This window comes from Longimicrobium sp. (assembly GCA_036389135.1).
Taxonomy (GTDB): Bacteria; Gemmatimonadota; Gemmatimonadetes; order Longimicrobiales; family Longimicrobiaceae; genus Longimicrobium.
Genome location: DASVQP010000035.1, coordinates 1 through 56,497, shown reverse-complemented (window position 1 = coordinate 56,497; position 56,497 = coordinate 1). Strand labels below are relative to the sequence as shown.

Genomic DNA, 56,497 nt, shown 5'->3' with positions numbered 1-56,497 from the left:
CGACCGCTTCCGCGTGGAAGAGCTGCGCGCCGATTTCGCGGGAACCGACCTTGATGCCATCGTGAACGGATTGCGCGCCTACATCGCCGACGACGAACGCCTGCGCGCCCTGTGGGAGGGCGACCTCACCGCACTCGACCGCCTGCGCGCGGAGGAAGCCCGATGAAGTTCGAGTACATCGACCAGGAGCCCGGCGCCCGCATGCTGGTGGTGGGCGTGGGCGGCGGCGGCGGGAACGCCGTCAACCGCATGATCCAGGAGCAGCTGGAAGGGGTGGAGTTCATCACGGTGAACACCGACGCCCAGGCGCTGGCCAGGTGCCGATCCGACGTGCGCATCCAGATCGGGCGGAAGCTGACGCGCGGGCTGGGCGCCGGCGCGCGCCCCGAGGTGGGCCGTGGCGCGCTGGAGGAGAACGCCGACGACGTGCGCAAGGCGCTCGAGGGCGCGGACCTGGTGTTCGTGACCGCGGGGATGGGTGGCGGCACCGGCACCGGCGCCGGCCCCGGCATCGCCGAGATCGCGCGCGAGATGGGGGCGCTCACGGTGGCCGTCGTCACCAAGCCCTTCCTGTTCGAGGGGAAGCGGCGGATGAAGCACGCCGAGGAGGGGCTCGAAGCCCTGGCGCGCGCCGCAGACACGCTGGTCGTGGTCCCCAACGAGCGGCTCCTCTCCATCGTGGGGAAGGGGACTTCGTTCGCGGACGCGCTCAAGAAGGCGGACGAGGTGCTGCTGCACGCCACGCAGGGGATCTCGGACCTGATCCGCGTGACGGGCGAGGTGAACGTGGACTTCGCCGACGTGCGCACGGTGATGAGCAACCGCGGCACGGCGCTGATGGGCACCGGCTTCGGGCGCGGCGAGAACCGCGCGGTCGACGCGGCGCAGGAGGCGATCTCGTCGCCGCTGCTGGACAACATCTCCGTACGGGGCGCGGCCGGCGTGCTCATCAACATCACCGGCGGGCCGGACCTGTCGCTGGACGACGTGAGCACCGTCTCCTCCACCATCCAGGAGGCCGCCGGCGACCAGGCGGAGATCATCTTCGGCACCGTGCACGACCCGCGCATGGGCGACGAGGTGCGCGTGACCGTGATCGCGACGGGCTTCGAGAAGCTGGCCAAGGAGCCGCCCGTCGTTACCCACCAGGGGCTGGGGGGGCTGGGGCCGCTCGGCCGCAAGCACACCGCGCCGCCGGCCGACGCCGCGCCGGACATGACCAAGCCGACCTTCCTGCGGCGCAACTTCGGGGCGTGAACGGCGGTTTCACACAGAGACGCAGAGGGGCACGGAAAGAACGGCAGGAGTGTTTTCTCTGCTGCTTCTGGTTTTCCTCCGTGTTCTCTGTGTGAGCTAAGCAGTAACACGGCGTGGCGAAATGCGAGCGCGTGATTCGAGTGGCCGATATCTTGCCGACGAATCCGTCCACATGAGCCAAGAAACCGAGAGCGAAGGGAGTGGTGGGCCGCGGTGGCCGCACGCCAGCGAGGAAGCGGAGCGCGCGGCGGCGTTCGAGCGCGGGCGGCAGCGGCGGCTGGGCGGCGCGGAAGGGGCGAGGCGCGAGGCGATCCGCGAGAAGGTGCGCGCGGGGAACCCCGCCCTCGCCGCGCTCGCCGAGAACGTGCGCGACTACGCGATCTTCCTCCTGAACCCAGACGGCGTCATCGTCTACTGGGGCGAGGGCGCCCACCTGATGAAGTGGTGGACCCGCGAGGAGGCGGAGGGCGCGCACCTCCGTTTCCTTTACCCCGAGGGCGGCGCGGAAGACGGCACGGCCGAGGAGCACATCCGCGAGTCCGCCGAGAGCGGCGAGTACGTGGGCGAGGGGCAGCGGGTGCGGCGCGACGGCTCCACCTTCTGGGCCAACGTCACGCTGACCGCGCTCCGGGATCCCGGCGGGGAGCTGTTCGGCTACTGCAAGGTTACGCGCGACATGACCGCGCGCCGCGCGCTGGAGACCTCCCTCGCCGCCGCCAACTCCGCGCAGAGTGCCCGTGACGCGGCGCTGAAGCTTGCCGACGAGGCGGAAGCCGCGCGCGTGCGTGCCGAGGAGGCGGCGGAGTTCGAGCGCGAGCACTCCCGGGGCTCGCGCGAGTACATCACGCGCGTGCTGGAGCCGGAGCTCGCCGACGAGCGCGCCCGCCGCGCCCGGGCGGAGGGCGGGGAGTAGGGGCAGGCCCCCTCCCCGCTCGTTCCTCGCTGCCCCTCCCCCAATAACTACCTGGGGGAGGGGCGGTTGGCGTGTATCCGTGCGAGGGTATGTGGCGAGTGAACTCGCGGCAACAACAGCACAAAGTCCGCCTTCGCGGACTCGGGGGTGAGATCCGTCCGATCATCCAGGTCCCAGCGCCGCCTCACCCGTGCCCGCCCGACGCCGCTCGCGGAGCGCCCCGCGACTGGTAGGGGCAGATCTGCGTGTCTGCCCACCCCCGCCCTCGCAACGACTCTTGCCCCTCCGCACCGATCCGGTAGGGGCTGCCCCACGTGGCTGCCCGTGCGTCGCCAGGTGCCGCCGCCCGCTTCCAGGACCGAACACCGGGTTTATCGAGCCGGCTTCAGCCACCCGCCGAAACACCCCCTCCCCCAGGCAGTTTTGAGAGAGGGGGATGCGCCGCGGAGCGGCGCTGGGGGTGGGGGCCCTACCCCTCCAGCACCACCGCCCCCGCTCCGCGCATCTCCAGCCGCCCCTCGCGGGAGAGCGTTGCCAGCTCGCCCTCCGCCTCACCGCCGAAGCGCGCTTCCTCGGTCGAGAGCAGCAGCCGCCAGCCCGCTTCCGGGCGCGTCTCGTAGAGCGCGGCGAGGTCGGCGGTGAGGAAGCCGCCAAAGGAGGCGATCACCATCAGGTCGGGCTCGCCCGCGGCGCCGCGGCGGCGCAGGGCCACGCCGTCTTCGCCGAGGGCGGCGACCGTGAAGTCCTCTCGGCCGCGGCGGCGGAGGGCGGGGTGCTCGCGGCGCAGGCGCAGGAGCGTGCGGTAGAGCGCCAGAATGCCGGCGTGCGGCGGGCGCTCGCGCTCGTCCCAGCGCAGGCGCGAGCGCTCAAACGTCGCGGGCGACTGCGGGTCCGGGATGCGCTCGCGGTTCGCCGGGTCGCTGAAGGCGGAGAACGACTTGAACTCGTTGCGCCGCCCCTCCGTCACCAGCTTGCCCAGCTCCTCCGGGTGGTCCGTGAAGTACTGGAAGGGCGACGACGCGGCCCACTCCTGCCCCATCCACAGCATCGGCGTGTAGGGGGAGAGGAGGAGGAGCGCGCTGGCGGCGCGGTAGGCGGGGAGCCCCACCACGTCGTGCAGCCGGTCGCCCAGCGGTCGGTTCCCCACCTGGTCGTGGTTCTGGATGCAGTGAACGAACGCGCGCGGCGGAAGATCCGCGGCCGGCGTGCCGCGCTCCTCGCCCCGATGCTCGGCGAGCTGCCCCTCGAAGTACCACCCCTTTTGCAGCGTGTCCGCCAGGTCCGCGGCGCTGCCGGTGAAGTCCGCGAAGTAGCTCTCGCGGTCGCCGGCCGTGCGGACGCGCACCTGGTGGTGGAAGTCGTCCGCCCAGACGCCGTCCAGCCCCAGCCCGCCCTCGGCCGTGGGGGTCACGACCTGGCGCTCGTTGCGGTCATCCTCGGCGATCAGCACGAAGTGGCGGCCGGGGACGGAGGCGCGCGCCCGCTCCGCCAGCTCGGTGAGGACGTGGCGCGGGGAGTCGTCCATGATGGCGTGCGTGGCGTCCAGGCGCAGCCCGTCCACGTGGTACTCGACGGCCCAGTGCTCGGCGTTCTGGATGACGAACTCGCGCATCGCGGCGCTCCCCTCGCCGTCGTAGTTGACGGCGGCGCCCCAGGGGGTCTGGTGCGCTTCATTGAAGACTTTGCCGCTGGTGAATGCGGGAAGGTAGTTCCCCTCCGGCCCGAAGTGGTTGTAGACCACGTCCATCACCACGGCCAGGCCGCGCGCGTGCGCCGCGTCCACCAGCCGACGCAGCCCTTCCGGCCCGCCGTACGGCGCCGCCGGGGCAAAGAGCCCCACCCCGTCGTACCCCCAGTTGCGCGCGCCGGGGAAGGTGGCCACCGGCATCGGCTCGATCGCCGTCACGCCGAGCTCCACCAGGTCGTCCAGACGGCGGACCAGCGCGTCGAAGGTCCCCTCCTCGGTGATCGTCCCCACATGCAGCTCGTAGATGACCATCTCCTCCAGCGGCATCCCCTTCCACTCCGCGTCCGTCCAGCGAAAGGCGTTCGGGTCCACCACCTCGGACGGGCCGTGCACCCCCTCCGGCTGGGCGCGGCTGGCGGGGTCGGGAAAGGTGTCGCCGCCGTCCAGGCGCAGCTTGTAGCGGGCGCCCGCGCCCACTCCCTCCACGAACGCGCTCCAGTAGCCCTCGCCCTCCGCCTCCATCGGCACGATGCGCTCGGCGTCGGGGCCGTAGAGCACCACGTCCATCGTCCCGTGGCCCGGCGCCCACACGCGGAACCGCGTTCCGTTCTCTTCGACGCTCGCCCCGATGGGGAGCGTGTATACGTCCACTGCGCTCACTTTGTCTCCGGTTCGCTCCTCGTTCGACTCGCACAGCACCACCATCGAGCGCCCCTCCAGCGTGAGGGTGTCGCAGTCCCGGTAGTTCCGGCTCCCCTCCTCCAGCTCCGGCTCGTTCGTGTCCAGCACCACCGTCCACCCCCTCGCCGGCCCCACGTCGGGGAGGGTGAAGTCGATCCCCCCGCCGTCCGCGTTGAAGAGGAGCAGAAAGGTGTCGTCGGACACGCGCTTGCCCTGCTCATCCCACTCCTCCATCTCGCCGCCCAGCACCATCCCGAAGCAGCGCACGAAGCCGGCGTTCCATTCCTCGTCGGTCATCTCGCGGCCGTCGGGGCGCACCCAGGTGACGTCCTTGACGTCCGACCCGCGGATGCCGCGCCCCCGGAAGAACTTGCGGCGCCGGAAGGTGGGGTGCTCCCGCCGCAGCTTCGCCACCCGGCGGGTGAACTCCAGCATGGTGCGGTCGGCCGCGGTGAGATCCCAATCGATCCAGGAGATCTCGTTGTCCTGGCAATACGCGTTGTTGTTGCCGCGCTGCGTGCGACCCATCTCGTCGCCTCCGCAAATCATGGGCACCCCCTGTGACAGGAGCATGGTAGCCATGAAGTTGCGCTTCTGCCGCTCGCGGGCGCGCAGGATGTCCGGCCGGTCGGTGGGCCCCTCGACGCCGAAGTTGAACGACCGGTTGTCGTCCGCGCCGTCGCGGTTCCCCTCGCCGTTCTCCTCGTTGTGCTTGTGGTTGTACGACACCAGGTCGTGCAGCGTGAAGCCGTCGTGCGCCGTGACGAAGTTGATGGAGGCGTGGGGGCGGCGCCCGTCGCTCTCGTACAGGTCGCTGCTGCCGGTGATGCGGTAGCCCAGCTCGCCCAGGGTGCCCGGCTCGCCGCGCCAGTACGCGCGCACGGTGTCGCGGTACTTGCCGTTCCACTCCGCCCACAGCACCGGGAAGTTCCCCACCTGGTAGCCGCCCTCGCCCACGTCCCACGGCTCCGCGATCAGCTTCACCTGGCTGATGACGGGGTCCTGGTGGATCACGTCGAAGAAGGACGACAGCCGGTCGACCGCGTGGAGCTCGCGCGCCAGGGTGGACGCGAGGTCGAAGCGGAAGCCGTCGACGTGCATCTCCTGGATCCAGTAGCGCAGCGAGTCCATCACCATCTGCAGCGTCTGCGGGTGGCGGAGGTTGAGCGAGTTCCCCGTCCCCGTGTAGTCCATGTAGAAGCGGGGGTTGTGCGGCACCAGCCGGTAGTACGTGGGGTTGTCGATCCCCTTGAACGACAGCGTCGGCCCCAGGTGGTGCCCCTCCGCCGTGTGGTTGTAGACCACGTCCAGGATCACCTCGAACCCCTCCGCGTGAAGCTGGCGCACCATCTCCTTGAACTCCTTCACCTGCTCGCCGTAGTCGCGGGCGTGCGCGTACCGCCCGTCCGGCGCGAAGTAGTTGATGGAGTTGTAGCCCCAGTAGTTCGTGAGCCCCTTCTGCTTGAGGAAGAGGTCGTCCGCGAACTCGTGGATGGGGAGGAGCTCGATGGCCGTGACGCCCAGCGACTTGAGGTGCCGGATGATGGCCGGGTGCGCCACCCCCGGGTACTTGCCGCGCAGCTCCGGCGGCACCTCCGGGTGCATCTGGGTGAGCCCCTTGACGTGCGCCTCGTAGATGACCGTCTCGTGCCAGGGGATGCGCGGCGGCTCGTCTCCCCGCCAGTCGAACGAGTCGTCCACCACCACGCCCTTGGGTATGGCGCGGTGGTCGGGCTGGTCGTCGAGCACCCAGTCCTCCCCCGGCTGCTCGAACGGGTAGGCGAAGGGGTGCCCGTCCCACCGGATCGCGCCGGCCAGCGCGCGGGCGTAGGGGTCGATCAGGAGCTTGAACGGGTTGCAGCGCTGGCCGCGCGCCACGTCGTACGGCCCGTTGACACGGAAGCCGTAAAAGGTGCCCGGCATCACCCCCGGCACGTAGCCGTGCCACACGAAAGCCGTGCGCTCGCGCAGCCGCACCGTGCGCGCGGGCTCCGGATCGTCCGGGTGGTCGAAGAGGCAGAGCTCCACCTCGTACGCCAGCTCGCTGTACACGGCGAAGTTGGTTCCCTGGCCGTCCCAGCGCGCGCCGAGCGGGTAGGGCTTGCCGGGCCAGGCGGTCTCTGCGTGCTCCAGGAACCCGGGGACCCGCTGGAACGGGGTGCTGCGGCGGGGCGGCCCCGCGGGGGTGAACGAGTCGGGCATCTGCGTGGGTCAGGACGGCGTGTGGCGGGGGCGTGCCCGCTTCTTGCGAGTGGCCGCCGCCCCGCCCCCGTGGGCGGTTTCGGCGTTATTCACCCGTGTGACCATACATATCGTGCAACGACCCGAAGACCGGGCCGCCCCGGACGGGGCGGCGAACGCGGGACGCATCCCGCGCGCCACCTACCGCATCCAGTTCAACCACGGCTTCACCTTTCGCGACGCGGCGGAGATCGTGCCGTACCTGGCGGAGCTGGGCGTCAGCGACCTGTACGCCTCGCCCTACCTGCAGGCGCGGCCGGGGAGCATGCACGGCTACGACATCACCAACCACGAGGCGCTGAACCCCGAGATCGGCACCGAGGCGGACCACGCCCGGCTTTCGGCGCTGCTGCGTGAGCACGGACTGGGCCACCTGCTGGACATCGTCCCCAACCACATGGGGATCGCCGGGGCCAGCAATCCGTGGTGGATGAACGTGCTGGAGAACGGCCCTTCGTCGCCCTACGCGCGCTTCTTCGACATCGACTGGAACGCCCGCTCGCCGGACCTGCAGGGCAAGGTGCTCCTCCCCGTGCTGGGCGACCAGTACGGGTGCGTGCTGGAGGCGGGCGAGCTGAAGCTGGTGTACGACGCGGGGCAGTTCCGGGCGGAGTACTACGAGAACTGGTTCCCGGTCGCCCCCGGCTCCACCGCCGCCGTGCTGCGCGAGGCGCTGGACCACGTTCGCCTCAAGGCGGACAGCGAGGAGCGGATGGAGCTGGCCAGCATCGTCACCGCGCTGGAGAACCTGCCGCCGCGCGGCAGCACCGACGAAGCCAGCATCGAGGAGCGCAACCGCGAGCGCATCGTCACGCGCCGCCGCCTGCACGCGCTGTACACGGCGAGCGCGGAGGTGCGCGCGGCGCTGGACGGCGCGGTGAAGACCTTCAACGGCACTCCCGGCGACCCGCGCTCGTTCGACCGGCTGGACACCCTTCTCTCCGACCAGGCGTACCGGCTGGCCTTCTGGCGCGTGGCGGCGGAGGAGATCAACTACCGTCGCTTCTTCGACGTCAACGACCTGGCGGGGCTGCGCACCGAGGTGCCGCAGGTCTTCCACGACACGCACCGCCTGATCCTGCGCCTGGTGCGCGAGGGGCGCGTAACGGGGCTGCGCATCGACCACCCGGACGGCCTCTTCCACCCGCGCGAGTACCTGCGCGAGCTGCAGCGCGAGACGGCGGGGATCGAGGCGAAGGAGAAGTTCTACGTCCTGGTCGAAAAGATCCTCACGGGCGACGAGACGCTGCCGGACGACTGGCCGGTGGCGGGGACGGTGGGGTACGAGTACATGAACCGGGTCAACGGCATCTTCGTGGACCCGGCGCAGGCGCAGCGGATGGACGACCTGTACCACCGCTTCGCCCGTAACCGGTGGAAGTTCCACGACCTGGTGTACGACAAGAAGAAGCTGATCCTGCGCTCGTCGCTCATCAGCGAGCTGACGGTGCTGGCGAGCATGCTGGACCGCCTCTCCACGGAGAACCGCTGCTACCGCGATTTCACCTGGGGCGCCCTGCGCGATGCCCTGCGCGAGACGGTGGCGTGCTTCCCCGTGTACCGCACCTACGTGGACGCCTACGCCGGCGCCGTCTCCGACGACGACCGCCGGTACGTGGACCAGGCGATCCGCGCCGCCAGGCGCCGCAACCCGGACGTGAGCGCGTCGCTCTTCGAGTTCCTGCACGACGTGCTCCTCCTGCGCTGGCCGGACTCGCTGAGCCCCGAGGCGCGCGAGGACCACGCGCGCTTCGTGATGAAGTTCCAGCAGCTCACCGGCCCCGTGATGGCCAAGGGGGTGGAGGACACCACCTTCTACCTGTACAACCGCCTGATCTCGCTGAACGAGGTGGGCGGCGAGCCGGACCGCTTCGGCATCACTCCGGACGAGTTCCACGCCTTCAACCTGGAGCGCGCCGAGCGCTGGCCGGCCAGCATGAGCTCGTCGTCCACGCACGACACCAAGCGCAGCGAGGACGTGCGGGCCCGCATCAACATCCTCTCCGAGATCCCGGACATCTGGGAGGAGCACGTCTTCCGCTGGGCCGAGATCAACCGCGGCCACAAGCTCTCCGACGGCGCCGACCACCTGGTGCCGGACGAGAACGACGAATACCTCCTCTACCAGACGCTGGTGGGCGCCTGGCCCTTTGGCGAGGTGAACGACCAGGTGCACCAGGACCTGGTGGGCCGGGTGCAGGCGTACATGGAGAAGGCCACGCGCGAGGCCAAGCTGAACACCAGCTGGATCAACCCCAATCCAGCCTACGACGAGGGCCTCAAGGAGTTCGTCGCCACCATCCTGCGCCGCGACGACAACCCGTTCCTGGATGACTTCGTCCGCTTCCACCCCCCCATCGCGCGGCTGGGGATGGTCAACTCGCTCGCCCAGACGCTGGTGAAGCTGACGTCGCCCGGTGTTCCCGACGTGTATCAGGGCCAGGAGATCTGGGACCTGTCGCTGGTGGACCCCGACAATCGCCGCCCGGTCGACTTCGCCCTGCGCCGGGAGCTGCTCGCCTCGCTCGACTCATCGCTGGAGGAGCGCGAGCGGCGCGACGTGGCCCGCTCGCTGGTGGACGGCTGGGAGGACGGCCGCATCAAGCTCTACGTGACGCAGACGGCGTTGCGCGTGCGCCAGGGCTACCCCGACCTCTTCGCCATGGGCGAATACCTCCCGCTCATTGCCGAGGGTGAGCGCGCGGACCACGCCGTCGCATTCGCCCGCCGCGAGGAGGGCGCCGCCGTCGTCACCGTCGTCCCGCGCCTGATCGCCACGCTGACCCGCGACCAGGACTTCGCCCTCCCGACGGCGAAGCTGTGGAAGGGCACGCGAATCGTCCTCCCGCCCGATCTGGCGGGCACCTACGTGGACCGCTTCACCGGCGTCGAGCTGCGCACGCGCGACCTGGGCGGCAGCGCCGTGCTGGACGCCGAGGCGGTGTTCGCGAACTTCCCGGTGGGGCTGCTGGAGCGGATCTGAGGGCGGGGGGCCCCCTCCCCCCGACCCCCTCCCCCGCCTGCGGGGGCGCAGGGCGGGGGAGGGGGAGAACGACCATCCGCTTTGCCCAGAACCTGTAGGGGCGCGATTCATCGCGCCCACCCTCTGCCTTCCTCGACCCCCGCGTTTTAGCATTGATCCCGTAGGGGCAGACCTGCGTGTCTGCCCTCCCTTTCCTCCAAACCGACCCGCGCCCTTCGCGCCCGACTCCCGCACTCACCGCACCGGCACCCGCACCGCCACCCCATCCCCCATCAGCACCACCGTCGCGCCGTCCGCATGCGGATGCCGGCGGTGCAGGGCACGGAGGGTGGCGCGGCTCACGACCACGCTCGCCAGCGCGCCGCCGACGACGTCGCTCGTCCAGTGCTTGTCGTCGTAGATGCGCGACCAACCAACCAAGGTCGCGCCGCTGAAGGTGAGGGCGGTCACCCAGGGGCGGTCCGCCTCTTCCGAGATGGAGGCCGCGAGGGAGAAGGCGACGACCGCGTGGCCGGAGGGGAACGACTGCCAGCGGTTGCTCGCGTTGAAGGGGCGGAAGTGGAGCGGATCGTCCGTGGCCGAGGGGCGCTCGCGGCCGACGACGAACTTCAGCGTCCCGTTCACCGCGCCCGCAGCGAGGAGCGCGCCGACGATGTGCGCGGCGGAGGAGGAGAGCTCCGGCTCGTCGGCCAGGCGGCCGCCAGCGTAGGCGCCGCCGAGGGCGATCAGAGCGTAGGCGGGGCGCCCGCCGTAGTTGAGGCCGCGCGTGGCCCAGTCCAGCCGCGTGCCGCCGCCGGCCGGGATGGCGCGGTCCACCGGGCCGTCCAGGAGCGCCGCGCCGACCAGGACGGCGCCCGCGATGAACGGCTCCGCGCGGCGCTGGGCGGCGGTCGGTGCCGGGGCGGCGGCACAGAGGGCGAAGCAGACGAGGAGGAGGCGGCGCATGTTCGCGAGGCGGCGGGGAGGAGGGGGCGCGGCAAGGTAGACGACCGGAACGGCGCGGGCAAACGTGGCGTTTGCCCGGGCGGGCGCGGGCCGCCACATTGCGCGAAACCGCGCCCCCCGCGCGGACGTACCCCCGCCGGAGGGCCGGGCCTCCCCGGCACGGAAATCGCGCCCCGCAAGCGGGCGGCTCAACCGGAAAGGGGCATCATGATGCACGAGGGCCTTCGACAGCGTCTGGTCCGCCAGATCGAGGCGCTACCCGACGAGCAGGTCTACCAGGTGCTCGACTACATCGAGTTCCTGGCGTCCAAGTACAACCGCGCCCCGCAGCGCGAGCCCAACTCCGTCCAGCGCTTCACCGAGCGCCTGGAGGACCGGATGCGGCTGCAGGGACTGGCGTACGGCACCATCAAGGGCGCGCTGGGGATCATGGGCACCGCGGGGAAGGTGGTGTCCGGGATCTCGGATGCCAGCCGCACGGTGATCCGCGAGGTGGAACAGGTCGTGCTTGGGCCGGAGACGCCGCGCGACGCCGGGCAGAACGGGGCCGCGCAGCCGCAGATCCCGCCGCGCACGAGCCGCGACGAGGACGGAACGAAGGCGGGGTGAGGGCTCGCCCCGGCGAACTCCATCAACCACGAGAGACATGGCCGACCGCAACGACAGCTCGCGCCGCCGCTTCAGCAGCGACGACGACGACACGGGATCCGCGGGCGAGGCGCCGCGGCGCCGCAGCGTGCTGGACGACGACGACGACCTGGTGGGCCCGCGCACCGTCGCCGCGCGCCCGCGCCGCGGTGCGAAGGGCGGGGGAGGCCCGGATCGCGGCGAGATGATGATGTCGCTGCTGCGCGACCTTCCCAACTTCGGGCGGCTGGTGGTGCGGCTGGCGCGCGACCCCCGCGTCTCCATGCTGGACAAGGGGCTGGTGGTGGCTGCTCTCGCCTACGCCGCCGTCCCCGCGGACGCCATCCCGGACGTCATCCCCTTCCTGGGCGAGCTGGACGATGTGGTGGTGGTGGGCGTCGCGCTGGCGCGGCTGGTGAACAATGCCGGCATCGAGCTCATGCTGGAGCACTGGGAGGGCGACCAGGGTACGCTGGAGGCCGCGCTCGACGTGGTGGAGCGCAGCAGCAACCTCCTTCCCGCGCCGCTCAAGGGGATCCTCCTGGGGAGCCACTAGGCCGCGTTCGGGGCAGACGAGAGGGGGCCGCGGGGCGTTGACAGCCCGGCGGCCCTCTCCGTATCTTTCACTATGGAACACCTGAACCGCGCGCAACCGAACCGACTGCCCGCCGTCCCCTCCGCACCGCGGAGCCGGGACCGGCGGGCTCGCTGCATTGTGGAGGCCCGATGAACCGACCCGCCGCGTCCGCCACCCGCTTCGCGGGCGAGGGGCTGACCTTCGACGACGTCCTACTCGTCCCCCGCCGCTCGGAGGTGCACCCGAGCACGACGGACGTGGGGACGATGCTGACCCGCACCATCTCGCTCACCATCCCGCTCGTTTCGGCGGCGATGGACACCGTCACCGAAAGCCGCATGGCGATCGCGATGGCGCGGCAGGGCGGGATGGGGATCATCCACAAGAACATGACCGTAGCCCGCCAGGCCGAGGAGGTCGACCGGGTGAAGCGCTCCGAGAGCGGGATGATCGCCTCGCCCGTCACGGTGCACCCGGGGGCGCCACTGCGCGAGGCGGTGCAGCTTATGGAGCGCTTCTCCGTGAGCGGTGTCCCGGTGGTGGAGGAAAGCGGGCTGCTGGTGGGCATCCTCACCAACCGCGACCTCCAGTTCGAGACGGACATGGACCGCACGGTGGGCGAGGCGATGACGCGCGAGGGCCTCGTCACCGCCCCCGTGGGCACCTCGCTGGAGGAGGCGGTGCGCATCCTCCACCGCCATCGCATCGAGAAGCTGCCGGTCGTTGACGCGGCCGGGATTCTGAGCGGGCTGATCACCGTGAAGGACGTGCGCAAGCGCGCGCAGTTTCCCAACGCCTGCAAGGACGAGCGCGGCCGCCTGCGCGTGGGCGCGGCCATCGGCGCGCATCCGCAGAAAGACCTGGAGCGCGCCCGCGCCCTGATCGACGCCGGCGTCGACGTGCTGGTGGTGGACACCGCCCACGGCCACTCGGTCGGCGTGCTGGACGCCGTGTCGCGGGTGCGCGAGCACTTCCCCGACGTGCAGATCATCGCCGGAAACGTCGCCACGCGCGAGGGGGCGGCGGCGCTGGTGGAGCGCGGCGTGGACGCGGTGAAGGTGGGGGTGGGCCCCGGCTCCATCTGCACCACGCGCGTGGTGACGGGCGTGGGCGTGCCGCAGCTCACCGCCGTTCTGGACGCGGTGGAGGGCGCCGCCGGCCAGGTGCCCGTGATCGCGGATGGCGGGATCAAGTACTCGGGCGACATGGTGAAGGCGCTGGCCGCGGGCGCCCACGCGGTGATGATGGGCTCCATGCTGGCCGGCACCGACGAGAGCCCGGGCGAGTCGTTCCTCCTCGAGGGCCGCCGCTTCAAGACGCTGCGCGGGATGGGGAGCCTGGGCGCGATGCAGGAGGGCTCGGCCGACCGCTACTTCCAGGAGCACGGCGACGCGCGCAAGTTCGTCCCCGAAGGCATCGAGGGGCGCGTGGAGTACAAGGGCGCCGTCGCGGACACCATCTACCAGCTGATCGGCGGCCTGCGCTCCGGCATGGGCTACCTCGGCTGCGGCACCCTTGACGCGTTACGCACCGAGCCCCAGTTCATGCGCATCACCGGCGGCGGCCTCCGAGAATCGCACCCGCACGACGTGACGATCACCAGGGAAGCGCCGAACTACCATTCGTGAAAAGCATCACACAGAGGGCACAGAGGGAACTACAAGGCGCAGAGAACTACTTTCTTTCCTCTTGCGGTTCCCCTCTGTGTCTCTGTGTGAGGCTGCAGTTGCTGTTTTTCCCTGACCCGAGAACCGAACGCATGCCCCGTATCCAGCTCGTCCACCTCGCCCACGCCCGCTCGGGCGACAAGGGCGACACCGCCAACGTCGGGCTGATCGCCCTGCGCCCCGAGTTCTACCCGCACCTGGTGCGCGAGGTGACCACCGAACGCGTCAAGGAGCACTTCGCCGGGATCGTGCACGGCGGGGTCGAGCGCTTCGAGCTCCCCAACCTAGAGGCGCTCAACTTCCTCCTGCACAACGCGCTGGGAGGCGGCGGCACCGTGTCGCTCAAGACCGACGCGCAGGGGAAGGTGCTCTCCACCGCGCTCCTGCGGATGGAGATCGAGGTGCCGGACGAGGTGGCGCAGGCCGCAGGCCCGCGCTGATGCCGGGTACGGTCCTGGTGGGGCGCGAGGGCGCCGTCGCGCGGCTCACGCTCAACCGGCCGGAGAAGCGCAACGCCCTCAGCGCCGAGCTGGTGGCCGACCTCAAGGCCGCCCTCCGCGACGCGGACGCGGACGAGGGCGTGCGCGTGGTCGCCATCTCCGGCGCGGGGAAGGACTTCTGCTCCGGCGCCGACCTCGCCGCGCTGCGCCGCATCGCCGATGCCACGGTGATGGAGAACCTCGCCGACGTGGACGAGCTGGCCGAGCTCTTCCTCCTCCCGCGCCGCATGCGCAAGCCGGTGGTGGCGTGCGTGCGCGGCCGGGCGCTGGCCGGCGGGTGCGGCCTGGCGACCGCCTGCGACCTCGTGCTCGCCTCCGCCGACGCGCAGTTCGGCTACCCGGAGACGCGCATCGGCTTCGTCCCCGCCATGGTGATGGCGATCACGCGGCGCAACGTATCCGAGAAGCGCGCCTTCGACCTGCTGGTGCGCGGCCTTCCCGTGTCCGCCGCCGAGGCGGAGCGGATGGGGCTGATCAACCAGGTCTTCGCCGAGGATGCCTTCGAGGCGGAGACCGACGCGGTGCTGCGCGACCTGGCGGAGCGCAGCCCCTCCGCGGTGCAGCTCGCCAAGCGGCTCCTGTACAACTCGGACGCGCTGGGCTTCGAGGCCGCCGTGCGCGCGGGTGCGGACGTCAACGTGGTGGCGCGGATGACGGAGGACATGAAGGCGGGCGTGGCGCGCTTCCTGGAGCGGGGCTGACATGGCGCTCACGCCCGAGGCGGTCTTCCCGTGGAAGCTGCGGCTCTTCTTCGCGGGCGCCATCTTCCTGCTTCTCGGGATGTACCTCGACCGCCGCGAGCCGGTCATCGCCGCCATCGTGGTGCTCGCGGTGGCCGTCCTCCTGCGCTTCGTCGGCCGCAAGCCGAAGCGGGAGGTGCATCCGTCGTGGTATGAAGACGAACAGCACGACTCACACGGAGACACGGAGGCACAGAGATGAAGTCATCTCTGTGCCTCCCGTTTTTCAACGCAGGATGCTGATGGGGTCCACGCGCGTGGCGCGGCGGACGGGGACGAGGAGGGCGATGGTGGCGCAGGCGAGGAGGACGAGGGTCGCCAACCCGATCGCGATCGGGTCCAGGGGGACGACGCCGTAGAGAAGGTTGCTCACCATGCGGCCGACGGCGACGACGCCGAAGGCACCGGCGAGCAGCCCCGCCGCCATCCATGCGCCGCCCTGCCGCAGGACCAGGGTGGCGATGGCGCCCGGGGTGGAGCCGAGGGCTATGCGCACGCCGAACTCCCGCTCGCGCGCGGTGGCCATGGCGGCGAACATGGCGTACACGCCCACGGAGGCCAGGAGCAGCGCCAGCGCGCCGAACCCCGTCATCAGGAGCATCGGCAGGCGGCGGCCGGACAGGCGCTCGGCGACGATGGTGGACAGCGGAGCGGGGTCGCGCAGTGGGACGTCGGGGTCGAGGGCCGCCAGCGCGCGCTGGAAGGGGCGCACCAGCGCGAGCGGCTCCCCGTCCGTGCGCACCACGAAGTCGCGCCCGGACCACGCGAAGTCCTGCCGTCCGCTCGCGTAGGCCATCGGCTCGGGGGCGGGGAGCGCGGGGTCCACCCGCACGTCGTCCACGATCCCCACCACCACGCCCCACCGCTCGGCAGTGTGCGGGCTGATGCGGATGCGCGAACCCAGCGCGCCTCCCTCCGGCCAGTAGCGGCGCGCCATCGTCTGGCTCACCACGATGGCGGGCGGCGCGGAGGGCGTGTCCCCCGTCCCAAAGGTACGCCCGCGCAGTGTGCGGATCCTCATCACGCGGAAATACTCGTCGGACACGGCCATGTACCGGATGAAGACGGGGGAGTCATTGCCCACCGCCTTCCCCTCGATGCTGAGCGCGTTGCTGCTCATGGCGGAGGACGGGATCTGCGTGACGCTGGCGACTCCGCGCACGCCGGGGAGCTCCGCGACCGCTTCCCGCAGCCGGCGGAACGCGTCGGCGCGCGCCTCCGGCGTGGGGTACTTGGCCGAGGGGAGCTCCACGCGGGCGGTGAGCACCCCGCGCGGGTCGAAGCCGAGCGGGGCGGAGGTCATCGCCCACAGGCTGCGCACCAGCAGCCCCGCGCCGGCCAGCAGGCTCAGCGAGATGGCGATCTGCCCCGCGACCAGCACGCCGCGCAGGTGCCGCGAGCGCCGGCCCTCGCTCGCACCGCGCCCCTCCTCGCGCAGCGTCCGCTGCGGGTCCCAGCGGCCGGCGGCCAGCGCGGGCGCCAGGCCGAACACGGCGCCGGTGCAGAGCGCGGCCAGCAGCGTGACCGCCACCGCGCCCCCGTCCAGCGACAGCTCCGCGTACGGCGGCAGCGCGGGGAGCGCCAGCTTGCGAAGCGCGGCCAGCCCCAGAGACGCCAGCGCCAGCCCCACCACGCCGCCCGCCAGCGCCAGCAGCGTGCTCTCGGTGAGGAGCTGGCGCACCAGACGGCCACGCCGCGCGCCCATCGCCACACGCACGGCGAATTCCTTTCGCCGGCCCATGGTGCGCGAGAGGAGGGCGCCGGCGAGGTTTGCGCAGGTGATGAGGAGCACCAGCCCGGCGCTCGCCATCAGCACCAGGAGCGGGGTGCGCGTCTCGCCCACCAGTGCGTCGCGCAGCGGGAGCACGACGAAGGTGCGCCCGCGGTCGGTCTGCGGGTGCTCGCGCGCAAGCTCGGTGGAGATCCGGTCCAGCTCGCGCCGGGTGCCTTCCAGGGTGGCGCCGGGTGCGAGGCGCCCCACGACTCCCATCGAGTGCTGGCCGCGGGACGCCATCGGGTCCTGCAGCACCTCCGCCAGGTCCGTCGCGAACCAGAGGTCGGCTCCCCCGTCCGGGCCCACGAAGCGGGGCGGGAGCACGCCGATCACTTCGAACGCCGTGCCGCCGAGGTTCATCGTTCGGCCGATGACGCCGTGGTCGCCCGCGAACTCACGCCGCCACGCCTCATCGCTCAGCATCACCACGTAGCGGGGGCCGTCCTCGGGGGTGAGCGTGCGGCCCAGCGCGGCGCGCACCCCCAGGGTGCGGAAGAAGCTCCCCTCCACCGACGACCCGGTGAGCACCCGCGGCCCGTCGGGGGAAACGTAGGTCCTCTTGAAGGTGCCGAACACGAACGGAGCCACTCCCTGCAGCGTGCGCATCCGCCTCGCGAGGTCCGCGGCCGCGCCGGGGCTCACGGACGAGCGGTCCATCCCCGATTTCTCGAAGCGGGAGTAGATGCGCACCAGCCGGTCCGCGTCGCGGTAGGGGAGCGCATCCAGCAGCACGGACTTCACCACCCCGAACACCGCCGCGTTGGCGCCGATGCCGAGCGCCAGGGTGGCGATGACCAGCAAGGTGAAGAGCGGAGCGCGGCCCGCCGAGTGCAGCGCGAAGCACACGTCCTGCCGCAGATCGGCCAGCCAGTCGCGGCGGTCCTCGGCGCGGCGGTCGGCTTCAAGCAGCGCCGCGCACTCGCTCCGCACGCCGTTCAGGTCGCCGAAGCGCTCGAGGGCGGCGGCGCGCGCGTCCTCGGGCGTCATCCCGCGCGCGGTGTACTCGCGGATCCTTTCTTCCAGGTGGAACGCGAGCTCGTCGTTGACCTCGGCCTGCGGCTCAGCCTTGAACGGGTGGGGAACCCGGCGGCGGGAGAAGGGGATGCGCATGGCTCACCTCGCCCAGCTGGGAGCCCGCGTGGCGCCGATCGCCGCGTTCACCGCGTCGGCGAGCCGCTGCCACCCCGAGCTCTGTTCGCGGAACTGCTTCTCCCCCTCGGGCGTCAGGTGGTAGAACTTCGCCCGCCGGTTGTTCTCGGACAGGCCCCATTCCCCCCTGATCCACCCCTTCCGGGCCATGCGGTAGAGCGCGGGGTAGAGCGACCCTTCCTCCATGCGGAGCACGTCGTTCGTAGCGCTCTCGATCCAGCTCGCGATCCCGTAGCCGTGCATCGGCCCCCACGAGAGCGTCTTGAGCACGAGCAGCTCCACCGTCCCCTGCAGCAGCCCCGAGTCCTTGGCGAACATCCGAGTGTCTCCGCGTGATCGGTCCCTATGCGCATCTAAGGGAAGATAGCACATCGTTCCCTAGGCGCATCTAAGGGAAGATAACACACGGTGACACAGAGGCAAGACTTTCGTTTTCCTCTGTGCCGCCGTGTCTCCGTGTGAGCCTATGCCTCCGCGGCGGCCTGGCGCTCGCTGGAGCCGTGGTCGTCGGTGGCTTCGGTGCGCACGGGGAGGGTGGCGGCGCGGTTGGCGGGGTCGCCGGTGAGGGCGATGTCGAAGACCTCGTCCATCCGGTCGACGAAGTGGAAGGTCATCCCCTCGCGCACGTCCGCGGGGACGTCGCGAAGGTCGCGGCGGTTGCCGGTGGGGAGGATCACCTGGCGCAGGCCGGCGCGGTAGGCGGCCAGCGTCTTCTCCTTCACGCCGCCGATCTCCAGGATCTTGCCGCGCAGCGTCACCTCGCCCGTCATGGCGATGTCATGGCGGACGGGGCGCTCGGAAAGGGAGGAGGCGATGGCCAGCGTCACCGCGGCGCCCGCCGAGGGGCCGTCCTTGGGGGTGGCGCCCACGGGGAAGTGCACGTGGATGTCGTGGTCGTTGAACGACTCGCGCTCGATCCCCAGCTCGTCCGCGCGCGAGCGGACGTACGAGAACGCCGCGTTCACCGACTCGCGCATCACGTCGCCCAGGAGGCCGGTGATGATCAGGCGGCCGGTGCCGGGCATCTTGAGCGCCTCGATGAACATCAGCTCGCCCCCCGAAGCCGTCCACGCCAGGCCGGTGACGACGCCGACCTCGGACTTGTTCTCCGCCGCCGTGGTGCTGTAGCGCGGGTAACCGAGCACCTCCTCGATCAGCTCGCGGGTGATCGTCCAGTGCTGGCCGTCGGGGTTCTGCGCCTTCTCGTGCGCCAGGTAGCGCATGATCGCGGCGAGGGAGCGCCGCAGGTTGCCCACCCCCGCATCGCGCGCGTAGCCGCGGGTGAGGACGAGGAGCGTCTCGTCGCTGATCGATACCTCGTCCGTCGACAACCCATGCTCCTTCACGATGCGCGGGACGAGCCACTCGCGCGCGATCGCGATCTTCTCCTCCGGCGTGTAGCCGGCGATGCGGATCTCGATGAAGAGGTTGCGCAGGTCGCGCGGGATGCGGTAGAAGTCCGCCGCGCTGCCGATGAAGAAGACGTTGGACAGGTCGAACGGCGTGTCAAGGAAGCGGTCGACGAACTCGTCGCGGTTCTCCGGGTCCAGCGTCTCCTCCAGCGCCTCGATGGGGTCGCCCTCCACGTTGCCGATCCCCATCTCGTCCAGCTCTTCCAGCAGGAAGACGGGGTCGCGGGTGCCGGCGTCGCGCAGGGCGGCCACGATCTTTCCGAGCTGCGCGCCGGGGCGCGTGCGGCGTGCGCCCACGAGCTGCGCCTCGCCGCGCCCGCCCAGCTCCAGGCGGACGAAGGGACGCCCCAGCCCGCGCGCGATGGCCGCCGCCAGGGTGCGCTTCCCCACTCCCGGCGGGCCCACCAGGCAGGGGATGGGGCCGCGCAGGTCTCCGCGCAGCTCGGCCACGGCGATTACCTCCAGGAGGCGGCGCTTGGCCTCGTCCAGCCCCAGGTGCTCCTCGTCGATGGCCGCTTCCACGCGCTCCAATTCGATTCCGTCGCGCTCCGAGCGTTGCGTCCAGGGGACGGCGATGAGCGCGTCGAGGTAGGCGCGGATCTCGGACGCCTCGGTCGAGGTGACGGCGGTGGAACGCAGCCGCTCCGCCTCGCGACGGGCCAGCGCGGCGATGCGCGGGGGAAGCCCGGCGCGCTCCACCTTGCGCAGCACCTCGTTGGCTTCGCGCTCCACGGGGTCCAGGTCGCCAAGCTCCGCCTGCAGTGCCTGGATGCGCTTGCGGATCTGGTCGCTCCGCTCGCGCCCGCGCGCGGGGAGGGGCGCGGCGCCGGACTGCGTGCCGTCCGCGCCCTCGATCTGGCGCAGGTGCTCCAGCTCTTCCTCGAGGGTGCGCAGCACGACGCGCAGCCGTTCGGCCACGTCCAGCTCCTGCAGGATGGCGTCGCGGTCGGGGACCTTGAAGTTGCAGAGGGTGGCGGCCAGGTCGGCGAAGCGGCCGGGGTCGCTGAGGTTCATGCGCAGGATGCGCGGCACCTCGTCCGAGATGCGCTCCACCCGCGCCGCCACGCCGAGCAGCGTGTTGAGGATCTTCTCCACCAGCGGCTCCGCGACTTCGGCGGGCGCGGGGACCTCCTCCACCGGCACGGGGACGGCGGTGTAGAAGCCGTCCTCGAGCCGCACATCTTCCAGCCGCACCCGGCGCAGCCCCTGGAGCGTCACCTGCGTGGTGCCGCCGGGCAGGTTGAGCCGGTCCAGCACGCGCACCACGCTCGCGATCCGCTCCAGCGTGGCGGGCTCCACGGCGCCGTCCTCGTGCGTCGTCGCGGTGGCGACCTCCAGCTCGGGGGCGGGGTGGGCGGCCAGCGCCTCCACGTTGGGCCCGAAGCCGATCTGGAGCGCGGTGGCACCTCCCGGAAAGACCACCGTGCTGCGGATGGGAAGGACCGGAATGCGGTCCGCGGAGCTGGAGCTTTGCATGGGTCTCAGCGGTTCACCTGGACGCCCCCTCGCCCGCGAGGCGGCGGTCAAGCGCGTGCAAGAAGTGGGCGACCCGGCGCCCGTTCGTCCCGAAATCGCCGCGCCCGACGCGCGACGACGAGCGAAGATCGACCCGCGTCATCCCCTTGTCGTCCAACGAGATGCGGATGACCACGTCGTCGGTGAAGCTCCACAGCCGCGTGCGTGCCTCAGCGCGAATCGTCCCCGCGCCGGCGGCCTCCTCCGTGACGGTCCAGCGGGGCATGGCGCGCGCCGTCTCCAGCGCGGCGCTCCACACCTGCGCAAAGGTGACGGGGTAGGCGCGGCCGCGCAGGCGGGGGTCCCGCGCGTCCGGGCGGGTCTCCGCGACGTTGCGGGTGAAGGCGGTCCAGAGCCCCATGCGGTACCCCTCGGGCGGAGGATGGCGGAGCGGGGCGCGCCCCGCGAGTGGGGGCGGAATGTAGGCGCGCGGCGGGGTGGCGGAAAGCGCGATCGCCAGCGCCGCGCCGCGGTACGGATCGTGCCCCCGGCGGGCGCATCCGAGAACCCCCGCAGGGGATGCCACCCACCCGTCTCGTCCGCCCGGAGAACCGATGAAAGTCGTGATGCCGCTTGCCGGCAAGGGCACGCGCCTTCGCCCGCACACGCACGTCACCCCCAAGCCGCTCCTCAAGGTCGGCGACAAGCCCGTGCTCGCCTACATCCTGGACGAGCTGCGCGAGCTCGGCGTGGGCGAGGCGGTGTGCATCACCGGGCATCTGAAGGAGCGCGTGGAGGAGTTCATGGCGCGCGAGTACCCGGACTTCAAGGCCGTGTACGTGGAGCAGGTGGAGCAGCGCGGCACCGGCGACGCCATCGCCCTCGCCGAGCCGTACGTGCAGGAGGACCTGCTGATCATCTTCGTCGACACCCTGTTCGACGCGGACCTCTCGCTCGTAAAGCGTCTCCCCCAGGACGTGGCGGGGGTGATCTGGGCCAAGGAGGTGGAGGACTACCAGCGCTTCGGCGTGATCGTGACGGACGAGCAGGGCTTCATGCAGAAGATCATCGAGAAGCCCACGGAGCCGGTGAGCAAGCTGGCCAACATCGGCCTCTACTACATCCGCGACTGGAAGCTCCTCTTCGAGGGGATCCGCCACGTGATGTCGTCCGACCCCGGCGTCGGCGGCGAGTACTTCCTGACCGACGCTTTCCAGTACATGGTGGACCACGGCGGGAAGCTGCTGGTGGCGCCGGTGGAGGGGTGGTACGACGCGGGCAAGCCGGACACGCTCCTGGAGACGAACCTCCACGTCCTGAGCACCACCCGCGGCCGCTCCCCCGCCGCCGCCGACGGGGTGACCGTCCACGAGCCGGTCCACGTGGCTGACGGCGTGACGCTGGAGAACGCCGAGATCGGCCCCAACGTCACCCTTTCCGCCGGCGCCACCGTGCGCGGCAGCAAGCTCCGCGACACCATCGTGGGCGAGAAGTCGGTGATCGACGGCTGCGACCTGCACGACTCCCTGATCGGGAGCAACGTCCAGGTCACCGGCGTGCGCGGCCAGGTGGATCTGGGCGACCACTCGGTGGTGAAGGCGGGGTAGGGGGCCCCCACCCCCGCTCGTGAACTCGCCGCCCCTCCCCCAATAACTACCTGGGGGAGGGGCGGCTTGCGTGCATGGGTGCGGGCGGCAGGGATCGGCGCGGGGGAAGGCACGGGCAGCCACGCGGGGCGGCCCCTACCGGTTTCGGTGTGAGAGGCCGGGGCTGAGACGGGGCGGCGGAGGGCAGACGCGCAGGTCTGCCCCTACCGGATCGGTGCATGGGGCGAAGGTCGAGGAACGTACAGGGTGGGCGCGATGAATCGCGCCCCTACCGGATGATCGCGTTCCCCAATGCCGAGACAGCGCGTAGATCGCCGCGATCTCCCCCCTCTCCTGCAGTCGGGAGAGGGGGGCCGGGGGGGGGTGAGGGGACCTACCCCACCACCCCCGCGGCCTCCAGCACGATCAGCAGCGCGCGCTCGATCCCCAGGGCGCCGTGGTCGTTGGCGTACCACTCGTCGGTGGTGTGGATGCCGCCCGAGTCGCCGCCCACGCCGATGGCGATGGAGGGGATGCCGAGCGCCATCGGCACGTTGGCGTCCGTCGAAGAGGAGACCAGCTCCGGCTTGGCACCGAGCGACGAGGTCACCTGCGTGGAGATCCGTACGAGCTCCGAGCGGGCGGGCGTCTCGCCGGATGGGCGGTCGCCGATGACGGCCACGTCGCAGCTCAGCGCCTGCGTGCCGCTGCGGCGCCCGGTGCTCTCCTCCCTCACCACGCGCTTCACGATCCCGCGCACGCTCGCCTCCAGCTCCAGCAGCACGCCGGGGACCTCGCTCCGCATGTCCAGCTCCAGCCACGCCGCGTCCGGAACGGCGTTGATGCTCGTTCCCCCGCCGATGCGCGCCACGGTCAGCGACGAGCGCTCCGGGTGGGGGAGGGCGAGCGTGCTCACCTCGGCGGTGGCGGCGGCCAGGGCGACGATGGGGTTGGGCGCGCCGCGATCCGCCCACGAGTGGCCGCCGGGGCCCTCCACCGTCACCCGCAGCCTCCGCGACCCGATGGCGCGGTGCACGATGCGGCGCACCCCCGAGCCGTCCAGCGCCACGAACGCCGCCGCCGTGCGCAGCGGCGATCCCTCGCGGAAGAGGTGCTTCACCCCGCGAAGGTCCCCCGTCCCCTCCTCCCCCACCGTCGCGACGAAGACGATGGGGCGGCGCGTGCGGACGCTTGCGGTGCGCACCAGCCGCGCCACGGCCAGCATTCCCGCCAGCCCGCGCGAGTTGTCGGTGATGCCGGGCGCGTAGATGCGGCCGCCGTCGAGGCGCGGCTCCACGTCGGTTCCGGCGGGGAAGACGGTGTCCAGGTGCGCGGCCACCACCACCGGCTCCGCGCCCGCCGCGCCTGGCAGGATGGCGAGCACGTTGCCGACCTCGTCGACCGAAGCATCGCGGTACCCGGCCTCGCGCAGGCGCTCCAGCACGCTCGCGCCACGCTCCCCCTCGCCGAACGGGGGCGCGGGGATGCGCACCAGCTCCAGCTGGTCGCGGAGCGTGGCGTCGTCGGTGCGGTGGGCCAGCTCGCGGACGGGACGGAGGGCGGAGGTCAGGGCGCGCTGCCGGTTGCGGTATCAGGGGCCGAGGGGATGATGATGCCGCGCGGCGGCGGGGCTGTCAACCGAGCCGCCGCGGGTTTCGCATCTGCCTGCCGTTCATTATGATGCAGGGCGTGCCCGAGCCCGGGGCGCCTCCCCTCAACCCCCGCCCGCGAGGATCGCATGCAGGAGCGCGACCTGGTCTTCGATTGGAACACGCAGGACGGCTCGTTCGACTATTCCACCCGGCGCGGCGTGCAGCTCAACGACGAGACGCTGCGCGACGGCCTGCAGTCGCCTTCGGTGACCGATCCGCCCATTGAGGACAAGATCCACCTCCTCCACCTGATGGCGGAGCTGGGGATCGCCGCGGCGGACATCGGCCTTCCCGGCGCCGGCCCGCGCGCGGTGCGAGACGTGGAAGCACTGGCGCGCGTAATTGCGGACGAGCGCCTCCCCATCAAGCCCAACTGCGCCGCCCGCACCGTCCGCGCGGACGTGCAGCCCATCGTGGAGGTGTCGCAGCGCACGGGGATCGCCATCGAGGCGGCGACCTTCATCGGATCGTCCCCCATCCGCCAGTACGCCGAAGACTGGACGCTGGACCGGATGCTGCGCGCCACCGAGGACGCGGTCAGCTTCGCCGTCGCCGAGGGGCTGCCGGTGATGTACGTGACCGAGGACACCACCCGCGCGAAGCCGGAGGTGCTCAGGGCGCTGTACGGCACCGCCATCAGCTGCGGCGCGCGGCGCATCTGCCTGGCGGACACGGTGGGGCACGCCACCCCACACGGCGTCCGCCGGCTGATCCGCTTCGTGATCGACGAGATCGTCAAGCCCAGCGGCGAGGACGTCAAGATCGACTGGCACGGCCACCGCGACCGGGGGCTGGGAATGCCCAACTGCCTGGCCGCCATCGAGGAGGGCGCGCACCGCATCCACGGCACCGCGCTGGGCATCGGCGAGCGCTGCGGCAACGCGGAGATGGACCTCCTCCTGGTGAACCTGAAGCTGCTGGGCCTGCACGACTGGGAGCTGTCGAAGCTCAACGACTACGTGCAGAGCGCCGCGCGCGCCTGCCGTGTGCCGCTGGCGTACAACTGGCCCGTCTTCGGCGAGGACGCCTTCCGCACCGGCACGGGCGTGCACGCCGCCGCCATCATCAAGGCCGAAGCCAAGGGCGACGCCTGGCTGGCGGACCGCATCTACTCCGGCGTCCCAGCGGGCCTCTTCGGCCTCTGCCAGAAGATCGACATCTCGCCGATGAGCGGCCTCTCCAACGTGCGCTACTGGATGCGTGCCCACGGCTTCGACGGCGACGACGACGCCCTCTGCAGCCACGTTTTCCAGCACGCCAAGACCGGCGACCGCACCCTCACCGACGCCGAGGTGGTCGCGCTGGTGGCCGCGTACCTGGCCGACTCGCCGGTCCTTCAGGAGACGCAGTGAGCGAATCCGAGCACGCGGGGGGAGTCGACGTCTACTGGCTCCCCCACTGCACCACCTGCCAGAAGGCCGTCCAGCACCTGCACGACCGCGGCGTCCCCATCACCTCCTTCCGCGATCTCAAGGCCCAGCCCCTGAAGCGCGCCGAGGTCGAGGACCTCGCCCGCAAAGTCGGCGGCGCGGAGAAGCTGTTTTCGAAGCGCGCGATGAAGTACCGCAAGCTGGGCCTCCGCGAGCAGACCCTCACCGAAGACGACCTCCTCCGCTTGATGACGGAGGAGTACACCTTCGTCGCCCGCCCCGTCATCGTCGCGGGCGACCGCGCGACGGCGGGGTTCTCGGCGAAGCGCGTGGATGGGCTGGTAGACTGAAGGTCTGAGGTGAGTGGGTCCGCGACTCAGAATTGCTCGCGGCGAGGCTTCCCGCGGTGCGGGTTCTATCCGCGCGAGAACCTGCCGAAGTGCGGTTTTAGCAGCGGAACGCGACTCCAATAATCGCGCAGGCGCGTGACATGTTCCGGTGGCATTGATTCGGCAGCTACCGACGTAGCCCAAGCGTTCGCAGCCTCATCCAGCGTCTGGTCTACCACCCGTAGGGTCTCCTTCGGGTCGCCCCCCGCCTTCACCGCAAGCCTCCCGAAGGCAGGTAGGTCAGTCTGAAAAGGATCCTTATTGCCCGCAAGATTCAATGCCAACTTGCGCTCACTTTCGTCGGGCCATGCGACTGTCGCCACCTGATCGTACAACGGAGACAGCACCGCGGCCACGTCATCCGGATAGAGCAGTGACCAGTTTTTGAGATGCGCGTCCATATTTCCTGAGGCGATCATGAACGCGAGGCGACGGATGTATTCGAGGTAACCTTCAAATCCCACTATCTGACGCACCAGCCCTGCAGCCCCGTCATACGTGATTTGTTCATACTTGTGAGACGGAGGTAAATTGACGACTTGTGCGAAATCCTCCTGGTGTATCCTTCGCATCCCTTCTCGGTCGTATCGCCGGATCATGAATGCGTCGGTACCCTCCGGTGCGAACGGACGCAAAACGGATGGCATCGTCTCCAGCGGTACCACTTGGCAGTCGGGAACGTCCATGCCGGTCGCCCGAGCCCACTGCATCGTCGCATACTCGTTCTCCACGAGTCGCGTAAAGCGTCGCGACTCGAGCTTTACGATCCAGTCACCGAGTTGACCGTGCACTGGAAGGGAGATTTTCTCGCTTTCCCTCAGAACGGAAAATTTCATTTGAACGCCGGGGAGCGAGAAGCGAAGACCAAGGTCTTCCGGTTCTCGACCTCCAAGGGGTTCTTTTCCGTTCCGCTCTCCGAGGATTTCGTCAGAATCCGCAAACAGCCCGGCATCTACTGCGGCGGGTAGCACTTCCACCGCACCGGGCAGATCCCGTCCTACCGCTACCAAGATGGGGAGATCCGCATCTGCGTCTAGGTTAAGTGAACGGCGCAACAAGTCGCGGAGAGCTCCCTCCGGAACGAGATTGGCGAAAAACGGAGGGATCGAGTCGCGCTTACCACGGTAAGTCCGGTGTAAGTCGTCCTCGAAGTACTGTCCCAAGACCGGCCGGCGAGGCAAACGACGATAGTCCTCCGAGAACCGGAAGGACGAGCGGTTCTGGACTTCGTCATGTGCCACTTGGCCCACAGAGATTTCATGAAGATGTACATCGTAGTGGGCCATCAGTCCTCCTGGCCTGCATCGGCAAGTATGTACTGGAGCGAAGGCCGGTCATTCCGGTCCCACGCCGCCAACCGACGCGCAAGGTCGCGGACTGCCCGCTCGATTTCGGCTTTACGATGCTGAAGAAATTCTTCAGGCCTGCCGGACAGGAGCGCCGCGTGCGCGTCCCCACATATGGCATGAGAAGCGAGGACGTCGGTAAGCCGCTCCTCGCGGAGCGCGAGCAATTCCTTGCGAGCACTTCCGAGCCCAGGAAGGAGTATCCGGTTTGCCGGGCTGCGGGCGAGGCCAGAATGGTGTGGAATTATGCTGCGGAACGCGGCCGCATCCCGCTCTTCGATGAGAGCGGCAACATCGATGGGGCGACCGTCATGCAGATCGAGAGGATTGAGCGATGTCATCCCGAGCAGCGCTATCCTGCTTTCAGCGGCCCGGGCGTCGAATCGGGCAGGCAGGGCGAAGTCAGCGGGCTCAGAGTTTGGGACGAGCGCCAGTAGCGACTGAACGCTACTCTCCTCGTCGTCTGCATCAATCACGGCTACACCGCGTCGCAGGAGAGTCCGCTCATCATAGAAGGCGGTTGTGAGTAACGTACGCCAGATCCAACGCGCAAGCAGTTGGAGGGACCGGGCGCTTGGGTCAGGGAAGAGGTGGAAGAAACGTGTGAGGACAACAAGCGGCAGTGATCTGGGAAGCAGCCGCAGATGGGGGACTTCCGCGTACCTCCTCAAGAAGGATAAAACACGCCGGATCGCCGGCAACGCGTCTCGGACAGCATCACGGAGAACGTCCGGGTCTTTCCGGTAGTGCTCTGCAAAACTTCTGGTGACGTCCAGTCCTTTGTACGCTATGAGGCAGGAGTGAAGCTGCTCCTCGTCTGGCCGGCCCATCCCTAACTGCTGAAGTTCGGAAGCCAAGTCGCTCAACGTGGTCGGCCGGTCGGCGGAGTCTCCGAAGAGAGCATCATGTACCTCTTTCCACTCCAGAGCTTTGCCGGAATTGTTCGTGCGGAAAAAGATATCCTTCAACAACTCTTCGTCATCCGTCTCTACTACGTAGAGCGGAACGCGGTACTGTCGTAGCCGCGTTCCTGCTTGGAACACGGAGGTACGGAGGGACGCGTCACCAGAATGCGGCCAGCTAAAAATCCATTCGCTTAGATCGGATGCATCGAGTAGATGAGCAACTGGAACCCAGGTGCTGGGAATATCTCCACTCTTAGGCGGGGCGTGGAAGCTTTGGTTGGCGGCGTCAAAGTATACAACGTGTGGATCGACCGGTGTCGACGGCACCGGCGTGGGACGCGCTAGTCCTGCCGCAAGCGCGGTAAGTCGTTGTTGCCCGTCGATCACCCACAGCGCGGACGGCGTTTCCGGGGCATCGATGCGTAACGGGCCTATCTTGATGGACGCCGCATCTGCTGCGCCTTTGCGGAGGAGCAGAGATCCGATAGGATATCCACGATAGATGCTCTCAAAAAGAGAGATTACGTCAGTAGGGCCCCATTTGAGGCCACGCTGGAATGACGGGATTCTGACGGTTCCTCGCGTCACTCTGCCTACCAAGTCCTCGACGGTCTCCGTGTCCGCCTCGGGTCGCACCGCAAGATGTTTGGAATTAGTCATCATCGTTGTCCTGTTTGGCTTTTCTTCGGTGGGAATTATAGCCTTACGTAATCGTACAAACAAGGATCACGGTGCGCTTATCCCCTGGAGGTATCTACCTCGTTCGAGTCGATGCGGAGTGCGGAGTAACCAAGACGCGTGTCGAGCCGAGATCCGCCGCCGCGTGACGCTATGGGGCTATCACATCAGCTCGCTGCAGTTCGAAGGCTTACCGCGCGAGCACCGGGATCTCGCCGAGGGTGGAGTACAGGTCGCCCCAGAGGCGTGCGACGGGCCGAAGGGCGACGCTGTCGGCGAGGAGGGTGGCGGGGATCAGCGGGGCGGCGTCGGAGAGGCGGACGCGCAGGACCTCGCCGATGACGAGCGTGTTGACGGAGCCTTCCAGCTCCACCTCCTTGAACAGCCGGCACTCCAGCACGGCGGGGCAGTCCGCAACGTAGGGCGCGCCCACCGATTCCGCCTGCGCGGCTAGCAAGCCAGCGCGCTCGAACTCATCGACCTCCGGCCCGTACTCGCCGGAGGTCGTGTTCATCTGGGGGAGCTGCGGCTCGGTGACGACGTTGATGCAGAAGACGCCGGTCTCGCGGATGTTGCGGAGGGTGTCCTTGGGCTCGCCGCGGCGGCTGCCAATGGAGATGGAGATGAGGAACGGTGTGGCGCTGACCGCGGCGAAGTAGCTGAACGGCGCCAGGTTCCGCGCGCCCGCCGCCGACTGCGTGGAGACCCACGCGATGGGGCGGGGCACGACCAGCGAGGTGAGGAGCTGGTAGCGCTCGCGGTTGGAGAGCGCCCCCGTGTCCAGGATCATCCCGGGCGCGCCACTTCGGCCTGGATCCAGGCGCGGGCATCGCGCGCCTCGTCCGGCGAGATGCCGTGGCCCATCGGGTAGTCGCGCGTCTCCAGCTCCGCGCCGGCGGACTGCAGGAGCCCGCGCCCCTCGATAGCGAGGTCGAAGGGGATCTGCGGGTCCATCGTCCCATGCCCCCACCAGAAGCGCGTCCCCGCAACCGATTCCGGGGTGGGGCGCACGCTGGGATGGTCGGCCAGGAAGCCGCTGAAGTTCATCACCATCGGCGCCGCGCCGGGATTGCGGAGCGCGTACGCCATCGACATCACCCCGCCCTGCGAGAAGCCGCCGAGGACGAGGGGGCCCGTCTTCACCGGGAGTGTGGCGCGGATCTCGGAGAGGAAAGTGCCGAGCGCGTCCTGGCTTGCCTCGAAGCTCTCCGGCTCGGGGCGGTTGCGGCCGAGGAAGCGGTACCACGCCCATCCCGGCCCGTAGCCCCACGGCACGCCGGAGTGCGGCGCCTGCGGAGTGATCACGACGGCACCCGGGGCGATGTGCGGCGCCAGCCCCGCAAGGTCGAAGCGGTCGCTCCCGCGGCCGTGGAGGAGCACCACCAGGGGTGCCCCGTCCTGCACCCCCTCGGGGATGGACCGCTCGTACAGGAGCGTCGCGCTCATCGCGCGCCGGCCTCGATCTGATCGAGGGCACGGCTCTGGAACGGGTGCCGCCCGATCGCCGCGATTCCGCCCATCAGGAGGAGGAGCGAGACGACCACGCCGGTGAGCCCATACTTGTAGGCGCGCTGCGAGTCCGCCTCGCGCTTGGCCCATGCGGAGAGCACCGTCGCGGCGGCCACCGCAAGGAGGTTCATGATCAGGTGCCCCATCAGCGCCGGGTACCAGCGCCCGAGCACGATCATGATGATCCCCAGCACGACCTGCAGGTGGAGCGAGCCGGTGTAGGCCGCGGTGGAGATGCGCGCGGGGCGGTCGTACGGGCGCTTCCCGGAGAGCCCGCGCGCCAGGATGACGATCGCCGCGATCCCGGCGAGGAGCACCAGGTAGCGAAGCCCCGAGTGGGCGTAGTAGACCATGTTCATGCGGTGTCCGCCTGGATTCGGGCTGGTTTGGGGCCGTCCGTGCGGCCAGGCGGGACAATGTAGCGTGGAGCTTCGGCACTGCAACTGCTTGCCTCACACAGAGACACAGAGGACACGGCAAGAAACAACAGAAAGGGCTTTCCTCCGCGGCTTGTTGTTTCCTCTGTGTTCTCTGTGTGAAGCTTTGTTCTTTACTCCTGCACGTTCTTGACGAACATCTCCTGCACGAGCGCGTTGAACTCGCGCTGCATCTCGTCGTGCTGCTTCTCGCAGGTGCGGCCGATCTCGGCAAGGCGCGGCTCGCCGATGCGCTCGCCCACGGCGGCAAAGGTGGCAAAGGTGTCCTGCGCCTGGCGGATCATGACGATGTCCTCCACGATGCGCAGGAAGTCGTCGTTGCGCACCGCGTCGGCCACGTCCTTCGCCTTCCCCAGCACGAACCCGAGCGCGTTCTTGAGCGCCTCGCCGCCGGGCTCGCCGAGCGTGGCGCGGTACTCCTCGATCATCGTCTGGTGCTGGCGCATCTGCGGGATGTAGCGCGTGCATAGCTCGCGGAAGCGCGCGTCCTGCGCCTGCTTCTCGTGGTCTTCCAGGCTCTCCAGCAGCGTCCTGTGCTGCATCACGTTGTTGCTGACCTGGGCGATCAGGAAATCGCGTCCTTTGTGCATTACGACATCTCCATCTCTCGTTTCCGTCCATCACACCGCACCTCATTGCACGGCGGAGCGCCTCCCCGTTGCATAGGGTATGCCGCAGGTTTGGCGTTCCGCCCCACTCGGGCCGCCGTTAGTACCGTGTAGCGCCCTTGGTGGCGGAGGTGTGGCGTTGATGATCCCGGGTTCGCGGTACGGAGTATCTGGTGTGGAACGCACACACCGGAGACGAGTATGGATGCGGAAGATATACCTGGGCGGGGACCTTAGCCGTGGATTCGTACCGGGCCGCGTCGGACCGGCACCGCCAGGCGCGCCTCGAAGCGTACGATGCCGCCCGAAACGACGTGATCGCGAATCTCGGGATCGGACCCGAACTCCGGCTTGCGGACATCGATGCGACGGCTCTCGTGGAGTGGGAGCGAAGCTGGGCGCGTCGCAAGCACCCCCGTGGTGTGGGAGGATGGAATTGGCCCGAGCTCGTCCGCGCGCTTCCAAAACGCGCCGCCGTGCTCCCGATGGCGGTCTGGTATGGCTCCGACCTGTGTGGGCTGGCACTCGGTCAGGCGTCACGCTCCCGCGCCGGTGGGCTGCGGCACACATTTACGCTGACATTTGTCGAGAGACGTCCCGAGCCGCCTCCGGTTCGGCTTCGGGGCGTCATCATCCGGGTGGCAATTGCTGTGGCGGAGAATTACGGGCGCGTGATAGGCTCGACCCGATTGGTCCTGCGCAACCCCGATCGCCACCTGGTTGCCCATTATGAGGTCCTGGGCTTCAAGGTTGTTCAGGATTTGCAGGGGCCGCGATACTGCTTGAAGGAGATCTGATCATGGATAAACAAGCACCGCCAGCACGCCGGGCGAAGCATCGGGTGAAAGCCCGCGGGCTTCTCAACCGTCTGCGCTACGACATTCCGGCTCCGCCGCCTGAGGTTGCCCGGGCGCGGATACTGAGCAAGCCCTTGTTCTTCGCATCGCTCAGCGCAGAGGCGATCGAGATGTGGAGGAACTACGATGGCCCTGAAGTCCTCGGCCCGCCTCCGAAGCAGGAGCGCGAATAGACAGTGAAGCACCCGTGCGGGACTTACACGGGCGCTTCAGGCCGGCCGAGCTTCGGGCGGCTACTCCGTGCTCAGCTCCTCGTTGACCTCCTCGCCGGCGGCGGAGGCGCGGGGCTGGGTGCTGGCGTCGGCCTCGGCGCGGATCTCGGCGAGGGCGTCGGAGGCGATCCAGCCGCGGGAGACGGCGTGCTCGGCGGCGGCAAGGGTGTCGTCGGCCAGCACGAGGGCGCTCCCGGCCTTCTCCACCTCCGCGGCGAGGGCGCGGATGGCTTCCACGCGCTCCGGCCGCGCCTCCACGTTGCGGATGTAGACGGCGGGAATGCGGTTCGGGTAGCTGTGCACGACGCGCGAGTAGATCTCCGGATCCTCCTGGCTGGTGTCGCCCACCAGGATGAAGGGGAGGGTGGGGTAGTGGGTCATGATCCGCTCGATCGCCCTCATCTTGTGCTCCTCGTTGGAGGTGGGGAGCACTTCGCCGGAGAGCCCCCAGTCGCGCAGGAGGAGGGGGCCGAGCGGGATCTTTTGGAGCGTCAGGAACTCCGCGAGGAGGTCGTGCAGGTTCCAGGGGCTGCTGGAGACGTAGAAGATCGGGTTGAACGGCGCCGCGCCCGTGCCGTGCTGGAGCGCGCGGTAGAAGGCCGCCACGCCCGGGAAGGGCGCGCGCGTGCGGGCGTTGCCGAAGAAGACCGTGCGCGCCATGCGCAGCTTGGACGCGACGCCGGTGCGGATCACCGTGTCGTCCAGATCGCTGATCACCCCGAACGCGCTCGCGGCCGGCGGCACCATGACGTGCGCCAGCGTCCGCACGGGCTCGTCGCCCTCGAGCGGCTCCAGCAGCTCCAGCACGACTTCGTGCCAGATGGCGTTGGGGGCAAAGGGGGGGCGCGGATCCACCTCGCACTCGAAGTACCCCTCGTCGTCCGTCGTCACGGTGCGTTCGCCGCCGGCGAAGACGACGCGGACGCGGGCGCGCGGCACCTCGTCGCTCTCGAAGCGCTGGACCATGGAGGCCAGGTTCAGCCACACGCTGTCCGCCGCGTCGGCCGCCGGGATGGGGGAGCCGCGCAGCACGCGCCCACGCACGAAGGCCCGCTCCGGCGTCCCGTAGCCGCGGTACGCGTCGATGCGCGCCACCTTCCCCGCGCCCCCGGTGGCGCCGAGTCGTCGCCGCTGCTCGTCGATCTTGTTGTCCACGCGGTCCAGGAAGCGCCCGAACGCCTTGTTCCAATCGGCCATCGTCAACGGTCTCCGCGTTCTTCGTCGCTCCACTCGCGGGGCTTGTCCGAGATGGGCTGTAGGATGATGAAGCTCAGCACGATCATCCCCAGCAGCACCAGAACCCCGATCCCCTGGCCCACGCGGGGCATCATGTGCGCCACCTGAATGGTCAGGTAGGTCACAGCGGCCCAGATGATGGGACCCGTGATGGCGGAGAAGCGCCCCACCATCCCGTACAGCCCGTAGAACTCGCCGACGCGGGCCGGCGGGGTCAGGCGCAGCATGTAGGGGCGATCCGCGGCCCACACGCCGCCCAGCGCCAGGCCCGCGGCGCACGCGACCACGTACAGGCACCAGAGCGGGAGCCCCACGATGCCGACCGCTCCCGCGAAGGTGAAGATCGCCATCCACGCGATCAGCACGAGGTTCAGCGTGCGGCGCGGGCCGTGGCGGTCCGTCATCCATCCCCAGAAGAAGCCGCCCAATACCGCAAAGGTGATGGCGGACATGAGGATGAACTGCGCCTGCTTCTGCCCCTCCGCCTCCGTCATCCCCGTGCTGACGGCGACGTTGACCGTGTACAGCGCCATGATGGAGATCACGGTGTTGATGGCGTCCGTGTAGAAGACGCGGCCCACGAGGAAGCGCACAAGGCCTGGGTAGCGCTGTCCCTCCTTGAGCGTGCGGATGGTCTGCGAGGTGGAGTCGCGCACCATCGCCCAGCCGATGGGGCGGGGACGCGGGTTGCCGCGCTCGCGCACGAAGAGGAAGCAGGGGATGGAGAGGAGGAGGAAGGCGACCGCGATGGCGGTGAAGAGCAGCGGCTTGTTACCCGTGCCAAGCAGGATGCCCATCCCGACCGCGAAGTAGGAGCCGAGGTACCCCACGCCGACTCCGATCCCGCCGATGCGGCCGCGGTTCTCCTCGGTGCTGACCTCGGGGAGGAGCGCGTCGTAGAACTGGAGCCCCGCCTGGTACGCCACGTTGGCGACGACGAAGCAGACGGCCGTGGTGTAGAAGCCGGAGCGCGCCAGGAGCGCCGTGAACGCGACGCAGATCGTCGTGCTGACGATCAAAAAGGGCATCCGCCTGGGCGCTCGGTCCGTCATCGCCCCCAGCAGCGGCGAGAACATGAAGATGAGCGCCATCGAGATCGCCGTGATGATCCCGTACGTGGTGTCCGCGCGCGTGGCCCCCACCTGGTCGCGCACCCAGAGGGAGAAGTAGAGCGAGATGACGCCCATCGAAAAGATGGTGTTCGCCAGGTCGTACAGCACCCAGCTCGCCACCGAGATGCGCCTGATCTCGTGCGGCGCCTTGTGCGGCACCGTTTCGGGAGGCGGCGCGGCGATTCCGGGCTCGAGCATGGGGTGGGGCTCCGATTTGGGATTCAGGGGAGGGCCAGCGGCTCGCGGGTCTCTTCCCAGAGCGCGTTGAGTCGCTTTGCGAGCTCGCGCTGGCGGGCGCGCAGCTCGTCCAACGTCCGGCGTCTGCGTGCGCGCAGGATGAAGCGCCGCGCCTCGCCGGTCGCGCGCTGCCAGCGGTCGCGCACGTGCAGCGTCACCAGACCGATCGCGGGGAGCACGAGGAGCGCCGCCAGCCCGGCCAGGATGCCGACGCGCCAGCCGGCGACCGCCGCCAGCGCCACGATCCACACCAGGTGAATCACCGAGCCGAGGAGCAGCTTGGTGGTGGCCTGCATGTCGTGGCTCGGCTTCGTCAGCGCGGCGGCGGGGCGCGTGGCGCGGTACGGGATGAAGAAAAGAATCGTGCCCACCGCGGAGATGGGGACGCCCAGCGCGAAAAAGACGAGCTGGCGCACGATCCACCGGGCGGCGAGGTCGGCGCGATTGCCGGCCCTGAGCTGTTCGGGCGTCATCCCGAGCACCTCGAGGGAGCGGGCGTGCTCGGCCACCTCGTGCGCCAGCGCTGTCCAGGGCCCGCGCTCGTCGTGGCGCAGGCGGGCCAGCGACGCCGCGGCCTCGCGCATCCGCCGTACGCGCGCCGCGGGAGAAGGGTCGGTGGGCGTCTCGGCGGAAAAGATGCCCTCTGCGGCTTCCAGGAGCGGCGCGTCCTCCCAGCGGTCCAGGTTGATCGTCACGCGGCGGATCGCCTCGTCGATGCGGTCCGTCAGCTCGCCCACGGCGGCGCGGTCGCCTTCGCCGCGCGCGGCAAGGTCATCCCAGGCCACGGGCTCGCCCACCACCAGCATCCCCTCGGAGCGGAACGATTCCTTTTCGCGGAACACGAGCCCGACGGGCACCACCGGGAATGCTCCGCCGATCCGCGCCGCGGCGCCCAGCGCGATGCGTGCGGCCCCCGTCTTCAGCGGCGCGAGCGACGGGCTGGTGTGGCTGATGCCCTCGGGGAAGATCCCCACTGCGTCGCCGGCCGCGAGCGCCTCGTGCGCGGCGCGAAAGGTGTCGTCGTTGCCGCTCATGGCGGCGGGGTCATCCTGCTTGCGGTACACCGGAATCGCCCCCGCGCCGCGGACGAGCCACCCCACCTGCCCGTCGTCAAAGAGGGGCGCCTTCGCCAGGAACCGAACCGGCCGCCCCGCCACCGCCACCACCGCCGCGGGATCGAGCAGCGAGTTGGGATGGTTCGCCACCAGCAGAACCGGCCCCCTCGACGGCACGCGCTCGCCCGTCACGTCGAGCCGGTAGAACACCCGGAGCGCGAAGCGGGAAAGGGGCGAGAAGATGGGGAGGAGCCACACGGTGCGGATCGTGAGCGGCGGGGGAGGATTTCCGGCGGGACGCGAAATATCGCGACGCCTGTTGATGGGCGAAAGCCCGCGCGTAGATTGACTCGCCTATGAACCAACCCGATCGCACCGAGCCGCCGCCCGCGAAGGCGTTCGTGCCGCGCCCCTTCCGCCCCGCGCGCTGGCTGCCGGGCGCGCACGGCCAGACCGTCGCCGGGCGCTACCTGCGTGAGCGGACCGGCGTGCACTACCGGCGCGAGCGCATGGAGACGGAGGACGGCGACTTCGTGGACCTGGACTGGGCCACGGTCGAAGGGATCGCGCTCCCGGCCGCCGCGCCGCTGGTGCTGCTGGTGCACGGCCTGGAGGGGAGCGCCAGCTCGTCGTACATGCTGGAAAGCTGCCGCGCCCTGGCCGAGTGCGGTCTGCGCGCCGTGGCGATGAACTTTCGCTCATGCAGCGGCGAGCCGAACCGCGCGCTCCGCTTCTACCACGCGGGCGACACGGCGGACCTCTCCGCCGTTCTTCGCCACCTGCGCGAGCGCGAGCCGGACGTCACCTTGGGCGCGCTCGGCTTCTCGCTGGGCGGCAACGTCCTTCTCAAGTACCTCGGAGAGCGGGGGGAGGGTTCCGCGGTGCGCGCGGCGGCGGCGGTGTCGGTGCCGTTCGACCTCATGGCGGGCGCGGAGTACATGGACGCCAGCTTCATGGGCCGCAGGTACACGGAGGTGCTCCTGCGCTCCCTCCGCCGCAAGTTCGGCGACAGGCAGGCGGAGATCGGGGACCGCTGCGACGCACGGCGCGCGCTCTCTTCGCAATCCTTCCGCGACTTCGACGATGCGGTGACGGCGCGTCTGCACGGCTTCCGCGACGTGGCGGACTACTACGGGCAGTCCAGCTCGGCGCAGTTTCTCTCCGCCATCCGCGTGCCCACGCTCCTGGTGCACGCCGCGGACGACCCGTTCGTCCCGCCGCACGCCATCCCCCGCGAAGCGGTGGAGGCCAATCCCAGCCTCACGGCGGTCTTTACGGAGCGCGGCGGGCACGTGGGGTTCATCCAGGGCAAGCCGTGGGCGCCGGAGTTCTGGGCGGAGCGCGAGGCGGCGCGTTTTCTGGCCGAACGGCTCCCGCACCCGTAATCTGCTGCACGCGGCGGTACGCGCTTCGCGTTGTGGCGCGGACCGCCGTCGGACTGTGGCCCCGCCGTGACACGTAGGGGGTACAGTATGGCGAGGCGGTCATCGCCCCCGGCGGGCGCGCATCTTCGGTGAGCCCCGGATCACCTGTCGAACACGGAACGAACGGATGTCGGAAGGACTGGACTTGCAGGAGCAGCAGGCGCAGTGGGGATGCACGGTGGAGGAGCGGTTCAGCCACCGCCTTCCGCTCAACGTCCCCAGCCGCAACAACCGCAAGGTGGCGGCGCTCATCCAGCGCATCAACCAGGACGAGGAGCTGTATTCCCTCTGGCTCGCGGCGAACGTCAACGCGGTTGAGCGGCTGGGGATGACGGATCACGGGCCGGTGCACGTCAAGATCGTGATGAACATCGCCACCAAGCTGCTGCGCATGCTGCTGGAGCGCGGCGCCAAGCCCGGCGTGGTGGAGAACTACGGGATGGGGAACGACGACGCCGAGGTGGTGGTCGTCATGGCGGCGCTCTGCCACGACCTGGGGATGTCGATCCACCGCGCGGACCACGAGGGCTTCTCGCTCTTTGTAGCCCAGGCCAAGATCAAGGAGCTGCTCTCCGAGCTGTACGACGTCCGCTCCGCCACCATTCTGCGCTCGGAGATCCTGCATGCCATCATCGCCCACCGCTCCGGCGGCAAGCCGCTGACGCTGGAGGCGGGGATCGTGCGCGTGGCGGACGCGCTGGACATGGCCAAGGGCCGCTCGCGCATCCCCTTCGCCACGGGAGCGGCGAGCATCCACTCCGTCTCCGCCGCGGCGATCGAGGCGGTGCACATCGAGCCCGGCGTCACCAAGCCGGTGCGCGTGCGGATCGAGATGTCCAACTCCGCCGGCGTCTTCCAGCTCGACCAGCTCTTTCGCGAGAAGCTCAAGGGGAGCGGCCTGGAGCCGTACATCGAGCTCGAAGCGCTGATCGAGGGCGAGGCAGAGAAGCGGCTGGTGACATCCTTCCAACTCTAATGCCGTTTCTCACTAATCCGTGTGCATTGGAGGAAAGGGTCTCACGCGAAGACGCAAAGGCGCAAAGAAAGTACTTCCGTGCTTTCCTTCGCGTCTTCGCGCGTTTGCGTGACATCTTGATTCCTTGAGTTTGCACAGAACTTCCGCCGCCCGCGCTCCTCGCCGGATTTCTCCCCTTCGACCCCTGACCTGATGCGCGTCCTGATCACCGGCGGCGCCGGCCTGCTCGGCGGTACGCTAATCTCCACCGCGCGCGATGGCGTGGAGGTGCACGCTACGCAGCGCCGCACCCCCGTCTCCGGGGCCGCGGCGCACACCGTGGACCTGGCCGACGCGCCCGCGGTCGCCGCGTTGCTTGAACACCTGCGCCCCGATGCGGTGATCCACACGGCGTACTGCAAGGAGGATCCGGAGCGCGACATCGTGGCCGCCTCGCGCGCGGTCGCGGAGGGGTGCGCGGGCATCAGCGCCGCGCTCGTGCACGTGAGCACGGACCTGGTGCTGGACGGCGAGCACGCCCCTTACGACGAGTCCGCCGAGGCGGCGCCGATCGAGGAGTACGGGCGCTGGAAGGCAGAGGCGGAGCGCGTCGTGCTGGCCGCCGCGCCGGATGCGGCCATCGCGCGCACCTCCCTCATCGTTCGCGCCGACCCGCCGGACGCCCTCACCGCGCGCCTCGTTGAGTCGCTCCGCGCGGGCGAGCCGTCGCGCCTGTACGTGGACGAGCTGCGCTGCCCGATCTTCGTGGAAGATCTCGCCCGCCAGCTCTGGGAGATCGCTGCCCTCCCCGCGGAACGGCGCTCGGGCGTGTGGAACCTGGTGGGTCCCGAAGCGGTGAGCCGCTTCACGATCGGCACTCTGATCGCGCGCCGCTTCGGGCTCGATGCATCGCTCCTGACGCCCGCGCTCAACGCCACCCATCCCGCGCCTCGCCCCCGCGACCTGCGCCTTCTCACCCCCCGCGCCGACCGGGAGCTGACCACGCGCGCGCGCACGATCACGGCGGCGCTGGTAGGGCCCCCACCCCCGCTCGTCACCTCGCGGCCCCTCCCCCAATAACTACCTGGGGGAGGGGCGTTTGGCACGGTTTGGTGCGGTTTGCGGGGGGGCGTTGCGGGGGAGGGCACGGGCAGCCACGTGGGGCGGCCCCTACCGGGTTCGGTGCGAAGGGGTGGGGATCGAGGTGGAGGAAAGGGTGGGCAGACACGCAGTTCTGCCCCTACGAGATCGTGCGGCGAGCGGAGATCGGGGTGGGGCGAGGGTGGGCGCGATGAATCGCGCCCCTACCAGAGATGCCGTGGCAGGGGCGGAGTGCACCTTTTCCCCCGCTTGCGGTGGAGAGGGCCGGGGAGAGGGGGAACCCGCGTGCCTCGACGCCGGCCGGCGGCGCACCGACGTTCGCCCCCTCTCCCACGGCTGTTTGTGGGAGAGGGTGGCAGCTGTAAGCTGCCGGGTGAGGGCCCTACCCCAGCCGCCCTTCCAGCAGCTCGCGCACCCGCTCCGCGTTCGCGGTGCCGCCGGTGCTGCGCATCACCTGGCCGACGAAGAAGCCGATCAGGCCCGTCTTGCCGGCGCGGTACTCGGCCACCTTGGCGGCGTTGGCGGCGACCACCTGGTCCACGACGGGCACCAGCGCGGCGTCGTCGCTCACTTGGCGAAGGCCGCGGCGCTCCACGATCTCGCGCGGGTCGCCGCCATCGCGCGTGAGCTCGGCGACGACCGTCTTGCCGGCGGCGCTGGAGATGGTGCCGTCCTCCACCATCCGCACGACCTCGGCGAGCTGCGCGGGGCCGAAGGCGATCTCGTTGATCCCGCGCTCCTTCAGCTCCACGAGCAGGACGTTGACGATCCAGTTCGCCACCGGCTTAGGCGCGGCGCCGAGGGCGACGGTGCCCTCGAAGAGCGTCGCGAAGCCGGGGTCGCGCGTGAGCAGGTCCGCCTCCACGGGCGCGAGGCCCAGCTCGCTCTCGTAGCGGGCGCGCGCCGCCTCCATCTCGGGCGTGCGGGCGACCTGCGGGGCGGCGGGGCGCTCCTCCGGCCTCGGGCCCGCGTTCGCGGCCCGCTTCACCAACTTCTCCGCTCTCAATTCCGGCCGTGACTTCACCGGCTGCGCGGCCTTGCCCCACGTGTCGCGCAGGGTGACGGTGCGGTTGAAGACGAGGTGGTCGGCCGACGAGTCCACGACGTCCGAGCAGAAGTAGCCCGTGCGCTCGAACTGGTAGCGGCTCCCGGGCGGGTCGTCGCGCACGCCGGGCTCGATGCGCGCGCCCTGCACCACCACGAGCGACTCGGGGTTCAGGTGCTCCTTGAAGTCGCCCTCGCCCGCCTCGGGATGGGGGACGGAGAAGAGGCGGTCGTACAGGCGCACCTCGCAGGGGCGCGAGTGCTCGGCCGAGACCCAGTGGATCGTCCCCTTCACCTGCCGCCCGTCCGGCGTGTTGCCGCCGCGCGTCTCCGGGTCGTACGAGCAGCGCAGCTCCACGATCTCGCCGTGGGCATCCTTGACCACCTCGTCGCAGCGGATGACGTACCCGTAGCGCAGCCGCACCTCACCGCCCGGGGAGAGGCGGAAGAAGCCCTTGGGCGGGTCCTCCATGAAGTCGTCGCGGTCGATGAACAGCTCGCGCGCAAAGGGGAGCGGGCGCGAGCCCTCGTTGGGCACGTCGTGCGGCCAGTACGGCGCGTCAAGCTCCTCCGTCTGCCCTTCCGGGTAGTTGGTGAGTACGACGCGCAGCGGGCGCAGCACGCATAGCACGCGCGGCGCGCGGTGGTTGAGGTCGTCGCGGACGGCGAACTCCAGCTTGGCGATGTCGATGCGGCTGTTGAACTTCGCCACCCCCATCCGCTCCCAGAACGCGCGGATCGCTTCCGGCGTCACCCCGCGGCGGCGGAAGGCGGCCAGCGTCGCCATGCGCGGATCGTCCCAGCCGCTCACGTACCCGCCCTTCACCAGCTCCAGCGACTTGCGCTTGCTGGTGATGGTGTACTCCAGCTCGCCGCGCGCGAACTCGTACTGGTGCGGCCGCGCCGGCGCCCCGCCCTCGGAGCGCACGAAGTCCTGCCAGTGGTCCACCGTCCAGTCGTAGACCGCCCGGTTGTTGTCGAACTCCAGCGTGCACAGCGAGTGCGTGATCCCTTCGATGGCGTCTTCGATGGGGTGCGCGTAGTCGTAGAGCGGGTAGATGCACCACGCGTCGCCCGTGCGGTAGTGGTGCGCGTGGCGGACGCGGTAGAGCAGGGGGTCGCGCAGCAGCATGTTCTTCGACGCCAGGTCGATCTTCGCGCGCAGCACGTGCGAGCCGTCCGGGAACTCGCCCGCGCGCATGCGGCGGAAGAGGTCCAGGCTCTCCTGGGGCGTGCGGTCGCGGAAGCGCGTGGGGAAGCCCGGCTCCGTCACCGTGCCGCGCGCCTCGCGGATCTCCTCCTCCGTGGAGCTGTCCACGTACGCGAGCCCCTGCGCGATCAGGAACTCGGCGAAGCGGTACATCTCCTCGAAGTAGTCCGCCGCGTAGTAGATCCTGTCGCCGAAGTCCGCGCCCAGCCAGCGCACCGTGTCGATGATCGACTCGACGTAGCTGACGTCCTCCGTCTCGGGATTGGTGTCGTCGAAGCGCAGGTTGAAGCGCCCGCCCGTCTCCTTTGCGATCCCGTAGCTCAGCAGGATCGCCTTCGCGTGCCCAATGTGCAGGTACCCGTTTGGCTCCGGCGGGAAGCGCGTGACGATCTCGCTGTAGCGCCCGTTGCGCAGGTCCTCGGCGACGATGGCGCGGATGAAGTCGTGCGACGGCGTATTCTCGTCCGCGGCGGGGCGCGGCTCGCTCGGTTTCGTGGTCACGTTTCCAGTATCGCGGATGCCGTATCCTACCATGATCGCGGGTAGAATACGGCACCGGGAAGGCGGATACAACTCGCCGCGTCGCGCACACCGTACTCGTTGCGTCCACAGCACGAACAAATACCGAACAAGGACCGAAGATTGCGAGACACGTATTTACGGTCTGAAGTTGTTGACCGCGTCCACTTACAGCGGAGGATAGCAGGATGACATGCGTTCAAAGTCCCTACCCGTGCCACGTACCTGAGTACGCGCTCACGGGACCCCAGGTGGAGCCGGAAGCCAGCTTCTGGAACCACTGCCCCCAGCTCCGCGTGATCTCCATCAAGGAGCTGATCTCGGTGACGGACGACCCCAGCAACCCGGGGTACTTCCCCCCCTACCCGGACGTCTGCACGCCGGAGGGGCAGGACGAGATCAAGAAGGAGTTCGAGGAGCTGGTGCAGCTCTGGCAGCTGCGCGACGAGCCGTGCAGCCTGGAATCCGCCACGGGCGGGTGTCCGGCGCTCACCGCGTGGCCGTGCGAGCCGATCAAGGAGCTTCCGAAGGCGTTCGGGTGCCGTGCGCCCATCAGCCGCCTGTTCAACCTGATGCCGCCCGCCCTGGGGGCCGTGCAGGTCAACCGGCTCCCCGGCCAGCAGGTGATCCGCACGGGGCGCGGGATGGCTCGCGCGGTGGAGTCGGAGACGCCGGGAATCTTCCACCGGCACGCCCTCAACTACCTCATCACCACGCGGTCGTGGTCGCCCCCGCGGCAGGCGCTCATCTGGGCGGCGCTGGATGTGGCCATCGCCAGCGCGCTGCAGGCGGCGTGGTACTACAAGTGGCTGAGCCCGCTGCACTTCACCTCGCGCCGTCCGCGCCCCATCGAGTACGCGCAGGACATGGGGCTGAAGCTGGACGTGCTCTTCGACCGGCCGGACGAGCTGAACCCCATGTACATCACCTGCCCGGATGCGCGCCCCTGCGCGCCGGTGCCGGGGTTCAGCCCGGGCACGCCGCGCCACCCCGCCTACCCCTCGGGGCACAGCACGTACGCCGGCGCGGCCAGCACCGTCCTGGCGTACTTCTTCGGCAACGATCCCACGCCCCCGGTGCTCACCGTGGGAGGGCCGGCCACCACGATCGGCGACGAGTTGCGCAACATGGCCGACAACATCGGCATGGGGCGGCTGTGGGCGGGGATCCACTGGCGCAGCGACCACGAGGCCGGGCTGAAGCTGGGCCAGGTGGTGGGGTGCCTGGTGCTGCGCCAGCTCGCCAGCATCTGCGGCGGCGGCTTCCAGCTCTGCCCGCCCGCGCCGCCCATGCGCAGCCAGTGCAACTGCGACGATCTCGTGCGCTGCTCCAACGCCCCGCCGCCGCCCTGCAAGGAGCTGACGGACATGGCGTGGCGCTGCCAGGAGACGTGCGCCCCGTGCGGCGAGAGCAACGTGGACGTGCCGGCGCCGTGCGCGCCGCGGTCCGACATCCACCCCTTCGAGGGCGAGGTGGCCACGGCGGAGCAGCTCGACCAGCGCAGCGTGCAGCAGGGCGGGGAGACGGAGCAGTGACCGCCTGAACACCAGCGCCCGATAAAACGCGGAGGCACGGGGGAGATTCTCCCTGTGCCTCCGTTGTTCCTGGCAGGTGCGGCTTCTTGAGCATGGAACGAAACACTTCCTGAACGGAGCGCCGCGCCACCGCCTGCCCCGCGCCCTAGCTTGTGCGCGGAGTGAAGGAAACGGGCTCTGCCGCGCACTCTGTCCCATCCAATGTTCCGTACTCCATGCATGGGTTCGCAGGTCTCCCGCACCTGCCATCCTAACCCTGGCGGTCGACCAAGCCGAAAGTCTCGGCCAGATCCCGCCACGCCGGATTGGCCGCACTGACCAACTCCACCTTTTTGATCCGCTTCCAGCCCTTCAGCTGCCGCTCGCGCGCACGGGCTGCACGGAGCTCCGAGTAAGCTTCGACGTATACCAGACGATCGATGCCACGCTCAGCGGTGTAGCTCCGCGGGAATGCCTTCGTTCGATGCTGGTTGATGCGGCGCGCGAGGTCGCGTGTGACGCCGATGTACAGCATGCGCTCTTGATTGGCGAGGATGTAGACGTGGCAGGCTTGCATTGGCGGGAGCTGCGTTCGGTGAACGTCGAATGCGTAGGTCGCTACATACGAGATACCGAACATGGGGCAGGACGGTGCCGGCGGCGGAGCCCGTCTCCTTCACTACGCGCACATGCGGCGTCGTGGGGGCAGGTGATTGCGTGGCGCTCCGTTCAGGAAGTTGGGGGTGGCGAGTCCGACTTGCCGCGGTACAGCGCGGGCGTAAGTTTCACCGCAATTGTGGCACACACGTTCAATCGAGGAAAACACAGGATGGCAGACCCGATCCGCGTACGATTCGCTCCCAGCCCCACCGGCTACCTTCACGTCGGCGGGGCCCGCACCGCGCTCTTCAACTGGCTGATGGCGCGGCAGAGCGGGGGCGTGTTCGTGCTGCGCATCGAAGACACGGACCGCGAGCGGAGCACCGACGCATCCACGGAGACGATCCTGGAGGGGATGACCTGGCTGGGGCTCACCTGGAACGAGGGCCCGTACTTCCAGAGCGAGGGCCTCCCGCGCCACACGGCCGAGGCGCAGCGCCTGCTGGCCGAGGACAGCGCGTACCGCTGCTTCTGCACGCCCGAGGAGCTGGACGCCAAGCGCCAGGCCGCGGGCGTGGAGTACCGCTACGACCGCAAGTGCCGCGCGATCCCCCGCGCGGAGAGCGACGCGCGCGCGGACACGGGGACGCCCTTCACCGTGCGCTTCCGCGTGCCCGAGGGCGCCACCGAGTGGACGGACCAGGTGTACGGCGCCATCCGCTTCGACAACGAGAGCATCGAGGACTTCATCATCCTGCGCACCGACGGCACGCCCATCTACAACATGGCCGTGGTTTCGGACGACATCGACATGCGCATCACGCACGTGGTGCGCGGCGAGGACCACGTCGCCAACACGCCCAAGCAGATCCTGCTGTACCGCGCGCTCGGCGCGGCGGTGCCGGAGTTCGCGCACCTGCCGATGATCCTGGGCGCGGACGGCCGAAAGCTCAGCAAGCGCCACGGCGCCACCGCGGTGGGCGACTACGCCAAGCTCGGCATCCTCCCGGAGACGCTCGTCAACTTCCTCGCGCTCCTCGGGTGGAACCCGGGCGACGATCGCGAGCTGATGACGGTGAACGAGATGACGGAGCTCTTTTCAGTCGAGCGGATCAACAAGAAGAGCGCCGTGTTCGACATGGAGAAGCTCCAATGGATGAACGGCCAGTATCTGGCAAAGAAGCCCGCCGCGGAGCTCCTCCCCATCGTCGGCCCGCTGCTTGTGGAGGCGGGGCTGATGACGGCGGACGAGGTGGAGGAGCGGCGAGACTACGTCATCCACCTGATCGACCTCCTCAAGGTGAGGTCGCGCTCCGCGCTGGAGATCCCGCAGCAGGCGCGCGTCTACCTGGCAGACGAGCTGGAGTACGATGCCGAGGCAACCGCCAAGCACTGGAAGGACCCCGAGACCTCCGCCCGCCTGGCGGTCGTCCGCGACGCGCTGGCGGGGGTGGACGCGTGGGAGCCGGCCGACATCGAGGCCGCCCTGCGCGGCGCGGCGGTGACGGCGGGAGTGGGGTTCGGAAAGGTGGCGCAGCCGCTGCGGATCGCGCTCACGGGGAGCGCCGCCAGCCCGGGGATCGACCAGGTGGGCGTGCTCCTGGGACGCGAGCGCACGCTGGCCCGGATCGATGCCGCGCGGGAGCGGATGGCGTGAACGGGGCTCAGTACACAAATGTTGACTTGCACTGCTACCGCGCCTATGTTGCGCCCTGAGCAGCCAAGCGGTGTGGCGCGCATTACGCGCCGGGGCTGCACGCCAGGGCAGGAGTGAGGGACGAGGGGCGGCCGCGTGAACGTCGCCCCGTTCCATTGCATCCAGCACGCGCCACCCCGGCGCCCGCCCGGCGGTTCCCATTCAGGGACGACCCCGACCCAGTCCCCGGAGGCACCCCATGCCTGAGCCGCTGAACAAGATCGAGCGCCGCATCCTGAACTATCTCGTGGACTACCTCAAGGACAACACGTACCAGCCGAGCATCCGCGAGATCGGCAAGCGGTTCTCCATCAAGTCCACCAAGACCGTCTCCGAGCACCTCCAGGCGCTGGCCGACAAGGGCCACATCGAGCGCGACGCATCGCGCTCGCGCGGCGTCAAGATCCTGGGGATGAACCTGGCCCCGGGCGTCATTTCGGTGCCCTTCTACGGCAAGATCGCCGCGGGAAAGCCGGCGCTGATGCGCGAGGACGTCAGCGAGCGCATGGAGATCGACCGCAAGCTGGTCGCCTCGGCCGACGCCTTCGGGCTGGAGATCAAGGGCGACAGCATGGAGGGGATGGGCATCCTCCACGGCGACATGGTGCTGGTGGAGCCGGTGGACCCGTCGGAGATCAGGGACGGCGAGATCGTGGCGGCGCGGCTGGGCGGCGAGTCCACGGTGAAGCGCTACTTCGCCCGCGACGGCCAGGTGGTCCTCGAAGCCGCCAACACGGACTACGCGCCGATCCTGGTGCACGACTACGACGACTTCGAGGTGCTGGGGCGCGTGACGGGCCTGGTCCGCCGCTTCACCCAGGAGCAGACCGCCGCGATCGCCACCTGAGGACGCCGCGCTCCGCGCGTTTCGGACCCGCGACCCCGGCGACCCATGGTTGCCGGGGTCGTGGCGTTGCGGGGGGCCCTCACCCCCGCTCGTTCCTCGCTGGCGAGACGGCACAGACCTGTAGGGGCGCGATTTATCGCGCCCGTGCCCAATGCTGCTCCGCCGGCCGCCCACACGAATATGTTCGTAGGGGCAGCCCGGCGTGGCTGCCCGTCCGACCCTGCTCCGCCACTTGCCCAACGCACTGCCTGCCGATGACGGACACGCCCGACGACGAACGCTGGATGCGCATCGCGCTGGAGGAGGCCGCGGCGGCGGAGGCGCTGGGGGAGGTGCCGGTGGGCGCGGTGATCGTGCGCGGCGGCGAACTGGTGGCGCGCGGCCACAACCTCACGCACACCGACCAGGACCCCAGCGCCCATGCCGAGATGGTCGCCATCCGCCGCGCGGCGCAGGCGACGGGGCACTGGCGCCTCCTCGACTGCACGCTGTACGTCACGCTGGAGCCCTGCGCCATGTGCTCGGGCGCCATCGTCCTCGCCCGCATCCCGCGCCTCGTCTACGCCGCGCCCGATCCCAAGGCGGGGATGTGCGGCTCGCTCGAGAACCTCGTGCAGTACCCCCGCCTCAACCATCGCGTGCAGCTCACCGCCGGCGTCCTCGCGCAGGAAGCCGGGGACGTGCTGCGAGCGTTCTTCAGGGCCCGGCGCCGCCAGTAGGACAGCGGGCTTACACAGAGACACAGAGGGTACGGAAAGAACGGAAGGAAGGGTTCTCTGCGTCTTGTAGTTCTCTCTGCGGCCTCTGTGTGAGGCTTTTTCTCCGCGTTGACACCCCTCCTCTCTGCGCGGTATCTTCACGGCGCTTCCGCACGCCTTTCCGGCACTCCCGAACCAGCCCATGACCGAACCGCAGCGGCGCAGCCTGATGGACACGCACGCCACGGAGCGGGCGCTGTCGCGGATGGCGCGCGAGGTGGTGCAGCTCGCGGGCGGGGCCGAAACGCTGATCCTCGTGGGCATCCACCGGCGCGGGGTGCAGCTCGCCGAGCGCATGGCCGCCGAGATCCGCGCGACCGGCGCGACGGTCGCGACCGGGACGCTGGACATCACCCTCTACCGCGACGACCTGATGAGCATCGGCCCGCGCCCGGTCGTGGGGCCGACGCGGCTGCCGACGCTGGGGATCGACGGGCGCATCGTGGCCATCGTGGACGACGTGCTGTACACCGGGCGCACGGTGAGGGCGGCGCTGGACGAGCTGGCGGACTTCGGAAGGCCGCGGAGGACGCTGCTGGCGGTGCTGGTGGACCGCGGCGGGCGCGAGCTCCCCATCCAGCCGGACGTGGTGGGGTTCACGGCCGAGGTGCCGGAGGGCGGGCGCGTGGAGGTGCTGGTGCCGGAGATCGACGGGAGCCTGGGCGTAGAGCTGGTGGAGGCCTGATGGCGCACGCCCACGCTCCGTACCTCGGCAAGGACCTGCTGGGGCTGGAAGAGCTGAGCCGCGAGCAGATCACCGCCATCCTCGACACCGCGGAGGCGTTCAAGGAGATCAGCAACCGGCCCATCAAAAAGGTGCCGGTGCTGCGCGGCAAGACCATCGTCAACGCCTTCTTCGAGAACTCCACCCGCACGCGCATCTCCTTCGAGTTCGCGCAGAAGCGCCTCTCGGCCGACACGGTGAACATCTCCAGCACCGGCTCGTCGGTGGCCAAGGGCGAGACGCTGGTGGACACGGCGCGCAACCTGGAGGCGATGAACATAGACATGGTCGTGATCCGCCACGGCGCCAGCGGCTCGGCGAAGTTCCTGGCGGAGCGGATCAAGTCCAACGTGGTCAACGCCGGCGACGGGAAGCACGAGCATCCCACCCAGGGACTGCTGGACCTCCTCACCATCCGCGACCACCGCGGTCCGCTGGAGGGCCTGCGGGTGTGCATCTGCGGCGACGTGCTGCACTCGCGCGTGGCCCGCTCCAACATCCACGGCCTGCGGAAGATGGGCGCCGAGGTGGGCGTCTGCGGCCCCCTGACGCTCCTCCCCGCCGAGGTGCAGACGCTGGGCGTCACCGTCTTCCGGCGCATCGAGGAGGCGATCGAGTGGGCCGACGTCCTCAACGTGCTGCGGCTGCAGCTGGAGCGGATGAAGGGCGGCTTCATCCCCAGCCTGCGCGAGTACAACCGCGTGTTCGGCGTCACGCGCGAGCGGGTGGAGCGTGCCCCGCGCGAGATCCTCATCCTGCACCCCGGCCCCATGAACCGCGGCGTGGAGATCGACAGCGACGTGGCGGACGGGCCGCAGTCGGTGATCCTTCAGCAGGTGACCAACGGCGTGGCCGTGCGCATGGCCGTCCTCTACCTGCTGGCCGGCGGCGCGCCGGAGCGGGCCGAGGCGGCGAAGACGGGAGGCGAGGCGTGACGGCAATGCTGATTCGCGGCGGGCGCGTGGTGGACCCGTCGCAGGGGATGGACGCGGTGCTGGACGTGCTGCTGGCCGATGGCCGGGTGGCGCGGGTGGGGGAGGGGATCGATGCACCCGAGGGCGCCGAGACGGTCGATGCCTCCGGGCTCGTCGTGGCGCCGGGGCTGATCGACGTCCACGTGCACCTGCGCGAGCCGGGGCAGGAGCACAAGGAGACGATCCGCAGCGGGGCGCGCGCGGCGGCGGCGGGCGGCTTCACCGCCGTGGTCGCCATGCCCAACACCGATCCGCCGATCGACTCGCCGGCCGCGGTCGGCTTCGTGCGCGCGGCGGGGCTGCGCGCGGATGGCGCGCGCGTGTACCCCAGCGGGTGCATCACGATGGGGCAGGCGGGCGAGCAGCTCACGGAGTTCGGCGAGCTGATCGGGGCGGGAGCGGTGTGCGTGACCGACGACGGGCGCCCGGTGAGCAGCGCCGGGATGATGCGGATGGCGCTGGAGTACGCGCAGACCTTCGACCTCACCGTCGCGGTGCATGCCGAGGAGCTGACGCTCTCGCGCGGCGGGTCGATGAACGAGGGGATCATCGCCACGCGGCTGGGGCTCACGGGAATCCCCAACGCCTCCGAGGACGTGATGATCGCGCGCGACCTGATGCTGGCCGAGCTCACGGGCGGGCGCCTGCACATCCAGCACGTCGCCACGCGCGGCGGGGTGGAGCTGATCCGGGCGGCCAAGGAGCGCGGCGTGCGCGTGACGGCCGAGGGGTCGCCGCACCACTTCACGCTGACGGACGAGGCGGTCGATTCGTACCGCACCAACGCAAAGATGAACCCGCCGCTCCGCTCCGAGGCAGACCGCGACGCCGTTCGCCAGGGCGTGCGCGACGGCACCCTGGACGTGATCGCCACCGACCACGCGCCCCACCACTACGACGAAAAGGAGCAGGCCTTCGAGGACGCTCCCAACGGCATCGTGGGGCTGGAGACGGCGCTGGGGCTCGCGTACACCGAGCTGGTGGAGACGGGGCTGATCGACCTGGCGACGCTGGTGGAGCGGATGAGCTGCCAGCCAGCGCGCGCCCTCTCCCTGCCCGGCGGCACGCTGCGCGAGGGGAGCCCGGCGGACGTGACGATCTTCGACCCGCGCGTGGAGTGGACGGTGAATCCCAAGAGCTTCCTGTCGATGAGCCGCAACACCCCCTTCGCGGGCCGCGTCGTCCGCTGCCGCGCGGTGCGGACCGTCGTGGGCGGCGCAACCGTGTGGAGCGCGTGATGAGCATCGCCTTCCCCCGCGCTTCGGCCGTGCGCGTGGACCCGCGCGGCTTCTGCGGCGGCGCCTTCCCCTGGCCGCTGGTGCGCGACCTGGCGGACGGGCGCGACGTGACGGCGTGCTACCTGGTTCACGAGAAGCAGCGCAAGGAGACCAAGAGCGCCAAGCCCTACCTGCACCTGGTCCTGGGCGACCGCACGGGGACCATCGAAGCCAAGGTGTGGGACGACGCCGACCGCCTGGACCGCGCCTTCGACGCGGACGACGTGATCGGCGTGCGCGGCAAGACGAGCACTTACAACGACCGGCTCCAGCTCACCGTCACCTGGGCGGAGACGCTGGAGGTGGTGGAGGACGACCTGGAGTTCTTCATCCCGTGCAGTCCCCGCGATCGCGGCGAGATGGCGCGCGAGCTGGACCTCCTGGTCAACTCCGTGGGCGACCCCGCGCTGCGCACGCTCCTCACGCGCTGCGTGGGGAAGGGAACGGCGCTGGGGAAGCAGTTCCGCATCCATCCGGCGGCCAAGAAGAACCACCACGCGTACCTGGGCGGCCTGCTGGAGCACTCGATCTCCGTGGCCAAGGCGTGCGACCGGATGTGCTCGCACTACCTCAACCAGGGCGCGCGGCTGGACCGCGACCTGCTGGTGACGGGAGCCATCCTCCACGACATCGGCAAGGTGCGCGAGCTGGCGGCGCGGCGCACCTTTTCGTACACGGACGAGGGGCAGCTCCTGGGTCACATCCTCATCGGCCTGCAGATCGTGACGCGCGAGGCCGAGGCGATCCCCGCCATCCGGCCGGACAAGCTGCTCCACCTGCAGCACCTCATCGCCAGCCACCAGGGGCGGCTGGAGTGGGCGTCGCCCAAGGAGCCGCAGACGCTGGAGGCGATGATCCTGCACATGGCCGACGACCTGGACGCCAAGATGAACCCCGCCATGGCGGCCCTTGCGGCGGTGGATGACGGCGGATGGACCGCGTACGACCGCAACACGGGGCGCTCCCTCTTCCAGCCCCCCGCCTTCCCCGCGACCTCGCAGGTGGAGCCGGTGCCGGCCGCCGAGGTGGTGGGTGTGGTCCTGGACATGTTCCGCGGCTGATGGCGGCCGCGTCAAACTTCCCGAGAGGTTCCGCATGACCGACCACAACTCCGCCGGCGCGCCGTCGCCGGTCCACGCCCTGGTGCGGCAGCGCGACCAGCTTCGCACGTGGATCGCGAAGCTGGACGAGGTGTCGCACGGCGCGCCCAGCCGCGTGGCCGAGCGCGTCCGCCAGGACTACGGCGACCGCCTCGCCCGAGTGACCAGCGAGCTGGGGCAGCACCGCGAGGAGATCGGGCGCAACCTGGAGTCGATGCGCGCCGAACTCCGCGTGGCCGAGGAGCGCCACACCCAGGCTTCCGAGGCGCTGGAGGAGGCGCGGCTGCGGAACCTGATCGGCGAGCTGGACGGCGCGAGCTGGGATGCGCAGCGCGAGCGCCTGGAATCCGAGGTCGCCGCCGCCGGGTCCGAGACCCGCCGCATCGGCGGCGAGGTGGAGCGCCTTTCCGCCCTAGCCGGCGAGGTCGGCGGCGATGCGACGGACGCCCGGACCGCCTTCGCCTCCGAGGAGCCCGCGGACCGCGCCCCCGCAACGGAGCCTGCCGCTTTACAGGACTCCGTTGGCATTGGCGAGAGCACCGGCTGGATCCACGATATCTCCCTCGACGATCCAAGCGCGCCCGCTCAGCCCGAGGCCCCGGCTGCCGAGGAGGCGTCGGCGGCGAGCTGGGACCCGTTCGTCAACGAGTTCGGCGGCGCGCCCGAGACGCCGCGGACGGACGTGGGCGGCGGTGACATCCCCTGGCTCGATTCTCCCGAGCGCACCGAGGAGTCCTGGACCCCCGCCACCACCGGCGACGACGGGCTGGAGTTCCTGAACGCCCTGGGCTCCTCCACTCCCGAGCCCGCCTCGAAGAGCGACCTCGCGGAAGACGATCTCGCGTTCCTGGAGGAGCTGGACCGCGCGATTTCCGGCTCACCGGCCACTGGTCGCCCCGCCACGCCGCCGCCGGCCTCCAGCACGCCGGCCCCCGGCCACTCGCCCGCGCCGGGGAGCAGCGGCGGGCCGCTGCTGTGCAAGGAGTGCGGCGCGATCAACGAGCCGCATTCCTGGTACTGCGAGATCTGCGGGTCGGAGCTGTAGGGGCGGGCCCCCACCCCCGCTCGTGAACTCGCGGCCCCTCCCCCAATAACCACCTGGGGGAGGGGCGTTTTGCGTCGGTCGGCGCCGGGTGCGGGGGGACGTCGCGGGGGAGGGCACGGGCAGCCACATGGGGCGGCCCCTACAGGGTTGCGGCGCCGGGGGCGAGGATCGAGGTGGGGGACAGGGCGGGCAGACATGCAGGTCTGTCCCTACCGGGATTAGTGCGGTGGGCGGCGTTCGAGGCGGGGCGAGGGTGGGCGCGATGAATCGCGCCCCTACCGGACCTGTGCGGCTAGGAGGGCAGTTCTCCCCCTCACCCGCCCTGCGCCCCCGCAGGCGGGGGAGGGGGCCGGGGGGAGGGGGCCCTCGCCCACACGAAGAAGCCCGCCGACAGCGCGTCGGCGGGCCTCTTTCGTCATCGGCGAACGGAGAAGATGGCTTAGGCGGCCAGCTTGCTCAGGCGCGCCAGGATGCGCGACTTCGCGCGGGCGGCCTTGTTCGGGTGGATGATCCGCCTGTGGGCGGCACGATCCAGCAGCGAGGCAGCCTCGCGGAACGCTTCGTTGCCGGTGTCGGCAGTGTCGGCGGCGCGGACCTTCTTCAGGGCAGTGCGAAGCTTGGAGCGGAACGCGCGGTTACGCTCGTTGCGGAGCGCGCTGGTCCGCATCCTCTTCTCGGCGGACTTGACGTTGGGCAAAGCTGGCCTCCAGCAGATCGGCGCCGAGGCGCCACTCGATGGTGTTCGCGGAAAAATTCCCGGGAAAACGGAAGCCGAAAAGATACCCACGACCGCCCCGCGTGTCAACCCGCGCCCCGCTTTCATCTACTTTGACAAGGGTATGGCACCCCGCTAGCTTGGGCGCATGGACGACAAGCTCAACATCCTGCTGCTCTACCTCCCGGTTCTCTGTCTCGCCTTCACGTTTCATGAGTTCGGCCACGCCTGGGTCGCGCTCAGGCAGGGCGACGACACGGCGGCGAGGCTGGGGCGCGTCACGCTGGACCCGCGCTCGCACATCGATCCCATCGGGAGCCTTCTCTTTCCCGCGCTCGCCACGCTGGGGGGCGGGATCCCGCTGCTGGGGTGGGCGAAGCCGGTGCCGGTGGACGTGCGCAAGCTGCGCAACTACCGCACGGGCGACATCCTGGTGTCGCTGGCCGGCGTGTTCATGAACTTCGTGCTGGTGATCCTTTTCACCGTCGCGCTTGCCGTGTTCTTCGCCGTCGTGGGCGGCCTTCCAGCCGACGGCACCGTTGCCGCGACCGTGCTCAGCTTCATCGAAGCCGGCATACAGGTGAACCTGGGGTTGATCTTCTTCAACATCCTTCCCATCCCGCCGCTGGATGGCTCCAAGGTGCTGTACCACTACCTTCCCACAGGTGCCCGCGAGTCGTACCGCCAGCTCGATCAGTACGGGTTCCTGATCCTGTGGGGGCTGCTGCTCACCGGGATGCTGGACTTCCTCTGGCCGGTGGTCAATCGGATCGGGGGGGTCTTCTGGGGCCTCGCGTCGCTGGCGGCATGACGGCCGCGGCGGAGTCGGCGGTCCGGGGTCCGTTCGAGATCGACCTGGAGCGCTTCTCCGGGCCGCTGGACCTGCTGCTGCACCTGATCCGCAACCAGGACGTCGACATCTTCGACATCCCCATCGCGCGGATCACGCAGCAGTTTCTGGACGCCATCCGCACGCTGGAGCGGTGGGAGCTGGAGAGGGCCGGGGAGTTCCTGGAGATGGCGGCGACGCTGGTGAGGATCAAGGCGCAGATGCTCTTTCCCCGCCGCGCGGACGACGAGGAGGGGGAGGACCCCCGCGCCGACCTGGTGCGGCGCCTGCTGGAGTACGAGCACTTCCGCGAGGCCGCGCGCCTCCTGGAGCAGGCCGAGCGCGACCGCAGCCGTCTCTTCGCCCGCGGCTTCGTGGAGGTGCGGTCCGCGCCGCGGCTGGCCGACCTGCCGCTGGACACGTCGTGGGACGAGGTGTGGAGCGCCGCCCTGCGCATGGCCGAGCGCCTGGGCGCCGACGAGCCGGTGCACACCGTGCGCGGCCGCGAGGTGAAGATCGAGGACAAGATGGACGAGATCGCCGCCGCCCTCCACCACTCGCGCCGCGTGGAGTTCGCGCAGCTGGTGATGCCTTGGGGGACGCGCATCCACGCGGTGGCGTCGCTGCTGGCGTGCCTGGAGATGGCGAAGCGGTCGATGGTGCGCGTGCGCCAGGCGGCGCCCTTTGCATCGCTCTGGATCTACCGGGGCCGCCCGCGAGAAGGGTAGCGTGAGGGCGAGCCGCATCGTGGAAGCGCTCCTCTTCGCCAGCGAGTCTCCGCTGAGCGCGGCGGAGCTGGCGCGGGCGGACGAGGAGCTGGACGAGGAGCGCGTGGAGGCCGCCGTCGCCGAGCTGCGCGCGGAGTACGACCGGCAGGAGCGCGCCTTCACCGTGTTCGAGGTGGGGGGCGGATTCCAGCTCCTCACGCGCCCCGAGTACGCGCCGGTGCTGGAGCGCTTCGACTCGGTGCCGGCCACGCACCGCCTGAGCGGCCCGGCGCTGGAGACGCTCGCCATCATCGCGTACCGCCAGCCGGTGGGGCGCGCCGAGGTGGAGGAGATCCGCGGGGTGGGCGCGGGCGGCGTGCTCAAGACGCTGCAGGAGCGCGGTCTGGTGGACGTGGTGGGGCGCGGCGAAGGGCTGGGCCGTCCCCTGCTGTACGGTACGACGACGTTTTTCCTTCAACACTTCGGGTTCCGCACGCTGGACGACCTTCCGAGACCGGAGGAGCTTCCGGTGGTGCTGGCCCGCCGAGAACCTGGAGCAGGTCCCGATGCCGAAGCCCCCCCGGGGTGAGCGCCCCCCGCAGGAGAGCGGCGAGCCCGTACGCCTGCAGGCCTACCTGGCCCGCTCCGGCGTGGCCAGCCGCCGCGCCAGCGAAGAGCTGATCGCGCAGGGACGCGTGTCCGTGAACGGCCACCAGGTTACGACTCCCGGCACCAAGGTGCGCCCGGGGCAGGACCGCGTGACGGTGGACGGCGAGGCGGTGGCGCTGGAGGAGACGGTGTGGCTGGCGCTGCACAAGCCCAAGGGCTACGTCACGAGCCGCCACGACAACTTCGGCCGCCGCACCATCTACGACCTGCTGCCGGAGAAGTACCACTCGCTCTTTCACGTGGGCCGGCTGGACCGCGACAGCGAGGGGCTCCTGCTGCTCACCAACGACGGCGACACCTCCAACCGCCTGCTGCACCCCTCCTTTGGCACCACCAAGGAGTACCTGGTGGACGTGGAGGGGAAGCTGACGAACCACGAGATGGAGCGCCTGCTGGAGGGCGTGGAACTGGAGGAAGGCCTCGCCAAGGCGGAGGAGGTGCAGCGCCTTCACCCGGTGGACGTCGACGTCTTTCGCGTGCGGGTGGTGCTGCGCGAGGGGAAGAAGCGCGAGATCCGCCGGATGATGGAGGCCATCGAGCACCCGGTGCGCCGCCTCACGCGCCGGCGGTTCGGGCCAGTGGAGCTGGGCGAGCTGCCGTCCGGCAAGTGGCGCGTGATCGCTCCGAGCGAGCTGAGCGCCCTCGGCAAGGAAGGGAAGCGCCCGGCCCGCAAGCGAGTCCGGCCCGAACAAACGGAGTCCGAGGAGTAGTCCGAGATCGTAACTGCATGGCTCACGCGGAGACGCGGAGGCGCGGGAGAACTGCAACCGCGGGCTCACACGGAGACACAGAGACACAGAGAAAGAACAGCAAAGAAGGTTGTTCTCTGTGGCTTTCAGTTCCTTCTGTGTTCTCTGTGGTGCGCCGTGCAAAGGCGGCGTGTTCTTGCGGGTGAAAGTCCCGCCGGAGGAGTTGACGGTACACCTCCGTAGCTACGGGCGGGTGGCGACCGGCGACGGGAGACACCGAGCCGTCCGGACAACGGTCCTCCA

Annotated in this window: 50 protein-coding genes (1 of these 50 cut by a window edge); 31 read left to right on the top strand and 19 right to left on the bottom strand. The window is 69.9% G+C overall.

Features of this window, described 5'->3' with window-relative positions:
• From VF584_08435 to VF584_08425, 3 genes are all read left to right on the top strand, one after another.
• On the top strand, positions 1–166 hold the final stretch of the coding sequence (locus tag VF584_08435) for a hypothetical protein (GenBank protein HEX8210201.1). It extends 170 nt beyond the left edge of the window; only the last 166 of its 336 coding nucleotides appear in the window; its start codon lies beyond the left edge, outside the window; the stop codon is at positions 164–166.
• Positions 163–1,257 carry a cell division protein FtsZ gene (ftsZ, locus tag VF584_08430; protein ID HEX8210200.1) on the top strand — a complete coding sequence of 365 codons (1,095 nt, stop codon included), beginning with the start codon at positions 163–165 and terminating at the stop codon, positions 1,255–1,257. Before VF584_08435 ends, ftsZ begins: the two co-directional genes overlap by 4 nt.
• Before the next feature lie 172 nt (positions 1,258–1,429).
• Positions 1,430–2,170, top strand: a complete 741-nt coding sequence (locus tag VF584_08425; protein HEX8210199.1) for a PAS domain-containing protein — start codon at positions 1,430–1,432, stop codon at positions 2,168–2,170.
• Positions 2,171–2,639: 469 nt separating this feature from the next.
• Here the strand turns inward: VF584_08425 and glgX are convergent, their stop codons facing one another.
• On the bottom strand, positions 2,640–6,740 hold the full coding sequence (gene glgX / locus VF584_08420) for a glycogen debranching protein GlgX (protein HEX8210198.1): 4,101 nt from the start codon (positions 6,738–6,740) through the stop codon (positions 2,640–2,642).
• Between the two features lie 112 nt (positions 6,741–6,852).
• Here glgX and treY point away from each other — a divergent pair, with 112 nt between their 5' ends.
• On the top strand, positions 6,853–9,762 hold the full coding sequence (gene treY / locus VF584_08415) for a malto-oligosyltrehalose synthase (protein ID HEX8210197.1): 2,910 nt from the start codon (positions 6,853–6,855) through the stop codon (positions 9,760–9,762).
• A 234-nt stretch (positions 9,763–9,996) separates the two neighbouring features.
• Here treY and VF584_08410 read toward each other — a convergent pair whose 3' ends face one another.
• Positions 9,997–10,707: a phosphatase PAP2 family protein gene (locus VF584_08410; protein HEX8210196.1), complete on the bottom strand. Its 711-nt coding sequence runs from the start codon at positions 10,705–10,707 to the stop codon at positions 9,997–9,999.
• Positions 10,708–10,914: 207 nt separating this feature from the next.
• Between VF584_08410 and VF584_08405 the strand changes: the two genes are divergently transcribed.
• The 6 genes from VF584_08405 (at position 10,915) to VF584_08380 (ending at position 15,020) form a co-directional block, all read left to right on the top strand.
• Complete coding sequence (locus VF584_08405) at positions 10,915–11,316, top strand: DUF2281 domain-containing protein (protein ID HEX8210195.1); 402 nt, start codon at positions 10,915–10,917, stop codon at positions 11,314–11,316.
• A 37-nt stretch (positions 11,317–11,353) separates the two neighbouring features.
• Positions 11,354–11,890, top strand: coding sequence for a DUF1232 domain-containing protein (locus VF584_08400; protein ID HEX8210194.1), 537 nt, complete (start codon positions 11,354–11,356; stop codon positions 11,888–11,890).
• A 170-nt stretch (positions 11,891–12,060) separates the two neighbouring features.
• A complete protein-coding gene (gene guaB / locus VF584_08395; GenBank protein ID HEX8210193.1) occupies positions 12,061–13,539 on the top strand; it encodes an IMP dehydrogenase in 1,479 nt (492 codons plus the stop codon).
• Positions 13,540–13,670: 131 nt separating this feature from the next.
• Complete coding sequence (locus VF584_08390) at positions 13,671–14,018, top strand: hypothetical protein (protein HEX8210192.1); 348 nt, start codon at positions 13,671–13,673, stop codon at positions 14,016–14,018.
• Entirely contained in the window at positions 14,018–14,779 is a 762-nt protein-coding gene (locus VF584_08385; protein HEX8210191.1) for an enoyl-CoA hydratase-related protein, read from the top strand. Before VF584_08390 ends, VF584_08385 begins: the two co-directional genes overlap by 1 nt.
• Before the next feature lies 1 nt (position 14,780).
• Positions 14,781–15,020 (top strand): hypothetical protein, encoded by a 240-nt coding sequence (locus tag VF584_08380; GenBank protein HEX8210190.1) that lies wholly within the window; start codon positions 14,781–14,783, stop codon positions 15,018–15,020.
• 24 nt (positions 15,021–15,044) lie between these two features.
• Here VF584_08380 and VF584_08375 read toward each other — a convergent pair whose 3' ends face one another.
• From VF584_08375 to VF584_08360, 4 genes are all read right to left on the bottom strand, one after another.
• Positions 15,045–17,702: an ABC transporter permease gene (locus VF584_08375; GenBank protein ID HEX8210189.1), complete on the bottom strand. Its 2,658-nt coding sequence runs from the start codon at positions 17,700–17,702 to the stop codon at positions 15,045–15,047.
• Between the two features lie 3 nt (positions 17,703–17,705).
• Positions 17,706–18,059: a PadR family transcriptional regulator gene (locus tag VF584_08370; GenBank protein HEX8210188.1), complete on the bottom strand. Its 354-nt coding sequence runs from the start codon at positions 18,057–18,059 to the stop codon at positions 17,706–17,708.
• Between the two features lie 146 nt (positions 18,060–18,205).
• A complete protein-coding gene (lon, locus tag VF584_08365) occupies positions 18,206–20,629 on the bottom strand; it encodes an endopeptidase La (GenBank protein HEX8210187.1) in 2,424 nt (807 codons plus the stop codon).
• A 13-nt stretch (positions 20,630–20,642) separates the two neighbouring features.
• Positions 20,643–21,194 carry a DUF1499 domain-containing protein gene (locus VF584_08360; GenBank protein ID HEX8210186.1) on the bottom strand — a complete coding sequence of 184 codons (552 nt, stop codon included), beginning with the start codon at positions 21,192–21,194 and terminating at the stop codon, positions 20,643–20,645.
• 28 nt (positions 21,195–21,222) lie between these two features.
• Here VF584_08360 and VF584_08355 point away from each other — a divergent pair, with 28 nt between their 5' ends.
• Positions 21,223–22,215 (top strand): sugar phosphate nucleotidyltransferase, encoded by a 993-nt coding sequence (locus VF584_08355; protein ID HEX8210185.1) that lies wholly within the window; start codon positions 21,223–21,225, stop codon positions 22,213–22,215.
• Between the two features lie 373 nt (positions 22,216–22,588).
• Here VF584_08355 and VF584_08350 read toward each other — a convergent pair whose 3' ends face one another.
• Positions 22,589–23,686, bottom strand: a complete 1,098-nt coding sequence (locus tag VF584_08350) for a M20/M25/M40 family metallo-hydrolase (GenBank protein HEX8210184.1) — start codon at positions 23,684–23,686, stop codon at positions 22,589–22,591.
• Positions 23,687–23,932: 246 nt separating this feature from the next.
• Between VF584_08350 and VF584_08345 the strand changes: the two genes are divergently transcribed.
• Complete coding sequence (locus VF584_08345) at positions 23,933–25,198, top strand: hypothetical protein (protein ID HEX8210183.1); 1,266 nt, start codon at positions 23,933–23,935, stop codon at positions 25,196–25,198.
• Positions 25,195–25,566: an ArsC/Spx/MgsR family protein gene (locus VF584_08340; GenBank protein HEX8210182.1), complete on the top strand. Its 372-nt coding sequence runs from the start codon at positions 25,195–25,197 to the stop codon at positions 25,564–25,566. The genes VF584_08345 and VF584_08340 overlap by 4 nt, the downstream gene beginning before the upstream one ends.
• 65 nt (positions 25,567–25,631) lie before the next feature.
• On the opposite strand, the gene VF584_08335 is transcribed toward VF584_08340, so the two are convergent.
• From VF584_08335 to VF584_08310, 6 genes are all read right to left on the bottom strand, one after another.
• Complete coding sequence (locus VF584_08335) at positions 25,632–26,891, bottom strand: HipA domain-containing protein (protein HEX8210181.1); 1,260 nt, start codon at positions 26,889–26,891, stop codon at positions 25,632–25,634.
• Complete coding sequence (locus VF584_08330; protein HEX8210180.1) at positions 26,891–28,519, bottom strand: DUF262 domain-containing protein; 1,629 nt, start codon at positions 28,517–28,519, stop codon at positions 26,891–26,893. Before VF584_08330 ends, VF584_08335 begins: the two co-directional genes overlap by 1 nt.
• 205 nt (positions 28,520–28,724) lie before the next feature.
• The gene (locus tag VF584_08325) at positions 28,725–29,324 is read right to left on the bottom strand and encodes a flavin reductase family protein (protein HEX8210179.1); all 600 of its coding nucleotides are present in this window, start codon (positions 29,322–29,324) and stop codon (positions 28,725–28,727) included.
• Positions 29,321–29,980: an alpha/beta fold hydrolase gene (locus VF584_08320; protein HEX8210178.1), complete on the bottom strand. Its 660-nt coding sequence runs from the start codon at positions 29,978–29,980 to the stop codon at positions 29,321–29,323. The genes VF584_08325 and VF584_08320 overlap by 4 nt, the downstream gene beginning before the upstream one ends.
• Positions 29,977–30,402, bottom strand: a complete 426-nt coding sequence (locus VF584_08315; GenBank protein ID HEX8210177.1) for a hypothetical protein — start codon at positions 30,400–30,402, stop codon at positions 29,977–29,979. Before VF584_08315 ends, VF584_08320 begins: the two co-directional genes overlap by 4 nt.
• A 191-nt stretch (positions 30,403–30,593) precedes the next feature.
• The gene (locus VF584_08310; protein HEX8210176.1) at positions 30,594–31,070 is read right to left on the bottom strand and encodes a hypothetical protein; all 477 of its coding nucleotides are present in this window, start codon (positions 31,068–31,070) and stop codon (positions 30,594–30,596) included.
• A 257-nt stretch (positions 31,071–31,327) separates the two neighbouring features.
• Here VF584_08310 and VF584_08305 point away from each other — a divergent pair, with 257 nt between their 5' ends.
• The gene (locus VF584_08305) at positions 31,328–31,885 is read left to right on the top strand and encodes a hypothetical protein (GenBank protein HEX8210175.1); all 558 of its coding nucleotides are present in this window, start codon (positions 31,328–31,330) and stop codon (positions 31,883–31,885) included.
• A 2-nt stretch (positions 31,886–31,887) separates the two neighbouring features.
• Positions 31,888–32,118 carry a hypothetical protein gene (locus VF584_08300; GenBank protein ID HEX8210174.1) on the top strand — a complete coding sequence of 77 codons (231 nt, stop codon included), beginning with the start codon at positions 31,888–31,890 and terminating at the stop codon, positions 32,116–32,118.
• A 60-nt stretch (positions 32,119–32,178) separates the two neighbouring features.
• On the opposite strand, the gene VF584_08295 is transcribed toward VF584_08300, so the two are convergent.
• The 3 genes from VF584_08295 to VF584_08285 are packed head-to-tail and all read right to left on the bottom strand — an operon-like array spanning position 32,179 to position 36,055.
• Positions 32,179–33,354, bottom strand: a complete 1,176-nt coding sequence (locus tag VF584_08295) for a phosphatase domain-containing protein (GenBank protein HEX8210173.1) — start codon at positions 33,352–33,354, stop codon at positions 32,179–32,181.
• A gap of 2 nt (positions 33,355–33,356) precedes the next feature.
• Positions 33,357–34,703, bottom strand: coding sequence for an MFS transporter (locus tag VF584_08290; protein ID HEX8210172.1), 1,347 nt, complete (start codon positions 34,701–34,703; stop codon positions 33,357–33,359).
• A gap of 23 nt (positions 34,704–34,726) precedes the next feature.
• Positions 34,727–36,055: a 1-acyl-sn-glycerol-3-phosphate acyltransferase gene (locus tag VF584_08285; GenBank protein ID HEX8210171.1), complete on the bottom strand. Its 1,329-nt coding sequence runs from the start codon at positions 36,053–36,055 to the stop codon at positions 34,727–34,729.
• Positions 36,056–36,153: 98 nt separating this feature from the next.
• Between VF584_08285 and VF584_08280 the strand changes: the two genes are divergently transcribed.
• The 3 genes from VF584_08280 to VF584_08270 all read left to right on the top strand — a co-directional run bounded on the left by VF584_08280 (position 36,154) and on the right by VF584_08270 (position 39,256).
• Complete coding sequence (locus VF584_08280; protein HEX8210170.1) at positions 36,154–37,182, top strand: alpha/beta fold hydrolase; 1,029 nt, start codon at positions 36,154–36,156, stop codon at positions 37,180–37,182.
• 166 nt (positions 37,183–37,348) lie between these two features.
• The gene (locus VF584_08275; GenBank protein ID HEX8210169.1) at positions 37,349–38,197 is read left to right on the top strand and encodes an HD domain-containing protein; all 849 of its coding nucleotides are present in this window, start codon (positions 37,349–37,351) and stop codon (positions 38,195–38,197) included.
• A 192-nt stretch (positions 38,198–38,389) separates the two neighbouring features.
• Complete coding sequence (locus VF584_08270; GenBank protein HEX8210168.1) at positions 38,390–39,256, top strand: sugar nucleotide-binding protein; 867 nt, start codon at positions 38,390–38,392, stop codon at positions 39,254–39,256.
• A 403-nt stretch (positions 39,257–39,659) separates the two neighbouring features.
• Here VF584_08270 and VF584_08265 read toward each other — a convergent pair whose 3' ends face one another.
• Positions 39,660–42,032 carry a glutamine--tRNA ligase/YqeY domain fusion protein gene (locus VF584_08265; protein HEX8210167.1) on the bottom strand — a complete coding sequence of 791 codons (2,373 nt, stop codon included), beginning with the start codon at positions 42,030–42,032 and terminating at the stop codon, positions 39,660–39,662.
• A gap of 269 nt (positions 42,033–42,301) precedes the next feature.
• Here VF584_08265 and VF584_08260 point away from each other — a divergent pair, with 269 nt between their 5' ends.
• Positions 42,302–43,585, top strand: a complete 1,284-nt coding sequence (locus VF584_08260; protein HEX8210166.1) for a vanadium-dependent haloperoxidase — start codon at positions 42,302–42,304, stop codon at positions 43,583–43,585.
• Positions 43,586–43,835: 250 nt separating this feature from the next.
• On the opposite strand, the gene VF584_08255 is transcribed toward VF584_08260, so the two are convergent.
• Entirely contained in the window at positions 43,836–44,141 is a 306-nt protein-coding gene (locus VF584_08255; protein ID HEX8210165.1) for a GIY-YIG nuclease family protein, read from the bottom strand.
• Positions 44,142–44,393: 252 nt separating this feature from the next.
• Between VF584_08255 and gltX the strand changes: the two genes are divergently transcribed.
• From gltX to VF584_08215, 8 genes are all read left to right on the top strand, one after another.
• Positions 44,394–45,821, top strand: coding sequence for a glutamate--tRNA ligase (gene gltX, locus VF584_08250; GenBank protein ID HEX8210164.1), 1,428 nt, complete (start codon positions 44,394–44,396; stop codon positions 45,819–45,821).
• A gap of 238 nt (positions 45,822–46,059) precedes the next feature.
• The gene (gene lexA, locus VF584_08245) at positions 46,060–46,707 is read left to right on the top strand and encodes a transcriptional repressor LexA (protein ID HEX8210163.1); all 648 of its coding nucleotides are present in this window, start codon (positions 46,060–46,062) and stop codon (positions 46,705–46,707) included.
• A gap of 254 nt (positions 46,708–46,961) precedes the next feature.
• The gene (tadA, locus tag VF584_08240; protein ID HEX8210162.1) at positions 46,962–47,426 is read left to right on the top strand and encodes a tRNA adenosine(34) deaminase TadA; all 465 of its coding nucleotides are present in this window, start codon (positions 46,962–46,964) and stop codon (positions 47,424–47,426) included.
• A gap of 181 nt (positions 47,427–47,607) precedes the next feature.
• On the top strand, positions 47,608–48,150 hold the full coding sequence (pyrR, locus tag VF584_08235) for a bifunctional pyr operon transcriptional regulator/uracil phosphoribosyltransferase PyrR (protein ID HEX8210161.1): 543 nt from the start codon (positions 47,608–47,610) through the stop codon (positions 48,148–48,150).
• Positions 48,150–49,124 carry an aspartate carbamoyltransferase catalytic subunit gene (locus tag VF584_08230; protein ID HEX8210160.1) on the top strand — a complete coding sequence of 325 codons (975 nt, stop codon included), beginning with the start codon at positions 48,150–48,152 and terminating at the stop codon, positions 49,122–49,124. The genes pyrR and VF584_08230 overlap by 1 nt, the downstream gene beginning before the upstream one ends.
• A gap of 5 nt (positions 49,125–49,129) precedes the next feature.
• Entirely contained in the window at positions 49,130–50,401 is a 1,272-nt protein-coding gene (locus tag VF584_08225; GenBank protein ID HEX8210159.1) for a dihydroorotase, read from the top strand.
• The gene (locus VF584_08220; protein ID HEX8210158.1) at positions 50,401–51,501 is read left to right on the top strand and encodes an HD domain-containing protein; all 1,101 of its coding nucleotides are present in this window, start codon (positions 50,401–50,403) and stop codon (positions 51,499–51,501) included. Before VF584_08225 ends, VF584_08220 begins: the two co-directional genes overlap by 1 nt.
• Positions 51,502–51,535: 34 nt before the next feature.
• Positions 51,536–52,585, top strand: a complete 1,050-nt coding sequence (locus tag VF584_08215) for a hypothetical protein (protein ID HEX8210157.1) — start codon at positions 51,536–51,538, stop codon at positions 52,583–52,585.
• Positions 52,586–53,024: 439 nt separating this feature from the next.
• On the opposite strand, the gene rpsT is transcribed toward VF584_08215, so the two are convergent.
• Positions 53,025–53,282, bottom strand: coding sequence for a 30S ribosomal protein S20 (rpsT, locus tag VF584_08210; protein HEX8210156.1), 258 nt, complete (start codon positions 53,280–53,282; stop codon positions 53,025–53,027).
• Positions 53,283–53,448: 166 nt separating this feature from the next.
• Here rpsT and VF584_08205 point away from each other — a divergent pair, with 166 nt between their 5' ends.
• Genes VF584_08205 through VF584_08190 form a run of 4 tightly spaced genes read left to right on the top strand, consistent with a single transcriptional unit; the run spans position 53,449 to position 56,215 of the window.
• Entirely contained in the window at positions 53,449–54,111 is a 663-nt protein-coding gene (locus VF584_08205; protein ID HEX8210155.1) for a site-2 protease family protein, read from the top strand.
• Positions 54,108–54,857 carry a segregation/condensation protein A gene (locus tag VF584_08200; GenBank protein ID HEX8210154.1) on the top strand — a complete coding sequence of 250 codons (750 nt, stop codon included), beginning with the start codon at positions 54,108–54,110 and terminating at the stop codon, positions 54,855–54,857. Before VF584_08205 ends, VF584_08200 begins: the two co-directional genes overlap by 4 nt.
• A 1-nt stretch (position 54,858) precedes the next feature.
• Positions 54,859–55,425, top strand: a complete 567-nt coding sequence (gene scpB, locus VF584_08195) for an SMC-Scp complex subunit ScpB (GenBank protein ID HEX8210153.1) — start codon at positions 54,859–54,861, stop codon at positions 55,423–55,425.
• Entirely contained in the window at positions 55,403–56,215 is an 813-nt protein-coding gene (locus VF584_08190; protein HEX8210152.1) for a pseudouridine synthase, read from the top strand. The genes scpB and VF584_08190 overlap by 23 nt, the downstream gene beginning before the upstream one ends.
• Positions 56,216–56,497 lie beyond the last annotated feature (282 nt).

Bases quoted from the DNA above. Each gene is read 5' to 3' on its own strand.
- ftsZ (HEX8210200.1), top strand. From the start codon at position 163: ATGAAGTTCGAGTACATCGACCAGGAGCCCGGCGCCCGCATGCTGGTG.
- VF584_08425 (HEX8210199.1), top strand. From the start codon at position 1,430: ATGAGCCAAGAAACCGAGAGCGAAGGGAGTGGTGGGCCGCGGTGGCCG.
- glgX (HEX8210198.1), bottom strand. From the start codon at position 6,740: ATGCCCGACTCGTTCACCCCCGCGGGGCCGCCCCGCCGCAGCACCCCG.
- VF584_08410 (HEX8210196.1), bottom strand. From the start codon at position 10,707: ATGCGCCGCCTCCTCCTCGTCTGCTTCGCCCTCTGTGCCGCCGCCCCG.
- VF584_08405 (HEX8210195.1), top strand. From the start codon at position 10,915: ATGATGCACGAGGGCCTTCGACAGCGTCTGGTCCGCCAGATCGAGGCG.
- VF584_08400 (HEX8210194.1), top strand. From the start codon at position 11,354: ATGGCCGACCGCAACGACAGCTCGCGCCGCCGCTTCAGCAGCGACGAC.
- guaB (HEX8210193.1), top strand. From the start codon at position 12,061: ATGAACCGACCCGCCGCGTCCGCCACCCGCTTCGCGGGCGAGGGGCTG.
- VF584_08390 (HEX8210192.1), top strand. From the start codon at position 13,671: ATGCCCCGTATCCAGCTCGTCCACCTCGCCCACGCCCGCTCGGGCGAC.
- VF584_08385 (HEX8210191.1), top strand. From the start codon at position 14,018: ATGCCGGGTACGGTCCTGGTGGGGCGCGAGGGCGCCGTCGCGCGGCTC.
- VF584_08380 (HEX8210190.1), top strand. From the start codon at position 14,781: ATGGCGCTCACGCCCGAGGCGGTCTTCCCGTGGAAGCTGCGGCTCTTC.
- VF584_08375 (HEX8210189.1), bottom strand. From the start codon at position 17,702: ATGCGCATCCCCTTCTCCCGCCGCCGGGTTCCCCACCCGTTCAAGGCT.
- VF584_08370 (HEX8210188.1), bottom strand. From the start codon at position 18,059: ATGTTCGCCAAGGACTCGGGGCTGCTGCAGGGGACGGTGGAGCTGCTC.
- lon (HEX8210187.1), bottom strand. From the start codon at position 20,629: ATGCAAAGCTCCAGCTCCGCGGACCGCATTCCGGTCCTTCCCATCCGC.
- VF584_08355 (HEX8210185.1), top strand. From the start codon at position 21,223: ATGAAAGTCGTGATGCCGCTTGCCGGCAAGGGCACGCGCCTTCGCCCG.
- VF584_08345 (HEX8210183.1), top strand. From the start codon at position 23,933: ATGCAGGAGCGCGACCTGGTCTTCGATTGGAACACGCAGGACGGCTCG.
- VF584_08335 (HEX8210181.1), bottom strand. From the start codon at position 26,891: ATGGCCCACTACGATGTACATCTTCATGAAATCTCTGTGGGCCAAGTG.
- VF584_08330 (HEX8210180.1), bottom strand. From the start codon at position 28,519: ATGATGACTAATTCCAAACATCTTGCGGTGCGACCCGAGGCGGACACG.
- VF584_08325 (HEX8210179.1), bottom strand. From the start codon at position 29,324: ATGATCCTGGACACGGGGGCGCTCTCCAACCGCGAGCGCTACCAGCTC.
- VF584_08320 (HEX8210178.1), bottom strand. From the start codon at position 29,980: ATGAGCGCGACGCTCCTGTACGAGCGGTCCATCCCCGAGGGGGTGCAG.
- VF584_08315 (HEX8210177.1), bottom strand. From the start codon at position 30,402: ATGAACATGGTCTACTACGCCCACTCGGGGCTTCGCTACCTGGTGCTC.
- VF584_08310 (HEX8210176.1), bottom strand. From the start codon at position 31,070: ATGCACAAAGGACGCGATTTCCTGATCGCCCAGGTCAGCAACAACGTG.
- VF584_08300 (HEX8210174.1), top strand. From the start codon at position 31,888: ATGGATAAACAAGCACCGCCAGCACGCCGGGCGAAGCATCGGGTGAAA.
- VF584_08295 (HEX8210173.1), bottom strand. From the start codon at position 33,354: ATGGCCGATTGGAACAAGGCGTTCGGGCGCTTCCTGGACCGCGTGGAC.
- VF584_08290 (HEX8210172.1), bottom strand. From the start codon at position 34,703: ATGCTCGAGCCCGGAATCGCCGCGCCGCCTCCCGAAACGGTGCCGCAC.
- VF584_08280 (HEX8210170.1), top strand. From the start codon at position 36,154: ATGAACCAACCCGATCGCACCGAGCCGCCGCCCGCGAAGGCGTTCGTG.
- VF584_08275 (HEX8210169.1), top strand. From the start codon at position 37,349: ATGTCGGAAGGACTGGACTTGCAGGAGCAGCAGGCGCAGTGGGGATGC.
- VF584_08270 (HEX8210168.1), top strand. From the start codon at position 38,390: ATGCGCGTCCTGATCACCGGCGGCGCCGGCCTGCTCGGCGGTACGCTA.
- VF584_08255 (HEX8210165.1), bottom strand. From the start codon at position 44,141: ATGCAAGCCTGCCACGTCTACATCCTCGCCAATCAAGAGCGCATGCTG.
- gltX (HEX8210164.1), top strand. From the start codon at position 44,394: ATGGCAGACCCGATCCGCGTACGATTCGCTCCCAGCCCCACCGGCTAC.
- lexA (HEX8210163.1), top strand. From the start codon at position 46,060: ATGCCTGAGCCGCTGAACAAGATCGAGCGCCGCATCCTGAACTATCTC.
- tadA (HEX8210162.1), top strand. From the start codon at position 46,962: ATGACGGACACGCCCGACGACGAACGCTGGATGCGCATCGCGCTGGAG.
- pyrR (HEX8210161.1), top strand. From the start codon at position 47,608: ATGACCGAACCGCAGCGGCGCAGCCTGATGGACACGCACGCCACGGAG.
- VF584_08230 (HEX8210160.1), top strand. From the start codon at position 48,150: ATGGCGCACGCCCACGCTCCGTACCTCGGCAAGGACCTGCTGGGGCTG.
- VF584_08225 (HEX8210159.1), top strand. From the start codon at position 49,130: ATGCTGATTCGCGGCGGGCGCGTGGTGGACCCGTCGCAGGGGATGGAC.
- VF584_08220 (HEX8210158.1), top strand. From the start codon at position 50,401: ATGAGCATCGCCTTCCCCCGCGCTTCGGCCGTGCGCGTGGACCCGCGC.
- VF584_08215 (HEX8210157.1), top strand. From the start codon at position 51,536: ATGACCGACCACAACTCCGCCGGCGCGCCGTCGCCGGTCCACGCCCTG.
- VF584_08205 (HEX8210155.1), top strand. From the start codon at position 53,449: ATGGACGACAAGCTCAACATCCTGCTGCTCTACCTCCCGGTTCTCTGT.
- VF584_08200 (HEX8210154.1), top strand. From the start codon at position 54,108: ATGACGGCCGCGGCGGAGTCGGCGGTCCGGGGTCCGTTCGAGATCGAC.
- VF584_08190 (HEX8210152.1), top strand. From the start codon at position 55,403: ATGCCGAAGCCCCCCCGGGGTGAGCGCCCCCCGCAGGAGAGCGGCGAG.